At 61.2% G+C, this 56,828-nt stretch carries 51 protein-coding genes (1 of these 51 running past the window's edge); 27 read left to right on the plus strand and 24 right to left on the minus strand.

Annotated elements, in window-relative coordinates:
- Positions 1-101: 101 nt before the first annotated feature.
- The 5 genes from AACV02_RS16975 to exaC all read right to left on the minus strand — a co-directional run bounded on the left by AACV02_RS16975 (position 102) and on the right by exaC (position 6,102).
- Positions 102-560, minus strand: a complete 459-nt coding sequence (locus tag AACV02_RS16975) for a GNAT family N-acetyltransferase (RefSeq protein ID WP_017136027.1) — start codon at positions 558-560, stop codon at positions 102-104.
- A 96-nt stretch (positions 561-656) separates the two neighbouring features.
- Positions 657-1,487, minus strand: coding sequence for an ethanolamine ammonia-lyase subunit EutC (gene eutC / locus AACV02_RS16980; protein WP_119740861.1), 831 nt, complete (start codon positions 1,485-1,487; stop codon positions 657-659).
- Positions 1,484-2,878 (minus strand): ethanolamine ammonia-lyase subunit EutB, encoded by a 1,395-nt coding sequence (locus AACV02_RS16985; protein ID WP_119740863.1) that lies wholly within the window; start codon positions 2,876-2,878, stop codon positions 1,484-1,486. Before AACV02_RS16985 ends, eutC begins: the two co-directional genes overlap by 4 nt.
- Positions 2,879-2,931: 53 nt before the next feature.
- The gene (eat, locus tag AACV02_RS16990; RefSeq protein ID WP_119740865.1) at positions 2,932-4,365 is read right to left on the minus strand and encodes an ethanolamine permease; all 1,434 of its coding nucleotides are present in this window, start codon (positions 4,363-4,365) and stop codon (positions 2,932-2,934) included.
- Between the two features lie 216 nt (positions 4,366-4,581).
- Positions 4,582-6,102 (minus strand): acetaldehyde dehydrogenase ExaC, encoded by a 1,521-nt coding sequence (exaC, locus tag AACV02_RS16995; protein WP_119740867.1) that lies wholly within the window; start codon positions 6,100-6,102, stop codon positions 4,582-4,584.
- A gap of 272 nt (positions 6,103-6,374) precedes the next feature.
- On the opposite strand from exaC, the gene AACV02_RS17000 reads away from it, so the two are divergent.
- The 6 genes from AACV02_RS17000 (at position 6,375) to AACV02_RS17025 (ending at position 15,331) form a co-directional block, all read left to right on the plus strand.
- The gene (locus AACV02_RS17000) at positions 6,375-8,282 is read left to right on the plus strand and encodes a sigma-54-dependent Fis family transcriptional regulator (RefSeq protein ID WP_119740869.1); all 1,908 of its coding nucleotides are present in this window, start codon (positions 6,375-6,377) and stop codon (positions 8,280-8,282) included.
- A 290-nt stretch (positions 8,283-8,572) separates the two neighbouring features.
- The gene (locus AACV02_RS17005; protein ID WP_119740872.1) at positions 8,573-11,689 is read left to right on the plus strand and encodes a hypothetical protein; all 3,117 of its coding nucleotides are present in this window, start codon (positions 8,573-8,575) and stop codon (positions 11,687-11,689) included.
- 195 nt (positions 11,690-11,884) lie between these two features.
- Positions 11,885-12,856, plus strand: coding sequence for a hypothetical protein (locus AACV02_RS17010; protein ID WP_124418534.1), 972 nt, complete (start codon positions 11,885-11,887; stop codon positions 12,854-12,856).
- Positions 12,857-13,078: 222 nt separating this feature from the next.
- On the plus strand, positions 13,079-14,428 hold the full coding sequence (gene mpl, locus AACV02_RS17015; protein WP_119740877.1) for a UDP-N-acetylmuramate:L-alanyl-gamma-D-glutamyl-meso-diaminopimelate ligase: 1,350 nt from the start codon (positions 13,079-13,081) through the stop codon (positions 14,426-14,428).
- Entirely contained in the window at positions 14,425-15,054 is a 630-nt protein-coding gene (gene ubiX / locus AACV02_RS17020; RefSeq protein ID WP_003219402.1) for a flavin prenyltransferase UbiX, read from the plus strand. The genes mpl and ubiX overlap by 4 nt, the downstream gene beginning before the upstream one ends.
- Positions 15,047-15,331: a YceK/YidQ family lipoprotein gene (locus tag AACV02_RS17025; protein WP_106579387.1), complete on the plus strand. Its 285-nt coding sequence runs from the start codon at positions 15,047-15,049 to the stop codon at positions 15,329-15,331. The genes ubiX and AACV02_RS17025 overlap by 8 nt, the downstream gene beginning before the upstream one ends.
- A gap of 146 nt (positions 15,332-15,477) precedes the next feature.
- Here AACV02_RS17025 and AACV02_RS17030 read toward each other — a convergent pair whose 3' ends face one another.
- The 3 genes from AACV02_RS17030 to AACV02_RS17040 form a co-directional block, all read right to left on the minus strand.
- Positions 15,478-16,119: an oxidoreductase gene (locus AACV02_RS17030; RefSeq protein ID WP_106579386.1), complete on the minus strand. Its 642-nt coding sequence runs from the start codon at positions 16,117-16,119 to the stop codon at positions 15,478-15,480.
- Positions 16,120-16,148: 29 nt separating this feature from the next.
- Positions 16,149-17,867 carry a C13 family peptidase gene (locus AACV02_RS17035; RefSeq protein ID WP_119740879.1) on the minus strand — a complete coding sequence of 573 codons (1,719 nt, stop codon included), beginning with the start codon at positions 17,865-17,867 and terminating at the stop codon, positions 16,149-16,151.
- Between the two features lie 105 nt (positions 17,868-17,972).
- On the minus strand, positions 17,973-18,428 hold the full coding sequence (locus AACV02_RS17040; protein WP_106579384.1) for a MaoC family dehydratase: 456 nt from the start codon (positions 18,426-18,428) through the stop codon (positions 17,973-17,975).
- A gap of 158 nt (positions 18,429-18,586) precedes the next feature.
- On the opposite strand from AACV02_RS17040, the gene AACV02_RS17045 reads away from it, so the two are divergent.
- The 3 genes from AACV02_RS17045 to AACV02_RS17055 are packed head-to-tail and all read left to right on the plus strand — an operon-like array spanning position 18,587 to position 20,268.
- On the plus strand, positions 18,587-18,940 hold the full coding sequence (locus AACV02_RS17045; protein WP_106579383.1) for a CidA/LrgA family protein: 354 nt from the start codon (positions 18,587-18,589) through the stop codon (positions 18,938-18,940).
- Positions 18,937-19,653, plus strand: a complete 717-nt coding sequence (locus tag AACV02_RS17050; protein ID WP_106579382.1) for an LrgB family protein — start codon at positions 18,937-18,939, stop codon at positions 19,651-19,653. Before AACV02_RS17045 ends, AACV02_RS17050 begins: the two co-directional genes overlap by 4 nt.
- A gap of 21 nt (positions 19,654-19,674) precedes the next feature.
- Positions 19,675-20,268, plus strand: coding sequence for an LON peptidase substrate-binding domain-containing protein (locus AACV02_RS17055; protein WP_119740881.1), 594 nt, complete (start codon positions 19,675-19,677; stop codon positions 20,266-20,268).
- Here AACV02_RS17055 and AACV02_RS17060 read toward each other — a convergent pair.
- Both AACV02_RS17060 and AACV02_RS17065 read right to left on the minus strand, forming a co-directional pair.
- The gene (locus AACV02_RS17060; protein ID WP_119740883.1) at positions 20,262-21,578 is read right to left on the minus strand and encodes a bifunctional DedA family/phosphatase PAP2 family protein; all 1,317 of its coding nucleotides are present in this window, start codon (positions 21,576-21,578) and stop codon (positions 20,262-20,264) included. The genes AACV02_RS17055 and AACV02_RS17060 overlap by 7 nt on opposite strands.
- A 197-nt stretch (positions 21,579-21,775) precedes the next feature.
- Entirely contained in the window at positions 21,776-22,459 is a 684-nt protein-coding gene (locus tag AACV02_RS17065; protein WP_119740885.1) for a DNA-3-methyladenine glycosylase, read from the minus strand.
- A 174-nt stretch (positions 22,460-22,633) separates the two neighbouring features.
- Here AACV02_RS17065 and AACV02_RS17070 point away from each other — a divergent pair, with 174 nt between their 5' ends.
- The 13 genes from AACV02_RS17070 (at position 22,634) to AACV02_RS17130 (ending at position 35,127) form a co-directional block, all read left to right on the plus strand.
- Complete coding sequence (locus AACV02_RS17070) at positions 22,634-23,899, plus strand: glutamate-5-semialdehyde dehydrogenase (protein WP_119740887.1); 1,266 nt, start codon at positions 22,634-22,636, stop codon at positions 23,897-23,899.
- A complete protein-coding gene (gene nadD / locus AACV02_RS17075; RefSeq protein ID WP_106579377.1) occupies positions 23,899-24,543 on the plus strand; it encodes a nicotinate-nucleotide adenylyltransferase in 645 nt (214 codons plus the stop codon). Before AACV02_RS17070 ends, nadD begins: the two co-directional genes overlap by 1 nt.
- Positions 24,544-24,612: 69 nt before the next feature.
- Positions 24,613-25,107: a ribosome silencing factor gene (rsfS, locus tag AACV02_RS17080; protein WP_003215432.1), complete on the plus strand. Its 495-nt coding sequence runs from the start codon at positions 24,613-24,615 to the stop codon at positions 25,105-25,107.
- 9 nt (positions 25,108-25,116) lie between these two features.
- Entirely contained in the window at positions 25,117-25,584 is a 468-nt protein-coding gene (gene rlmH / locus AACV02_RS17085) for a 23S rRNA (pseudouridine(1915)-N(3))-methyltransferase RlmH (RefSeq protein WP_003176297.1), read from the plus strand.
- Positions 25,585-25,599: 15 nt separating this feature from the next.
- Entirely contained in the window at positions 25,600-27,498 is a 1,899-nt protein-coding gene (gene mrdA, locus AACV02_RS17090) for a penicillin-binding protein 2 (protein ID WP_119740889.1), read from the plus strand.
- A 31-nt stretch (positions 27,499-27,529) separates the two neighbouring features.
- The gene (rodA, locus tag AACV02_RS17095) at positions 27,530-28,633 is read left to right on the plus strand and encodes a rod shape-determining protein RodA (protein WP_057703348.1); all 1,104 of its coding nucleotides are present in this window, start codon (positions 27,530-27,532) and stop codon (positions 28,631-28,633) included.
- A gap of 17 nt (positions 28,634-28,650) precedes the next feature.
- Positions 28,651-29,661, plus strand: a complete 1,011-nt coding sequence (mltB, locus tag AACV02_RS17100) for a lytic murein transglycosylase B (protein ID WP_119740891.1) — start codon at positions 28,651-28,653, stop codon at positions 29,659-29,661.
- Positions 29,661-30,671, plus strand: a complete 1,011-nt coding sequence (locus AACV02_RS17105) for a septal ring lytic transglycosylase RlpA family protein (protein ID WP_119740893.1) — start codon at positions 29,661-29,663, stop codon at positions 30,669-30,671. Before mltB ends, AACV02_RS17105 begins: the two co-directional genes overlap by 1 nt.
- 178 nt (positions 30,672-30,849) lie before the next feature.
- Complete coding sequence (locus AACV02_RS17110; protein ID WP_106579372.1) at positions 30,850-32,007, plus strand: D-alanyl-D-alanine carboxypeptidase family protein; 1,158 nt, start codon at positions 30,850-30,852, stop codon at positions 32,005-32,007.
- An 85-nt stretch (positions 32,008-32,092) separates the two neighbouring features.
- Positions 32,093-32,374, plus strand: coding sequence for a DUF493 domain-containing protein (locus AACV02_RS17115; protein ID WP_017136054.1), 282 nt, complete (start codon positions 32,093-32,095; stop codon positions 32,372-32,374).
- Positions 32,374-33,021 (plus strand): lipoyl(octanoyl) transferase LipB, encoded by a 648-nt coding sequence (gene lipB, locus AACV02_RS17120; protein WP_106579371.1) that lies wholly within the window; start codon positions 32,374-32,376, stop codon positions 33,019-33,021. The genes AACV02_RS17115 and lipB overlap by 1 nt, the downstream gene beginning before the upstream one ends.
- A 2-nt stretch (positions 33,022-33,023) precedes the next feature.
- Complete coding sequence (gene lipA / locus AACV02_RS17125; RefSeq protein WP_090401916.1) at positions 33,024-34,043, plus strand: lipoyl synthase; 1,020 nt, start codon at positions 33,024-33,026, stop codon at positions 34,041-34,043.
- Between the two features lie 166 nt (positions 34,044-34,209).
- A complete protein-coding gene (locus tag AACV02_RS17130; RefSeq protein WP_119742766.1) occupies positions 34,210-35,127 on the plus strand; it encodes a S66 peptidase family protein in 918 nt (305 codons plus the stop codon).
- A 125-nt stretch (positions 35,128-35,252) separates the two neighbouring features.
- Here the strand turns inward: AACV02_RS17130 and AACV02_RS17135 are convergent, their stop codons facing one another.
- The 5 genes from AACV02_RS17135 to leuS form a co-directional block, all read right to left on the minus strand.
- Positions 35,253-36,578, minus strand: coding sequence for a lytic murein transglycosylase (locus AACV02_RS17135; protein WP_119740895.1), 1,326 nt, complete (start codon positions 36,576-36,578; stop codon positions 35,253-35,255).
- Between the two features lie 61 nt (positions 36,579-36,639).
- Positions 36,640-36,804 carry an alternative ribosome rescue factor ArfA gene (arfA, locus tag AACV02_RS17140; protein WP_003176285.1) on the minus strand — a complete coding sequence of 55 codons (165 nt, stop codon included), beginning with the start codon at positions 36,802-36,804 and terminating at the stop codon, positions 36,640-36,642.
- A gap of 218 nt (positions 36,805-37,022) precedes the next feature.
- Entirely contained in the window at positions 37,023-38,060 is a 1,038-nt protein-coding gene (gene holA, locus AACV02_RS17145) for a DNA polymerase III subunit delta (protein WP_106579369.1), read from the minus strand.
- 39 nt (positions 38,061-38,099) lie between these two features.
- On the minus strand, positions 38,100-38,705 hold the full coding sequence (locus tag AACV02_RS17150) for an LPS-assembly lipoprotein LptE (RefSeq protein ID WP_119740897.1): 606 nt from the start codon (positions 38,703-38,705) through the stop codon (positions 38,100-38,102).
- A gap of 88 nt (positions 38,706-38,793) precedes the next feature.
- Complete coding sequence (gene leuS / locus AACV02_RS17155) at positions 38,794-41,400, minus strand: leucine--tRNA ligase (RefSeq protein ID WP_119740900.1); 2,607 nt, start codon at positions 41,398-41,400, stop codon at positions 38,794-38,796.
- 262 nt (positions 41,401-41,662) lie between these two features.
- Between leuS and AACV02_RS17160 the strand changes: the two genes are divergently transcribed.
- Positions 41,663-41,974 (plus strand): hypothetical protein, encoded by a 312-nt coding sequence (locus tag AACV02_RS17160; RefSeq protein WP_119740902.1) that lies wholly within the window; start codon positions 41,663-41,665, stop codon positions 41,972-41,974.
- Positions 41,975-42,071: 97 nt separating this feature from the next.
- A complete protein-coding gene (locus tag AACV02_RS17165) occupies positions 42,072-42,833 on the plus strand; it encodes a YdcF family protein (RefSeq protein ID WP_106579365.1) in 762 nt (253 codons plus the stop codon).
- A gap of 153 nt (positions 42,834-42,986) precedes the next feature.
- Here AACV02_RS17165 and lnt read toward each other — a convergent pair whose 3' ends face one another.
- The 5 genes from lnt to miaB all read right to left on the minus strand — a co-directional run bounded on the left by lnt (position 42,987) and on the right by miaB (position 48,408).
- Positions 42,987-44,510, minus strand: a complete 1,524-nt coding sequence (gene lnt / locus AACV02_RS17170) for an apolipoprotein N-acyltransferase (protein ID WP_106579364.1) — start codon at positions 44,508-44,510, stop codon at positions 42,987-42,989.
- Between the two features lie 8 nt (positions 44,511-44,518).
- Entirely contained in the window at positions 44,519-45,358 is an 840-nt protein-coding gene (locus AACV02_RS17175) for an HlyC/CorC family transporter (protein ID WP_015373027.1), read from the minus strand.
- A gap of 27 nt (positions 45,359-45,385) precedes the next feature.
- Positions 45,386-45,859, minus strand: coding sequence for an rRNA maturation RNase YbeY (gene ybeY / locus AACV02_RS17180; protein WP_119740904.1), 474 nt, complete (start codon positions 45,857-45,859; stop codon positions 45,386-45,388).
- On the minus strand, positions 45,852-46,853 hold the full coding sequence (locus AACV02_RS17185) for a PhoH family protein (protein ID WP_106579362.1): 1,002 nt from the start codon (positions 46,851-46,853) through the stop codon (positions 45,852-45,854). Before AACV02_RS17185 ends, ybeY begins: the two co-directional genes overlap by 8 nt.
- 226 nt (positions 46,854-47,079) lie before the next feature.
- A complete protein-coding gene (gene miaB, locus AACV02_RS17190) occupies positions 47,080-48,408 on the minus strand; it encodes a tRNA (N6-isopentenyl adenosine(37)-C2)-methylthiotransferase MiaB (RefSeq protein ID WP_106579361.1) in 1,329 nt (442 codons plus the stop codon).
- A gap of 131 nt (positions 48,409-48,539) precedes the next feature.
- Between miaB and AACV02_RS17195 the strand changes: the two genes are divergently transcribed.
- Positions 48,540-48,866 carry a DUF1820 family protein gene (locus tag AACV02_RS17195; RefSeq protein ID WP_003194436.1) on the plus strand — a complete coding sequence of 109 codons (327 nt, stop codon included), beginning with the start codon at positions 48,540-48,542 and terminating at the stop codon, positions 48,864-48,866.
- 128 nt (positions 48,867-48,994) lie between these two features.
- Here the strand turns inward: AACV02_RS17195 and AACV02_RS17200 are convergent, their stop codons facing one another.
- The 4 genes from AACV02_RS17200 to AACV02_RS17215 form a co-directional block, all read right to left on the minus strand.
- Complete coding sequence (locus tag AACV02_RS17200) at positions 48,995-49,555, minus strand: tetratricopeptide repeat protein (RefSeq protein WP_119740906.1); 561 nt, start codon at positions 49,553-49,555, stop codon at positions 48,995-48,997.
- Positions 49,556-49,780: 225 nt separating this feature from the next.
- The gene (gene hemL, locus AACV02_RS17205) at positions 49,781-51,064 is read right to left on the minus strand and encodes a glutamate-1-semialdehyde 2,1-aminomutase (protein WP_119740908.1); all 1,284 of its coding nucleotides are present in this window, start codon (positions 51,062-51,064) and stop codon (positions 49,781-49,783) included.
- Between the two features lie 11 nt (positions 51,065-51,075).
- Positions 51,076-51,705: a thiamine phosphate synthase gene (gene thiE / locus AACV02_RS17210; protein WP_119740910.1), complete on the minus strand. Its 630-nt coding sequence runs from the start codon at positions 51,703-51,705 to the stop codon at positions 51,076-51,078.
- Between the two features lie 19 nt (positions 51,706-51,724).
- Positions 51,725-52,522, minus strand: a complete 798-nt coding sequence (locus AACV02_RS17215) for a hydroxymethylpyrimidine/phosphomethylpyrimidine kinase (protein WP_119740912.1) — start codon at positions 52,520-52,522, stop codon at positions 51,725-51,727.
- A gap of 286 nt (positions 52,523-52,808) precedes the next feature.
- On the opposite strand from AACV02_RS17215, the gene AACV02_RS17220 reads away from it, so the two are divergent.
- Both AACV02_RS17220 and AACV02_RS17225 read left to right on the plus strand, forming a co-directional pair.
- Complete coding sequence (locus tag AACV02_RS17220; protein ID WP_119740914.1) at positions 52,809-55,187, plus strand: hybrid sensor histidine kinase/response regulator; 2,379 nt, start codon at positions 52,809-52,811, stop codon at positions 55,185-55,187.
- Positions 55,188-55,276: 89 nt separating this feature from the next.
- Positions 55,277-56,828, plus strand: the 5' portion of a protein-coding gene (locus tag AACV02_RS17225; protein ID WP_119740916.1) for an acyl-CoA dehydrogenase family protein. It continues 98 nt past the right edge of the window; only the first 1,552 of its 1,650 coding nucleotides appear in the window; the start codon lies at positions 55,277-55,279; its stop codon lies beyond the right edge, outside the window.

Raw genomic sequence — 56,828 nt, forward strand, 5'->3', positions numbered from 1 at the left:
GCGGCAGCGGGCTTACCGGGGCAAGCCCGCTCGCCACACTGAACCCGCTCGCCACAGGAAGCTCACTTGCCGCATTAGGAAGCCAAAGCCATTCGGCATTATCAGTCTTCGCTGATCGGTAACACGTAGTTCTTGAACTCCGTATCTTCGCGAAAGCCGATCGACTCATAAGTCTTCTGCGCCACCTCGTTATCACTGCTGGTCGACACCCGCAGCCGCACCGCCTGGGTTTCCTTGGCCATTTTCTTGGCCGTGCGCATCAGGTTGTCCGCCACCAATTGCCGGCGCGCATCTTCGGCCACGTAGATGTCATTGAGGATCCACACGCGTTTAAGCGACAGCGACGAAAAGCTCGGGTACAGCTGACAAAAACCCAGCAGTCGCTTGTCATCATCGTCGGCCAGGGCCAGGTAGATCACCGACTCCTTGCGGCGCAGGCGTTTTTCCAGAAACGCCCGCGATGAGTCGGGGAACGGCAGCGCGCCATAGAACTCGCGGTATTTGACGAACAACGGGGTCAACAGGTCCAAGTGTTCCAGGGTCGCTTGAGTAATCCGCATGCCAGGCCTCAACTTCCAAATGGGGGATGACCACACAAGCGGCCGTGACCGGATGCTGCCTAATGGCGCAAAAAAGCGCAATCGTGCGGCTATCGGTCATTCCGGCGGGCTGAGCAGGAAATTGCCTTTTATCAGGTCAGGATCATCCGACTCGATGGTCTGTACCTGTGCCTCGTCCTTGAGGTTGACCCCCGACAGCTGCCGGCGACACGCCTCTTTCATCAAGTAAAGCAGGCGGTGCGCGGCCATGCCGTAGCTCAGGCCTTCCAGGCGCACGTTGGAAATGCAGTTGCGATACGCATCGGTGAGCCCGACCTTGGGGTTGTAGGTGAAATACAACCCCAGGCTGTCCGGCGAGCTGAGCCCCGGCCGCTCGCCGATCAGAATCACCACCATCTTGGCGCCCAGCAACTGGCCGATTTCATCGGCCACCGCCACGCGCCCCTGTTCCACCAGGATGACTGGCGACAAGGACCACCCTTCGGCGTGAGTCTGTTCTTCCATGCGTGTCAGAAACGGCAACGTGTGTTTATGCACGGCCAGCGCCGACAGCCCATCGGCCACCACCACGGCCAGGTCCACACCGCCAGGGTTCGCGGCGGCGTAGTCGCGCAAGCTCTGCGCCGACTCATCACTGAGGCGTCGCCCCAGGTCCGGGCGTTGCAAATACATATGTCGGTCAACGGCGGCACTGTGCAGCAGCAAGCTCTCACGGCCGCGCTCGGCCATTTGGCTGCTCAGGCCTTCATGGTCAAAAGGCAGGTGCACCGCATCGCGCGCCTGGGCGTGGGCGAATTGGAAGTCCAGCTGCGCACTGGTGGGAATGCTGGTGCCGGTGCGGCCCAGGGCGATGCGCGCCGGGGTCAGGCGGCGCAGTTCCAGCCACGGGTTGTCAGGCAGTTCTACTTGCACAGGCGGCTCCTTCATCCCAATTGCTTCAAGGCGTGGCGAAACGCCGGTGGCAGGCTGTTGCCGAAGTGCACCTTGCCGTCGGCTTGCGTGAAGATGCCCATCTTGGCCAGCCACTGTTCAAACTCCGGCGCCGGTTTTAAACCCAATGTTTGTCGGGCGTACAACGCGTCGTGAAACGAGGTGGTCTGGTAGTTGAGCATGATGTCGTCGGAGCCGGGGATGCCCATGATGAAGTTGATCCCGGCCACGCCCAGCAGGGTCAGCAGGGTGTCCATGTCATCCTGGTCGGCCTCGGCGTGGTTGGTGTAGCAGATGTCGCAACCCATCGGCACGCCGAGCAGCTTGCCGCAGAAGTGGTCTTCCAGGCCGGCGCGAATGATCTGCTTGCCGTTGTACAAGTACTCCGGGCCGATAAAACCTACAACGGTGTTGACCAAAAACGGCTTGAAATGCCGCGCAACGGCGTAGGCGCGGGTCTCACAGGTCTGCTGGTCGACGCCAAAGTGCGCGTTGGCCGACAAGGCGCTGCCCTGGCCGGTTTCGAAGTACATCAGGTTCTGGCCCAAGGTGCCGCGGTTCAGGCTCAAACCCGCCTCGTAACCTTCCTGCAGCACGCTCAGGCTGATGCCGAAACTGGCGTTGGCCGCTTCGGTGCCGGCAATCGACTGGAACACCAGGTCCAGCGGCACGCCCCGGTTGATGGCCTCGATGGACGTGGTCACGTGAGTCAGCACGCAGGCCTGGGTGGGGATTTCGTAGCGCTGGATGATCGCATCAAGCATCTCAAGCATGGCGCAGATCGAGGCGATGCTGTCGGTGGCCGGGTTGATGCCGATCATGGCGTCGCCATTGCCGTAGAGCAGGCCGTCGAGAATGCTCGCGGCGATGCCCGCCGGTTCGTCCGTCGGGTGGTTGGGCTGCAGGCGCGTCGACAGGCGCCCGCGCAGGCCCATGGTGCCGCGAAACTGAGTGACCACGCGGATCTTTTGCGCAACCAACACCAAGTCCTGCACGCGCATGATCTTGGAGACGGCGGCGGCCATTTCCGGTGTCAGCCCCGGCGCCAATGCGCGTAGGGCGTGTTCGTCGGCCGCGTCACTGAGCAGCCAGTCGCGCAGGCCGCCGACGGTGAGGTGGCTGACCACGCTAAACGCCTGTTTGTCGTGGGTGTCGATGATCAGCCGGGTGACTTCGTCGCTTTCGTAGGGGATCAGCACTTCTTCGAGGAAGTGCTTCAACGGGATGTTCGCCAACGCCATCTGCGCCGCCACGCGTTCGCCGTCGTCCTGCGCGGCCACGCCGGCCAGGAAGTCCCCGGAACGCGCCGGGCTGGCCTTGGCCATCACGTCCTTGAGGCTGTCGAAGCGGTAGGTCTGTGCACCCACCGCGTGGGAAAAGCTTGCCATACAGTGTCTCCTTGGCGACGCGGGCCAGCTGCCCGCGTCGAGGTTTACGGCATTCAGTGCAAGGCGGCCTCTGCGGCCTGGATCGCGGCGAATTCTTCTTCGGGCGTGCCTGCTACCAAGTGATGCCGGCTGTAGAAAGCAAAGTAAGCAATTAATACTCCATAGATGATCGCGGCGCCAATCACCACCCGCGGATCCACCAGAAAGCCCGCCACTACGGCCACGCAGGCCAGTATCAGCGCGACACCAGAGGTGAAAATGCCACCCGGCGTGCGGTACGGACGGTCCATTTTGGGGCGGCGGATGCGCAGGGTGATGTGCGCGGCCATCATCAGTACGTAGGAAATGGTCGCGCCGAAGACCGCCACCAGTATCAGCAAATCACCCTGGCCGGTCAGTGACAGGCCAAACCCGATGATGCCCGGGATCACCAGCGCCAGCACCGGTGCCTTGCTTTTGTTGGTTTGCGACAGCTTGCGCGGCAAGTAACCGGCGCGGGACAAGGCGAAGATCTGCCGCGAATAGGCGTAGATAATCGAGAAAAAGCTCGCGATCAGCCCGGCCAAGCCAACCAGGTTGACGAAGCTGCCCATCCAGGTCGAACCGCCGTAGGACAGTGCCAGCGCCTCAACCAACGGGTTGCCCGACTTGATCAGCGCGTAAGTGCCGGCGCCGCCGGGTGCGATGACCAGAATCAACAGGGCAAAACTGGTCAGCACCACAATGGCGCCGATCAAGCCACGAGGCAGGTCACGCTTGGGGTTCTTGGTTTCTTCGGCAGCCAACGGCACGCCTTCGACGGCGAGGAAAAACCAGATCGCATAGGGAATCGCCGCCCAGACGCCGACGTAGCCAAACGGCAAGAAAGTGCTGGCGCCTTTGGCCTCGGTCACGGGGATGTCCAGCAGGTTCGCAATGTTGAAGTGCGGCACCATCGACACCAGGAACACGCCCAAGGCAATCGCCGCTACAGCGGTAATCACAAACATCAGCTTCAAGGCTTCGCCCACGCCGAAGATGTGGATGCCGATAAAGATGATGTAGAACGCCAGGTAAATCATCCAGCCGCCAATGCCGAACAGTGACTCGCAATAAGCGCCGATAAACACCGCGATGGCCGCGGGGGCGATGGCGTATTCGATCAGGATCGCGGTGCCGGTAAGGAAGCCGCCCCAGGGGCCAAAGGCGCTGCGGGCAAAGCCGTAGCCGCCGCCGGCGGTGGGGATCATGGAAGACAGTTCGGCCAGCGAGAAGCACATGCACAGGTACATGGTGGCCATCAGCAAGGTGGCGAGGAACATGCCGCCCCAGCCACCTTGGGCCAGGCCGAAGTTCCAGCCGGCGTAGTCGCCGGAGATCACATAGGCAACGCCAAGGCCGACCAACAGCACCCAGCCGGCGGCGCCTTTTTTAAGTTCGCGTTGTTGGAAGTAGTCGGTGCCGACTTTTTCGAAGTCGACGGAAGAGCCAGTGGGTTCGCTAGGCATGGGAAAGTACCGTCCATTCTTATTGTTTTAACTCGGCCTCTTTGTGCCGAATGCGAGTTGCGAGTACTTGCGTAGATCTAATGTGGGAGCTGGCTTGCCTGCGATAGCATCAACGAGCTGTGCTTGACACACCAAGGTGCCTGCATCGCAGGCAAGCCAGCTCCCACACTTGATTGCATGTCAAGTTGAGAACTGGTCGCCCGTTACAGGTTTAAGTTAGAAGAAACCCAACGGATTAATGTCGTAGCTCACCAGCAAGTTCTTGGTCTGCTGGTAGTGATCCAACATCATCTTGTGCGTCTCACGGCCCACACCGGACTTTTTGTAACCGCCGAACGCGGCGTGCGCCGGGTACAGGTGGTAGCAGTTGGTCCATACGCGGCCGGCCTTGATCGCGCGGCCCATGCGGTAGGCGCGGTTGATGTCGCGGGTCCACACACCGGCGCCCAGGCCGAACTCGGTGTCGTTGGCAATTGCCAGGGCTTCGGCTTCGTCCTTGAAGGTGGTGATGCTCACCACCGGGCCGAAGATTTCTTCCTGGAACACGCGCATTTCGTTGGTGCCCTTGAGCAGGGTCGGCTGGATGTAATACCCGCCGGCCATGTCGCCGCTGAGCTTCTCGACCTTGCCGCCGGTGAGCAATTGCGCGCCTTCGCCCTTGGCGATTTCCAGGTAGGACAGGATCTTGTCGAACTGCTGCTCGGACGCCTGGGCGCCGACCATGGTGTCAGTGTCCAGCGGGTCGCCGCGTTTGATCTGCTCGATCTTTTTCATCACCACTTTCATGAAGTCGTCGTAGATCGACTCTTCCACCAGCGCGCGCGATGGGCAGGTGCACACTTCGCCCTGGTTGAAAAACGCCAGCACGAGGCCTTCGGCGGCCTTTTCGATAAACGACGGTTCGGCTTTCATGATGTCGGCGAAGAAGATGTTCGGCGACTTGCCGCCCAGCTCAACGGTGGACGGAATAATGTTCTCGGCCGCCGCGTGCATGATGTGCGAGCCCACCGGGGTCGAGCCGGTAAAGGCGATCTTGGCGATGCGTTTGCTGGTGGCCAGGGCTTCGCCGGCTTCTTTGCCGTAACCGTGCACCACGTTCAGCACGCCTGGCGGCAGCAGGTCGCCGATCAGTTCCATCAGCACGTTGATGCCCAGCGGTGTTTGCTCGGCGGGCTTGAGCACCACGCAGTTACCGGCAGCCAGGGCCGGGGCGAGTTTCCACGCGGCCATCAGCAGCGGGAAGTTCCACGGGATGATCTGGCCGACCACGCCCAGCGGTTCGTGGAAGTGATACGAGGCGGTCAGTTCGTTGATTTCGGCGCTGGTGCCTTCCTGCGCGCGGATGCAGCCGGCGAAGTAGCGGAAATGGTCGGCCGCCAGTGGGATGTCGGCGTTGAGGGTTTCACGCACGGCTTTGCCGTTGTCCCAGGTTTCGGTGATGGCCAGCAGTTCGAGGTTCTGTTCGATGCGGTCGGCGATTTTCAGCAGCACCAGCGAGCGGTCCTGAGCCGAGGTCTTGCCCCAGGCATCCGCGGCGGCGTGGGCGGCGTCGAGGGCTTTGTCGATGTCTTTGCCCGTGGAGCGCGGGAAGTCGGCGATGGGCTTGCCGTTGACTGGCGAGGTGTTGGTGAAGTAGTTGCCATCCACCGGCGCGACGAATTCGCCGCCGATGTAGTTACCGTACTTGGCCTTGAACGAAACAATCGCGCCTTCAGTACCGGGATGTGCATAACGCATGGTGGGTATCTCCTGACTTTTATGTTTATTGGAGTACAGCGGTGTTGCGCTTGATAAAGCGTAGAGCAAAGGTCGGGCCACTGCTTTGCAGGCCAGGTAAATCAAGGGTTTGAGGTTTAGTGCAAGGCGTTGCTGTGACAGGGCTGGTACAGGTGGGGTGACAGTGTGTGCCACAAACGGTACAGCCCGTGACCGGCGGGTCTGCCTGGGATTGCAATGCCTGGGTGGCTGGGGGATGCTGGCTGTTCTCACGCAGAGAGAATAATAAGAACATGCAAAACGATCATTTCAGTCGCCATGCCCAGCAAGTCCTCACCGTCACCCGTGGGCAGGACCTTGCCCAAGGCCCCGGCAGCGACCCGTCCATCGCCCGCTCCTGGCTGCGCTGCCTGGAGGATTATCACCTCGACCCCGCGTTGAGCATCGCCCCCACCGTGCTCGAACATGGCCGCCTGCTGGAAAGCCGCGAACGCCTGCAGCAGGTGCTGCACATTGCCGGCAGCGAAATGAACAGCCTGCATCAGCAGCTTTCCGGCGCCGGCCATGCGGTATTGCTCACCGATGCGCGTGGGGTGATTCTCAACTGTGTGACAGCACCTTCGGAACGCAAGATTTTCGAGCGCGCCGGGCTGTGGCTGGGCGCCGACTGGAGTGAGGCGTGCGAAGGCACCAACGGCATCGGCACCTGCCTGGTGGAGCGCCAGTCCCTGACCATTCACCGCGATGAGCATTTTCGCGGCCGCCACACCGGCCTGACCTGTTCGGCGAGCCCGGTGTTCGACCCTCAGGGCGAGCTGTTGGCCGTGCTGGACGTGTCGTCGGCTCGCGAGGCCGTGTCGCGTCAGAGCCAATTCCACACCATGGCGCTGGTGAACCTGTCGGCGAAGATGATCGAGAGTTGTTACTTCCTGCGTCATTTTGAAAACCAGTGGTTGCTGCGTTTTCACCTGCAGGCCGAATCCGTGGGGCTGTTCAGTGAAGGGTTGCTGGCGTTCGATGGCGAAGGGCGGATCTGCGCCGTCAACCAAAGCGCGCTGAACCTGCTGGCACAGGTTCGTGGCGGTTTGCTGGGGCAACCGGTGGAAGCGTTTTTCGAGTGTTCCCTTGATCAACTGCTTGGCCGTGCCAGCGCCAACGCCACGGCCAGTTGGCCACTGCGTACGCGTGATGGCCGGCATTTATTCGCCGCATTGCGCGGCCAGGCACGCAGCGTGCCGGCACCGCAGGCCAAGCCCCAGGCGCCGCGCCTGACGGGCATCTGCTTGGGCGACCCGGTGCTGCAGAATGAGTTGCGCAAGGCGCTGCGGGTGTTCGAGCGCGACGTACCGTTGCTGATCAACGGTGAAACCGGTTCGGGCAAGGAAGCTTTCGCCAAGGCCGTGCATCAGGCCAGTCAGCGGGCTGACAAAGCCTTTGTTGCGCTCAACTGCGCCGCCATTCCTGAGAGCCTGATCGAAAGCGAACTATTCGGGTATCGCGGCGGCAGTTTTACCGGCGCGCTCAAGGAAGGCATGCGCGGCAAGTTACAGCAGGCCGACGGCGGCACCTTGTTTCTCGACGAGATCGGTGACATGCCCCTCGCATTGCAAACCCGCCTGCTGAGGGTGTTGGAAGACCGTCTGGTCGTGCCCATCGGCGGTGAGCCGCAAGCAATCAATGTGCGGATCATCAGCGCAACGCACCGTGATTTGTTGGCGCGTGTGGCCAGCGGCAGCTTCCGCGAAGACTTGTACTACCGCCTCAACGGCCTTGAAATCGACGTGCCGCCTTTGCGTGAGCGCAGCGACAAAGCCCAATTGCTGGACTTTTTGCTGGCCGATGAGGCGCCAGGGCAGGTCGTGTTGCTCGACGAGACGGCGCGCCAGGCGCTGCTGGACTTTGCCTGGCCGGGCAACGTGCGGCAGTTGCGCAACGTATTACGCACCTTGGCGGCGTTGTCCGAGGATGGGCGAATCAGGTTTGACGACTTGCCGTCAATCATTCGTCAGGCCCGACCCGCCGTGGCCTCTGAACCCGTTCCCGGCCTTGCCTTGAACGATGCGGAGCGCGTGGCCTTGCTTGAAGCGTTGCAGCAACACCATTGGCACATGACCCGCACCGCTGAGCATTTGGGGGTGAGCCGAAATACGCTTTACAGAAAGTTGCGCAAACACGGAATTGAACGCAGTTATTTAACTTAACCAGGCGATTAAACCCGCTTAAGTGTTGCGTAATGTAGAGAGAGAAACAAACAGCAATTGACATATCCGAATGCAGACTTTTCGGCAGTTTGTTGTGATGTTTGTAGGTAGTTGCACCACTCAGTGCGTGAACAGTCAGCCAGACTGTTTTGCCTGCGAGGTGTTGAATGACTAATGTTTCGAAGTTTAGTCCACAGCCAATCTTTCCAACTCATGCAGCGGCGCCGGTCGTGAAGTCCGCCCCGGCGCCCGCCAATAAGCCTGCCAGTGGACAGGAGCGCAGTGCCGGGTTGCCGGACAGCACCGAATGCCGCGCCATGGGGGATGCCCAGTTGGCGAGGTTCTTCGCAAGCGCTTTGGCCACGCGCTCCTACCAGACGTCGGGGATGTCGCCTGATGTTCAAGTGCCCGCAGGGTCCACGCTTGGGCGGTGGCGCGCCCAACTGGACAGCGCCTTCAAAGGCCCAGGGTTGCTGGCGTGGGCGAAAGTGCAAGGGCTTGATACGGCGGGCATGCAGCTGGACACGGCGCGTGGGGAGCTTGCCGGCATCGTCGACGGCGCATTGCGCAGGTTTACGCTACGGGACGATTCGGGGTGGTCCGATGTTTCCCGAACACTGTTGTCGATTGCCAGGGTGATCGCGCCTCAACCCGGGCAGGGGTTCAGTTACCCCTGGCCGGAAGGCAAAGTGCCGTTGTACACGGTGGGCCAGTTTTACAATCAGCCAATAGACCTCACACCTGCGCAAGCGGCCTTGCACCGCAAGAAACTGGCGAATAAGGCGCTGTTTGCGTTCGCGCCCTCGGCTTATGCGTCGCTGCGGTCTGCAGAGGCGTTGACCCGGCAGCAGGCAGCGCTGGGTGATGACGCTAACCGTCATGCGCTCATGACTGCGCTGCGGTCTCAGACCGATGACGCCAGTGGGCGCATCGACCTGGACGCGATCATGCTTCAGATCGACCCGCGTTCCAGCCAATTTGCCAGTGAGCAGCGCCCCCGGATGAGCGTGGCGCACATGCTCAGGCAGGAGGGGCATAAAGTGCCCGTCAATAGTCAGCAGGCCCAGGGTTTGGCGCTGGCGTTATCCTTTGACCTGGCCCATCGGGCGCCGCGCGCGAACGCTGGCGGGGCAAGGTCGATCGCTGGTTTGTTGAGCGCGACGTCACTGCGCAAGGTTCGCGCAACGGTAGGTCAATGGCACAAGGCCCAGGTAACCCACCGATCAAATCCTCAGGCTGACGCCGGTGCGGGCAGATTACTACGGCGGCTGATCAGCGAGCTTCCTCAGGCCACCAAGGCAACCATCGCGCGTAACCCTGCGTCGGCATTGGATCTGCTGATTCGATCACCCAAGGCGCGGGCCTTGGGTCAGGAGATACAAAAAAAGATCAAGGTGATCGAGACGCCCACCAGTGTAAACGAGTGTGTGAGTGTCGCCCTGGTGCAAGAGCTTGATCCTGGAATGGGCAAGTCCTGCTTCAACCTGGCGGGCTACAACCTGTATCAAGGGGACAACGCAGGTTGCTCACCTGCAACCATTGTCAAAGGTTTCACCGCTCACCTTGAGCGTAAGGTCGGGGTTGAAGCGGCGCCTGTGGCTGCGCAGTTATTATTAGCGGCCGCCGCCCCGGAGTTCCTGGTAAAAGACATACCGCCCAACCTTGTTTACGGCTCTCATACGTGGGCGAACTTCGCCATAGAAGTTTCACGTATTGAGCAACAAGTGCCTGGCGCTGCGGGGAATATGACGTTCAGCCAAGTAATGGCGTTTGGTGAAGCGCCGCTCACGTCCCTGGAAGGCGAGGATCAGCTGAGCGCCGCGTCGGGCAGTGCAATTATTACCTGGGGCCTGGCCAACGGTGTTATCGCGTTTAAACCCAACCACGACTATGGGTACACAGACGTCAAGCGTTCACAAGAGGCGTTGAATAAACAACAAAAAGAGCTGGCATGGGCAGGTGATGCCTTGTCAGCACCTGCGACGACGCGAGAGCAGTTGGCGGTGGCCGAGTTGAAGCGGGTGTTTCCTGAGTTGGACCCCACCCAAAAAGTCTTGCAGGCACCATGGGTCAAACATGACCCTGTTTCGCTGCTTGATGTGTATATGAGTGGTCCGATCAAACCAGAGCGCTGGCGGTCGCTGAATAATAAGGCGCTGCCTTGGGCGGCGATAACGCCACGCCTTGCTCAACTTGTTCCTGATATCAATCAGGTATTTTCTACAACCTTTGAGAACTATAAAGTGGCGCATGACAGTGCCTGGGCCATTCAGTTTAAGTATCAGCTTTCGCTATTACCCAGGGTGGACCGAGCGCGTATCGAACAGTCGGCCGTCAGTTTTATCGAGGTGTCTCGCCCCTTTCTTGATACGGCGCCTGCACCGGGATTTTCCTGGAACAGTGTAGAGCCTGTATCAGGGCTCTCCTTGTACGCCGATATCAAGCCCCGAACGCCCACAGTACAAGAGGTCGAGGCACTCAAAGGCCGGCATGGTTTGCTCATGAAAGTAGCGGGGAGTGCGGGCCAGGCCAGCTACTACAGTTACTTCCTGGCATTGGGGCGGTTCGTGAAGGAACGCGGGTTTCCGGGTGAACACACCAATGCTGACGATGGCGCCTATTTTGGCGGGAGCACCCAAGGTCGTGTTCCGGGCACGTACAACGTCTATACGCAATACGGCGCGACCCATCACGGGCGTGATCCCCTTGAACGCCCTGGTAAATTGAACGGGACGTACTTTTCCGCCAAAAGCGGCGCCCTTGGTATCACGGCGGCCAGTTTTTTTACCCGTGACTATGAAGCGCTGAAGTCCAAGGCGGCCGGGATCACGGCGATAGAAAAAGGAGAACGCTACGACAAACAGTTGAAAGCTTTTTTTCTTGGACTGATCCCTTTCTATGACGGCATTCACGACGCAATCAGGGGCGACGTGTCGGGAGCGATCTTCAATATCGGGTTCGACATTTTAGGCTTTGTTCTTCCGGCGCTTAACACTGCTCGAAAGACCGTCAAGCGCGGTCAGGCGCTCAGCAATGTCATCAAGAGTTCGGTCTTTGCCGGCGTTGGCGCTTCGGTGGGCTATACCGACGCGGCCGATATTGCGAAAAACCTTAATCGAGGCGCGAGTGCTGGGTATAAGGACATCAAGTACGTGCTTGAACATGGCGACCAGGTGTTGTCCCGATTAAGAGGGCACTCGCGCAGCTATGATGTGACAAAGATTTATAAAGACGATGATGTCGTCAAAGGGTTTCATCGCGCGCAAAGCAATAATTTGTGGGTGCCCGTGGTTGCTGTTTTCAAGAAAGGTGCGTGGTACGCCTACAATACGCTCACCAATACGCCGTTTGGCCCCCAGTTACTACAGTTTGGTGTGGTGAGCGCGCTGGCACCTGCGGCCACATAATTTAGTCAGTAATTATCGGGTGTTAAGTAACGGTCTCTGGGTGTTTGAGAAGTTATGGCTGTGGGTAAGTAGTCTGCTCATTAATCGGTTGTATATTTATAGAGTTTAATCGGAACGTTATTGGTTGTTGTGCCACGTATTAAATGAAGGAAATGGATGACTTTCTAATGTTAATCAACCATTAGGTAAATCATTATGATGTTTTCAAATTCAATCTCGCGGCCCTTGGCATTCTCAAAGATTGGGGATCTTTTCTCCTCAGGTTTTACCAGGGTAGACATCTCGGGTGTTCCTTCCGGTTCTACGCGGGTTATTGACGCGCCGAAACTCGAAGGCGGGTCAGGCAGCAAACCCGGGGCAGGTAATCAGGCCTATGATCAGCATTTGGTGGACGCACACGTGAATGGCTTCAGCGCGCCAGGCCACGCGAGCGGTACCCGCACGCCGGGAGAGTCACCTGACACTCCTGACACACCGGAAATGGCCGATTACCACGCCAAGCATCAAAAAGAATGGCAAGTCCAAAAGGACGCTGGAATGCGAGATAAGTTGTTCGCGCAACCGACGCCCGGTCGAGTAGAGGGCCAGGAAGTCGAACCGTTTTCTGCACGGGGCCTGGAAGAAAACGCAGCGGAGCTGGTGCAGGCCAGCAGTGCGAAAGCGGACCGTGCGCTCCCGCTTCAGCGCAAGGACATTGCAAAAGTCGCCAGCATCACGGCAGTGGTGACAGTACCGCTTTCGACGGTTGGCGTGGTCGCCAGCGGAGCCATTCTGGAGGTCGTAAAACCCCTCATCAGTTCGACGAAGACGGCCGCCACTGAGCAAAGTGTTCAGGATGGGCGTCTGGTGGATCATAGTCAGAAGAGCGTATTTCTGTTGGCAAATACCTTGGCGGATCTTCGTTCCGAGCCGCATGTACAGCCAGGCCTGGAATGGGTCGCGAAAACGAACGAAGAGCGAATGGATTATCTCGAGGAGATGCTTGATTACATCGAGCCGGCATTTGCCAACGAAGCGCAGAAGCTGGGTATTTCCTTTCAGGCCGCCTCAACCGGGGCCGAAAAAGACGACATCAAAAGCCGGGCGCTTGGCTTGGAGTCCAGGATGGCGGCCCTTACCGCGTTGATGGGGGCAATGAAAGTGAAGCACCGGGGCAGCGCCGCCTAGGTGAGCGCCGGCGTCCCAGGCTCTGAGCCACAGAGCCAGCAATGAAAGAAGTGCGGTTGTCTTCGATGGGTTGCGTACTGGCAACCACAGCGTAGGCGGCGGCACTTCTTTTTCGGTAAACGGCCGTCTGGATTGACCCCATCGCCCCAGCACTGCGGCAGCTAAAGAGTGCGATTTTCCCCTCCCTGCGCTAACCTGCCTCGATGTTTTACGAGGTCAACCATGCACATTCATATTCTCGGTATTTGCGGCACCTTCATGGGTTCGATGGCGGTTCTGGCCAAAGAGTTGGGCCACCACGTCACCGGCTCCGACGCCAATGTTTACCCGCCCATGAGCACGCAACTGCAGGCCCAGGGTATCGAGTTGACCCAAGGCTACGATCCGTCGCAATTCGACCCGGTGCCAGACCTGGTGGTGATCGGCAACGCCATGGTGCGGGGCAACCCGGCGGTCGAGTATGTACTCAATAAAGGTTTGCCTTATGTCTCCGGCCCGCAGTGGCTGGCGGACCACGTGCTGCAAGGTCGCTGGGTACTCGCGGTGGCCGGCACTCACGGCAAGACCACCACCAGCAGCATGCTCGCCTGGGTGTTGGAGCACGCAGGCATGAGCCCGGGCTTTTTGATTGGCGGTGTGCCGCAAAACTTTGCGGTGTCGGCGCGCCTGGGCGACACACCGTTCTTCGTGATCGAGGCAGATGAATACGACAGCGCGTTCTTCGACAAACGCTCCAAGTTCGTCCATTACCGCCCGCGCACGGCGATCCTGAACAACCTTGAGTTCGATCACGCCGACATCTTCCCCGATCTGCCGGCCATCGAGCGCCAGTTCCACCACTTGGTGCGCACCATACCGAGCGAAGGCCTGGTCATCCATCCGACCACCGAGCCGGCCTTGCAGCGTGTGATCGATATGGGCTGCTGGACCCCAGTGCAAACTACCGGCGCGGGCGGGCAGTGGCAGGTCAACCTGCTCAGCGAAGACGGTTCCAGATTTGAAGTGCTGTTTGAGGGGCAAGCCCAAGGCATCGTCGAGTGGGGCATGACTGGCCAGCACAACGTCGCCAACGCCTTGGTCACCCTGGCGGCCGCGCGACATGTGGGCGTGGTGCCCGCCATGGGCATCGCCGCGTTGAGTGCTTTCAAAAGCGTGAAGCGGCGCATGGAGAAAGTCGCTGACGTCAACGGGATTACCATCTACGACGACTTTGCCCACCACCCGACGGCCATTGCCACCACGCTGGATGGCCTGCGCAAGCAGGTCGGCGATGCGCCGATCATTGCCATTGTCGAGCCGCGCTCCAATTCCATGAAGCTGGGCGCACACCGTGATGGCCTGCCGGAAAGCGTCAATGACGCCGACCAAGTGGTCTGGTATGCGCCGCCCAACCTTGGCTGGGACCTGCCGGGCATTGCTGCGCTGTGCACCGTGCCCTCCACCGTCTGCGATTCCATCGAGGGCATCATTGAACACGTCAAGCATCAAGCCACGCCGGGCACCCACATCGTGGTGATGAGCAACGGTGGCTTCGGCGGCTTGCACGGCAAGCTGGCCGAGGCGCTGAAATGAGCGGCCCGGAACGCGTCACCCTGGCGATGACCGGTGCCTCCGGCGCGCCCTATGGCCTGCGTCTGCTCGATTGCCTGGTGCGCGAAGACCGCGAGGTGCATTTTTTGATCTCCAAGGCCGCGCAGTTGGTGTTGGCCACCGAAACTGATGTCGCGCTGCCGCCCAAGGTGCAGATGATGCAAGCCTTCCTCACCGAATACACCGGGGCTGCGGCAGGGCAGATCAAGGTTTACGGCAAAGAGGATTGGATGTCGCCCGTGGCCTCAGGCTCCGGGGCGCCGGCGGCGATGGTGGTGGTGCCGTGCTCTACCGGCACCTTGTCGGCGATCGCGACGGGCGCCTGCAACAACTTGATCGAGCGCGCGGCGGACGTGACCCTGAAGGAGCGCCGCCAGCTGATTCTGGTGCCGCGCGAGGCGCCGTATTCGAGCATCCATCTGGAGCACATGCTCAAGTTGTCGAACATGGGCGTGACCATCTTGCCGGCTTCGCCCGGCTTTTATCACCAGCCGCAGACCATTGATGACCTGGTGGATTTTGTGGTGGCGCGGATTCTCAACCTGCTGAACATTCCCCAGGACATGCTGCCGCGTTGGGGCGAGCACCATTTGAGCAGCGATGAATAAAGCCCTGTTAGTGCTGCTGGCGCTGCAACTGACGGGCTGCGCCACCGCACGCACGCTGGACGCAGCGCAGCCTGGCGCGCCGGTGGTGTACGCCGGCACGCGGCTGGATTTGTATGCGATTGACGGCGGCTGTTGCGCCAAGGACCGATTTGGCGCTGAAGCGCCGAGCTATCCGCACATCGACCTGCCGGCCAGCGCGCTGCTTGACACACTGCTGTTGCCGCTGTCGGTTCTGACGGTGTTGGGTGTGGGCTTCAACGCAACCGGTGGTCTGTAGCACCGACCTTGCAGGCAACACAAAACCAATGTGGGAGCGGGCTTGTTCGCGAAGGCGGCGTGTCAGTCGATGCCTAAGTTGACTGATCCACCGCCTTCGCGAGCAAGCCCGCTCCCACCGTTTGTTGTGTGCCAAGCTGAACGACGTTACTTGCCGAGCTTGCGCAACTCATCCGACTCGACCACCCGCACCCCGTCCTGCTCTTCCAGCGCCAGGCGCCACATGGCCCGAGCCAGCTCGCAGACTTCAATGCCGTGGTACTTGCCCGGAATCAGCCGCGACAACGGCCCGGCGAGCTGTTCAGCCAAACGGGGTTCCAGGCGCTCTCCCAGCAACAGCGAAGGTCGCGCGATGGTCAGTTGCGGCCAGTCCTGGGCCTTCAACGCCTGCTCCATTTCGCCTTTGACGCGGTTGTAGAAGATCGAGGATTTCGGGTCGGCGCCAATTGCACTGATCACGATCAGGTGCCGCGCGCCCATTTCCCGAGCGCGCTTGGCGAAGGCCACGACCATGTCCAGGTCGACCGCGCGAAAGGCCGCTTCGGAGCCAGCCTGTTTGATTGTGGTACCCAGGCAGCAGAAGGCGATATCGACCTGGCCGCTCAGTTGCGGCAGCAACGCCACTGGATCACCCACCGGGTTTTCCAGGTGCGGGTGTTCAGCCAGCGGCTTGCGGCTAGGCGCCAGTACGCGGGTCACGGTAGGTTCGTTGAGCAGGCGGTCGAGCAGGTGTTCGCCGGTGAGGCCCGAGGCCCCGGCGAGCAAGATATGTTGTGGTGTCAGGTACATGGTGTTTCCCCCTTGTTACACATTACAGCTTAGTTGCCTTTGGCTTCCTTGCTATTCATTGAGACGCTTTCGAGCGCCTTTCGTGCCTGCTGTTTACGTAATAACTGCCAATGGGCGATCACGCCTTTGGGCGCCCATATCTGCGGTTCGGAAGCTTCGAAGTTGTCCGCCTGTTCGCGCTCGGACACGTGCATTTGTGCCAGTTTGAAAGCCTGCTGTAAGTCATCTGTCTGGTTTAAAGCTTGTGCGAAAAGGGCATCGCCAAAGTAGGTGAAGTCCGCTTCCTCGGAGCAGCCGAAGGACACGCGATCGGCACGCGAGGCGGTCATGATCAGCGTGCGCTCATCTTTGAGCGCCGGGATAAACCCACCGGAGTAGCAGGCGGAAATCACGATGACCTTGTCGCGGTTTTTCAGCGGGGCGAGCACGGCGGCCAGTTCATCGGCCGGCAGGTCGGCCAGTTCCATGCGCGGCTGGTCGAGCACCAGTTCGTGTTCGTGAGTGCCATGGCTGGTCATGTAGATAAACACCAGATCTTCCGGCCCCGTGCGCTCGGCCAGGGTTTGCACGGCGCGGCGCAGGCTTTCGCGCGTGGCCAGCGGGCGGTCGGCAATATGGTCGCGGTGGTTGACCAGGCGAATCTGCCCGCGTGCGCCGAAACGGGTGGCGAGCATGTTGCTCACATAATCGGCTTCGCGCAGGAAAACGCTTTGCTTGCCGTCGCCGGCCAGCACCAGGGTGTACAGCTCGACGGCGGGGGTGGAGGCGGGCACGGCGGCGAGGGCGGCATCGAGCAAGCGGCCTTGGGCCAGTATGCCGATTTCCAGTGGGTCGGGCAGCAGCTTGCCGTCGGCGTCGCGCACGCGCATGCCGTTGACCCAGGTGCCGGCCTCTACCGTGCCATCGGTGAGCACGAGGGTGCCCTTGCCTTGATAGCTGTCGCTGTCGAACCCCCCGATATAGAAGCTGCCGTCGGTAAGGTTCAAGCGGCCTTCGCCGGTGAAGCGCCAGTCGCTGAACTGGCCGACATAGTGGCTGCCGTCCACGCCGATCAGCTCGCCTTTGCCGCTGAGGGCGCCTTCCTTGAACTGGCCGATCCACACGTCGCCGTCGGCGTTTTCATAGCGGCCTTTGCCATTGAGCTGGTTCTGTTTGAACTGGCCGACATAGATGTCGCCGTCGGCGCTGTTGAACGTGCCATTGCCTTCGAGTTGGCCATCGACAAAGTGGCCGCTGAACTGGTTGCCACTGTCGTCGTTACGCTGGCCTTCGCCATTCGGTTTGCCGTGGGCGAACTGGCCCTGATATTGGCTGCCGTCGGCCAGCTCGAGGCGGCCGAGGCCGGAATATTGATCGTCCTTGAATTCGCCGCGATAGGTCATTTGCCCCTCTTTGAGGGTGCCCTCGCCGTTGCGCCGGCCATTCTTGAAACCACCGACGTAACTGCTGCCCGCCGTGGTCAGGCTGCCCTGGCCATCGAACAGGCCTTGCTGGAACTGACCTTTATAGACCTCGCCGTTACTGCCATGCCATTCACCCTGGCCGTGCCATTGGCCTTTGTCGAACTGGCCGGCGTACCAGCTGCCGTTGGGGTAGTCGACCCGGCCCTGGCCTTGCAGCAAACCATTGACCACATCGCCCCGGTAACGGCCGCCATCGGGCAGGCGCGCATCGGGCGGCAACAGCGATTCGCCGTCTCCGCAAGCGGTGAGCAACAGGGCAAGGGCAAGGGGAGCGAGTGGGCGCATAGCGGGATCCGGATAATTGAGCGCCGAGTATGCCGCAGCTGCGAGTTTCATACATAAATTTACATACGCTGTGGTGAGGTTTATATCCCCACCACAGGCGCGGGCTTACACGAAGTAGAGCGACAACGACTCGGCGACGTAAGCCGGTTTTTCCTGCCCGTCGATTTCCAGGGTGGCGGTGGCTTTGAGTAGCCATTGGCCAGGCTTTTTCTCTGTGACGTCGTTGAGCGTCACGTTCAGGCGCACCTTGGAGTTGACCTTGACCGGTTGGATGAAGCGCACGCTGTCCAAGCCGTAGTTGACCGCCATCTTCAGGCCTTCGGGCACGATCAGGAGGTCTTCCATCAGCTTGGGCATCAACGACAGCGACAGGAAACCGTGGGCAATGGTGCTGCCGAACGGGGTCTGCGCGGCCTTGACCGGGTCGACGTGGATGAACTGATGATCGCCGGTGGCCTCTGCGAACAGGTTGATACGCGCCTGGTCGATGGTGAGCCATTCGGAACGTCCCAGTTCCTTGCCGACATAATCTTTGAGCTGCGCTACAGGTACATAGGGCATTGCGACTCTCCTTGGTTCATCGTTTTTATAGGTGGGCCAAATCCAGGGTAGATCATCATGGGCAACCCACCCGGTCAACCCACCATGTTTTTGGCGAATGCCGAAGCATAGAGCCGGCGTGCTTATAATGCGGGCGGGTTTTGAGGGGGAGATAACCGATGCTGTTACGGGGCCTGACATGGCTGGTGCTGTTTCAATTGATCGGCACCGCGATCAACCATTTGCTGGTGCCGGTGCTGCCGGGGCCGATCATCGGCTTGCTGCTGATGCTGGGCTTCCTGATCTGGCGCGGTGAAGTCGGCGAGCCCTTGAGCCTGGCCGCCAGCAGCCTGTTGCGTTACTTGCCATTGCTGCTGGTGCCGCCGGCCGTGGGCGTGATGGTGTACGCCAAGGACATCGCCGCCGACTTCTGGGCTATCGTCGGCGCACTGGTGCTGTCGCTGGTGATCGCCATGGGCTTTGTCGGTGTGCTGATGCAGCAGATGGTCAAGCGCAAGGAGAAGGATCAATGACCTTCGACTGGCAAGGCGCATGGACGGCGGTCATTCATCACCCTCTGTTCGGCATCGGTATTACCCTTGGCGCCTATCAACTGGTGCTGGCGGCCTTCGAGAAAACCCGCTGGATCTTCCTGCAGCCGGTGCTGGTGTCCATGCTGCTGGTGATCGGCGTATTGCTCAGTTGTGGCCTGACTTACGTCGAGTACCGCAAAAGCACCGAAATCATGGGCATTCTGCTCGGCCCGGCGACCGTGGCCCTGGCCGTGCCGCTGTTCCTGAACCTGCGGCGGATCCGCCAATTGTTCTGGCCGATTTTTACTACGCTGGTGGTAGGTGGCGTGTTGGCCACCGGCCTGTGTGTGCTGCTGGGCTGGTGGTTTGGCGCTGAGCATAGGATGCTGATGACCATGGCGCCCAAGTCGGTGACCTCGCCGATTGCCATGCTCGTGGCCGAGCAGATCGGTGGCGTGGCGGCCCTGGCGGCGGTGTTTGTGTTGATCACCGGGGTGGTCGGCGCGATGATCGGCCCGGCGTACCTGTCGCGCCTGGGCGTGCACAGCCCCGAAGCGCGCGGCATGGCCCTGGGCATGACCGCGCATGCGGTCGGCACCTCGGTCGCGCTGCAGGAAAGCGAAGAGTGCGGCGCTTTCGCGGCGTTGGCCATGAGTCTGATGGGCGTGGCCACGGCGGTGTTCCTGCCGCTGGCCGTGTCCGTGATCGTTTAAACCGGGTTTAAGGAAACCTCTATGAGTCTGGCGCTGTTCCCGCTCAATACCGTGCTGTTCCCTGGCTGCACCCTCGACTTGCAACTGTTCGAGGCGCGCTACCTGGACATGATCAGCCGCTGCATGAAAAAGGGCGAAAGCTTCGGCGTGGTGTGCATCTTAAGCGGCAGGGAAGTGGGCGTGGCCCCGGACGGCTACGCGCTGATCGGCTGTGAAGCGCTGATTCGCGACTTCAAGCAACAAGACAATGGCCTGCTGGGGATTCGCGTCGAAGGCGGGCGCAGGTTCCGCGTGCGTGACACCGGGGTGCAGAAGGACCAGCTACTGGTCGCCGAGGTGCAGTGGCTCGAAGAACTGCCGGATCAACCGCTGGGCGAAGAGGACGCCGACCTGCTGGCATTGCTCCAGGCGCTGGCTGAGCATCCGATGGTGGCCTCGCTGGACATGGGCACCCACGCCGATGGCCAGCAAGCCTTGGGTAACCAACTGGCCTATCTGCTGCCGTTCACCGAGGCCGACAAGATCGACCTGCTGCAACTCGACGACCCGCAGCAACGCCTGGATGCCATCCAGATGTTGCTCGACGAGTTGCAGGGCGAACTCTTCACTCAGTAGGCGTAGCGCAGCAGGGCGTGGGAGGTGCCGGTCAGGACGATAAAACTCATGAGCGCCACCAGCACCGGCAGCAGCAGCCACCAGGTCTTGCGCGGCATCGCCGGCAGCGAGCGTTGATGCTGGATGACGGTCAGGCTGAACGCACACACCGTCATCGCCAGCAACGTACCGGCCAGGATGTCCGTGGGCCAATGTGCGCCGAGGTAGACGCGCGACAGCGCAATGAAGGCCGCCGGAATACAGCCCAGCAGCATCCAGGTCAGGCGCAATCGCGTGGGTTGGCCGCGACCGGCCAGTACCGCCAACGCCAGGAAAAACGCAAATGCGCCGGAGGCGTGGCCGCTGGGCATGCTGAAACTGGTCAGCGGGTCCGTGAGGATTTCCGGCCGGCCACGGGCGAAAAACAGCTTGGTGCCGGTGTTGATCACCGCCGCGCCGGCCAGTGTAGCGCCCACGAACACGGCATGAGGCCACTGCCGCGCCAGCAGCAGCAAGCCGGTGAAGATGGCGCTGGCGACAAACATCTTCCTGAACTCACCCAGCTGGGTAATCCGCACCATCACCTCGTCCAGCCAGGGGCTACGGTGTTCCTGCACCAGTGCGCTCAAACCCTGATCAAAGTCATTGAGGTGTGGGTAGCCAATGAACAGGGCGATCAACAGCGTCAGGCTGGCGCAACCCATCCACAAGGTGGCGCGACGATGGCCGCGCAGGCTGCTGTTCAAGCTCAGGCCCAGCAACACCGCCAGGCAGGCCGCGACGATACCTGCCTGCGGCCAGAAACCGGCCGGCAGTGGCAGGCGGAAGGCCGCGCCGGTGGCCCAGCCCGGCAGCAGATAGGCCACCGACCAGCCGGCCGCCGCCAACACGCTCACGGCGGCAAAGCGCGGGAAGGGCATGTCGCACATCCCGGCCACCATCGGCAGCATCGGGCGCAACGGGCCGATGAAACGTCCTACCAACAGGCTGGCGATGCCGTATTTGTGGAAGTAGGTTTCTGCGCCGTTCATCCATTCAGGATGGTGGCGCAGGCCGGGCAAGCGTCGGATGTTCTGATGGAAATGTCGGCCCAGGTAGTAGGAAACCCCGTCGCCCAGCAAGCCGCCGAGGAAACCCAACAGCAGTGTTTCACTCAAGGACAGCGCGCCACTGCCGGCGAGCGCCGCAATGGCAAACAGCAGCACCGTGCCCGGCACGATCAGCCCGGCGATGGCCAGGCACTCCACGCACGCGACGATAAACACCGCGACGGCCAGCCATTGCGGATTCAGGGTCAGCCAGCCGGTAATGCTATCGAGCCATTGGCCCATAAAACGCCACTCCATGTAGGTAATACAGAATCTGAGACAGTGGTCATCACCTGTGGGAGCGGGCTTGCTCGCGAATGCGGTGTCTCAGTGAAGGAATCCGCAGCTGACACACCGCATTCGCGAGCAAGCCCGCTCCCACATTGGATCTGCTGTGTGGCTGGGATCAATGACCGGCGCGAACAGCAGTCGCAATCTGTTCAAATCAAAAAGTAATCGCGGCCTTCGACCTGGCCCCGGCGCAGCGGGTTCCGGGTGCAGTAAGGCGCGTAGCCAGCATCGACAAAGCGGTACATCAAGTGTTCATCGCGCCCGCTGGGAATGCCCAGGCGCGTGGTCTGGATGATCTGCGACGGCGCCTGGCCCACGTCTTCAACGTAGAGCAGTTCCTGGTCAAAACGCTTGGCATCCCACATTGGCACTTTCAATCCCAAGGCTTTGCACAGCAGCGTCTGGCCCGCGCAGAGTTTCTGCGCGGGGCGAGGGTGGCCGTTGGCATCGGGGTTGTTCAGCAGCATCTGCGCCAGACTCGCCGGGCCGGAGATTCCATCGACCCACGGATAGGCCGATTTGATCAGCACGGCATTGCCTGGGCCCTGGGCGCTGAAGTTCAGCGAATCGCCGCCACGGGCGTAGTACATGTAGATGTGCCCACCATCCAGAAACAAAGCCTTACGCTTTTCTGTATAGCCGAGCGACGCGTGACTGCCTTTTTCGGCCACGTAATAGGCTTCGGTTTCAATAATTCGCGCTGAAAGCCAGATATCGCCCACGCGGTGGCGTATGACTTTTCCAAGTAATTCGCGCGCGAGTAGTTGCGCGTCGCGGTCGAAGAAGCTGTCGGGCAGGGCGCTGGCGGGGAGCTGAGGGGCAAAACTGGACATGGCGATCAGGGTTAATGCGGCTAAATGTGACGGAATAATAACAACTCCCACCTTAATTACGGCTGAACCCCAAGTTTTTACAGTTCATTTCGACCATCCGCCCCTCACCGCTGTCAGTCGGGCGGCGTCACAGCTATAATCTGCCGCTTTCCTCTTTGCCAAGACTCCCTGACCATGACTGAGTCCGTTCTTGACTACATGACCCGCCTGGGTCGCGCTGCCCGGCAGGCCTCGCGGTTGATCGCCCGTGCGAGCACTGCGCAGAAGAACCGTGCCCTGTTGGCCGCCGCCGATGCTCTGGATGCTTCGCGCTCCGAGCTGGCCGCTGCCAATGAACAGGACCTGGCCAATGGCCGCGCCAATGGCCTGGAGCCAGCCCTGCTGGACCGCCTGGCGCTGACCCCGGCGCGTATCGACGACATGATCGAAGGCCTGCGTCAGGTGGCCAAACTGCCTGACCCCATCGGTGAAATCCGCGACATGCGTTACCTGCCGTCCGGTATCCAGGTCGGCAAAATGCGCGTGCCCCTGGGCGTGATCGGCATTATCTATGAGTCGCGCCCGAACGTGACCATCGACGCCGCGAGCCTGTGCCTCAAGTCCGGCAACGCCACCATCTTGCGTGGCGGTTCCGAGGCGATTAATTCCAACCGCGCCATCGCCGCCTGCATTCAGCAGGGCCTGGCCGTGGCCGAGCTGCCGGCTGAAGTGGTGCAAGTGGTGGAAACCACCGACCGCGCCGCCGTTGGCGCGCTGATCACCATGCCGGAATTTGTCGACGTGATCGTGCCGCGCGGTGGCAAGAGCCTGATCGAGCGTGTGAGCCGCGATGCGAAAGTGCCAGTGATCAAGCACCTCGACGGCGTGTGCCACGTGTTCATCGACGTTGCCGCCGACATCGACAAAGCGATCCGCATCGCCGACAACGCCAAGACCCACCGCTACGCCCCCTGCAACACCATGGAAACCCTGCTGGTGCACGTCGGCATTGCCGATCGCGTGCTGCCGCCGCTGGCTGCCATCTACCGTGACAAGGGCGTGGAACTGCGCGGTTGTGAACGTACCCGTGCGCTGTTGGGCGCGGACGTGATCGAGGCGACAGAGCAGGACTGGTACACCGAGTACACGGCGCCGATCCTGTCGATCCGCATCGTCGACGACCTGGACCAGGCCATCGAGCACATCAATAAATACGGCTCCAAGCACACCGATGCCGTTGTTTCCGAGCATTTCAGCGATGCCCGGCGTTTCCTCAACGAAGTGGATTCCGCTTCGGTGATGGTCAACGCCTCGACGCGTTTTGCCGACGGCTTCGAATATGGCCTGGGGGCGGAAATCGGCATCTCCACCGACAAACTCCACGCACGCGGCCCGGTTGGCCTTGAAGGCCTGACCAGCGAGAAGTACGTGGTGTTCGGCGACGGTCACGTGCGCACTTGATGGCTAAACGCATCGGGCTGCTCGGCGGTACCTTCGACCCCGTGCACATCGGCCATTTGCGCAGTGCCCTGGAAGTGGCGGACGCCCTCGCGCTGGATGAGCTGCGGGTGATGCCCAATGCGCGGCCACCGCATCGCGATACGCCGCAGGTATCACCGCAACAACGCCTGGAGATGGTGCGCCTGGCGGTAGACGGCATTGCGCCGCTGGTGGTGGACGACCACGAGCTCAAGCGCGATAAACCGTCCTACACTGTCGATACCCTGGAACTGATGCGTGCCGAGTTGGCCGCAGACGACCAGTTGTTTCTGCTTTTGGGCTGGGACGCATTTTGCGGCCTGCCCTCTTGGCATCGCTGGGAGGAACTCCTCCAGCATTGCCACATCCTGGTTTTGCAACGCCCGGATGCCGACAGCGAACCGCCGGATGCCTTGCGCAACCTGCTGGCCGCGCGGTCGGTAAGTGACCCCTTGGCCCTGACCGGGCCGAACGGGAATATTGCATTCGTCTGGCAGACCCCGCTTGCGGTGTCCGCCACCCAGATCCGTCAACTGCTGGCCAGCGGGAAGTCGGTACGTTTCCTGGTGCCTGACGCGGTCCTGGCCTACATCGATGCGCACGGGCTTTACCGTGCGTCGAACTGAAAAGGCGCGTTTGATCGCACGCACAGTCGTGCAGCAAGCGCCCGAACATACGAGCAAAACGAGTTTTATATGACGAACAAAGACGTAAGCAAAGTTAAGCGCAAAGGCACTTTCAAAAGCGCCCCGCTGCCAGTTGAAGCGCACACCGGCCCTGAGCTGGCTGGCGAAGAGCTGGTTAAAGTCGCCGTGGCTGCCCTGGAAGACGTTAAGGCCCAGGACATCCAGGTGCTGGACGTGCGCGACAAGCAGAGCATCACCGACTTCATGATCATCGCCACCGGTACCTCCAACCGCCAGATCGGCGCGATGCTGGACAAGGTTCGCGAAGCCGTCAAAGCCCAAGGCGTGAAGCCGCTGGGTGAAGAAGGCAAGGGCGACAGCGACTGGGTGCTGCTGGACATGGACGACGTGATCGTTCACATGATGACTTCCAATGCCCGTCAGTTCTACGACTTGGAGCGTCTGTGGAAAGGCGCCGAGCAGAGCCGTGCCGCTGATGGCAAGCACCACAGCCCGGAAGTGGGCCACGCGCACTTCGACAAGCTCAACAAAGACCAGGAATAAGGAACGGCTGTGCGCCTGCGTCTGATCGCTGTCGGTTCACGCATGCCCAAGTGGGTGGAAGAAGGTTGGCACGAATATGCCAAGCGTCTGCCCGCTGAGCTGTCGCTGGAACTGGTGGAAATACCGCTCAACACCCGGGGCAAGAATGCCGATGTGGCGCGCTTTATCCGTCAGGAAGGCGAAGCCATGCTGGCCAAGGTCGGCCCCAACGAGCGCATCGTCACCCTCGAGGTGCACGGCAAACCCTGGAGCACCGAGCAATTGGCGGTGGAGCTGGATCGCTGGCGCCTGGATTCGCGCACGGTCAACTTCATGGTCGGCGGCCCCGAAGGGCTGGCACCGGAAGTCTGTGCGCGGGCGGATCAGCGCTGGTCGTTGTCAGCGCTGACGCTGCCGCACCCGTTGGTAAGGATTCTGATCGGTGAACAGCTGTATCGCGCCTGGACAGTTCTGTCCGGGCACCCTTACCACAAATAATCTGCGCCCCTCCCGATGACCCAGCCGATCCGCATCAAGGACCACGAGAAAGACGCACGTCTGGTACGCGCGCGGGTCGTGTTCGGTGCCTTTCTGGTGGTGGGGCTGATCGGTGTGCTGATTGCGCGCCTGTATTTCCTGCAGGTGATCCAGTACGACTATCACTCCACGCTGTCGGAAAATAACCGGGTGCATGTGCAGCCGATTCCGCCGACCCGTGGGCTGATTTTCGACCGCAATGGCGTGGTGGTGGCCGATAACCGGCCCAGCTTCAGCCTGAGCATGACCCGCGAGCGTTCTGGCGACTGGCAGCAAATCCTCGACGTGATCGTCGAGGTGCTGCAGCTGACGCCGGAAGACCGGGTGATCTTCGAAAAACGCATGAAGCAGGGGCGCCGGCCATTCGAGCCGGTGCCGATCCTGTTCGAGCTGACCGAAGAGCAGATCGCGCGAATCGCCGTGAACCAGTTCCGCCTGCCCGGTGTGGAAGTGGTGGCGCAGTTGGTGCGGCATTACCCGCAAGGGCCGCACTTTGCCCACTCCGTCGGTTACATGGGGCGCATCAACGAGAAAGAGCTGAAAAGCCTCGATCCGGTGAATTACAGCGGCACCCACCATATTGGTAAAACCGGCATCGAGCGTTTCTACGAGCCGGAGCTGCATGGCCAAGTGGGTTACGAGGAAGTCGAGACCAACGCCCGCGGCCGCGTGTTGCGCGTGCTCAAGCGCACCGACCCGGTGCCGGGCAAAGACATTGTGTTGAGCCTGGACATCAAGTTGCAGGAAGCGGCCGAAATGGCCCTGGGTGGCCGGCGCGGCGCGGTAGTGGCACTGGACCCGAGAACCGGCGAAGTGCTGGCGATGGTCAGTCAGCCAAGCTTCGACCCCAACCTGTTCGTCACCGGCATCAGCTTCAAGGCCTACGCCGAGCTGCGTGATTCCATCGACCGGCCGCTGTTCAACCGCGTGCTGCGCGGGTTGTATCCGCCGGGTTCGACCATCAAGCCGGCGGTGGCGATTGCCGGCCTGGATTCGGGCGTGGTCACCGCGTCAAGCCGCGTGTTCGACCCGGGCTACTACATGCTGCCCAACTACGATCACAAATACCGTAACTGGAACCGTACCGGTGACGGCTATGTCGACCTGGACACCGCGATCATGCGCTCCAACGACACCTATTTTTACGACCTGGCCCACAAGCTGGGCATCGACCGGCTGTCTGCCTACATGGGCAAATTCGGCCTGGGTCAGAAAGTCTCCCTGGACATGTTCGAAGAATCCCCCGGCCTGATGCCGTCGCGGGAGTGGAAACGCGCCACCCGCCGCCAGGCGTGGTTCCCGGGCGAAACCCTGATTCTTGGTATCGGCCAGGGCTACATGCAGGCCACACCGCTGCAACTGGCCCAGGCCACGGCGCTGGTGGCCAATAAAGGCATCTGGAACCGTCCGCACCTGGCCAAGACCATCGAAGGCGAAAAGCCTGTGGATGAAAACCCGATTCCCGACATCGTGCTGCGTGACCCGTCTGACTGGACCAAGGTCAACCACGGCATGCAGCAAGTGATGCACGGCGCCCGTGGCACCGCGCGCAAAGCGGCGGCCGGCGCGCAATACCGCATTGCCGGCAAGAGTGGTACCGCGCAGGTGGTCGCGATCAAGCAGGGCGAGAAATACGACCGCTCCAAGGTTCAGGAACGCCACCGCGACCACGCCTTGTTCGTCGGTTTTGCCCCGGCAGACGACCCGAAAATCGTCGTGGCAGTAATGGTCGAAAACGGCGAGTCCGGCTCCGGCGTGGCTGCGCCCGTGGTGCGCCAGATCATGGACGCCTGGCTGTTGGCCGACGACGGCAGGCTCAAGTCCGAATATGGCGGCCCCCCTTCAAGCACCGAGGTTACGGCCCGTGAAGAGTAATTTTGACCGCATCCTCTCCAGCGAGGATGTGATGCGTCGCCGCGCGACGTTATTGCAGCGCATGCACATTGATGGCCCGTTGCTGATCCTGTTGCTGACCTTGGCGGCTGGCAGCCTGTTCGTGCTGTATTCGGCCAGCGGCAAGAACTGGGACCTGCTGATCAAGCAGGCGTCGTCGTTCGGCTTGGGCCTGTTGTCGATGGTGGTGATTGCCCAGCTCGAACCGCGTTTCATGGCGCGCTGGGTGCCGCTTGGTTATGTCGCTGGCGTATTGCTGCTGGTGGTGGTGGACGTGATGGGCCACAACGCCATGGGCGCGACGCGCTGGATCAACATTCCAGGAGTGATCCGCTTCCAGCCGTCGGAATTCATGAAGATTTTGATGCCGGCAACCATCGCCTGGTATTTGTCCAAGCGCACCTTGCCGCCGCAGCTCAAGCACGTGGGCATCAGCCTGATATTGATTGGCGTGCCGTTCATCCTGATTGTGCGCCAGCCCGACCTCGGCACCTCGCTGCTGATCCTCGCGGGCGGTGCGTTCGTACTGTTTATGGGCGGCCTGCGCTGGCGCTGGATCCTCAGCGTGCTGGCCGCCGCCATCCCCGTGGCCGTGGCCATGTGGTTCTTCTTTATGCACGACTACCAGAAGCAGCGGATCCTGACGTTCCTCGACCCGGAGAGTGACCCGCTGGGCACCGGCTGGAACATCATCCAGTCCAAGGCCGCCATCGGTTCCGGCGGAGTATTTGGTAAGGGCTGGTTACTGGGCACTCAGTCGCACCTGGACTTTTTGCCCGAAAGCCACACCGACTTCATCATTGCCGTAATGGGCGAAGAGTTCGGCCTGGTAGGCATTTGCGCGCTGTTGCTGATTTATCTGCTGTTGATTGGTCGCGGTTTGGTGATCACCGCGCAGGCGCAGACGCTGTTCGGCAAACTGCTCGCCGGCAGCCTGACCATGACTTTTTTTGTTTACGTTTTCGTCAACATCGGTATGGTCAGTGGCCTGCTGCCGGTGGTTGGGGTGCCGTTGCCGTTCATTAGCTACGGCGGAACTTCGCTGGTGACATTGCTGTCAGCGTTTGGGGTTTTGATGTCGATTCACACGCATCGCAAGTGGATCGCACAGGTTTGAATAAGGTGAAGATGTCAATGCAAGTAATGCGCGGCTGGGCGACTCGGCATGCGTCCTGGATGAGCCTGATTGGGCTGCTGGGCGCGACGCAAGAGGCGCAGGCCGGTGACTACGATGGCTCACCCCAGGTCGCCGAATTTGTCGGTGAAATGACCCGCGACTACGGTTTCGCCGGTGAACAGCTGATGGGCGTGTTCCGCGAAGTCCAGCGCAAGCAGGCGATCCTCGATGCGATCTCGCGTCCCGCCGAGCGCGTGAAACAGTGGAAAGAATACCGCCCGATGTTCCTCACCGACGCCCGCGTGGCGCGGGGTGTGGACTTCTGGCGCCAGCACGAAGCCGCGCTGGCCCGCGCCGAGCAGGAGTACGGCGTGCCGGCCCAGGTCATCGTCGCGATCATCGGCATTGAAACCTTTTACGGGCGCAATACCGGCAGTTACCGGGTGATCGACGCCTTGTCGACCCTGGGCTTCGATTACCCGCCGCGCGCCGAGTTCTTCCGCAAGGAGCTGCGCGAATTCCTGCTGCTGGCCCGCGAAGAGCAGGTCGACCCGCTGACCCTCAAGGGCTCCTATGCCGGTGCGATGGGCTTGCCGCAGTTCATGCCGAGCAGCTTTCGTGCATACGCCGTGGATTTCGACGGCGACGGCCACATCAATATCTGGAGCAATCCGGATGACGCCATTGGCAGCGTGGCCAGCTACTTCAAGCGCCATGGCTGGGTGTCCGGCGAGCCGGTGGTGATCCGTGCCGATGTCACCGGCGAGCGCGCCGACGAAGGTTTGACCCAGGGAATCGAACCGGTCAAGACCGTCGGGGAGTTGCGAGCCCTGGGCTGGTCGAGTCAGAATGCGCCACGCGATGATATGCCGGTGACGGCGTTCCGCCTGGAAGGCGAAAACGGCCCGGAATACTGGATGGGCCTGAAGAATTTTTACGCAATCACGCGTTATAACCGCAGTGTGATGTACGCCATGGCCGTGCATCAGCTGTCAGACATGCTGGTCCAAGCACGGGGCAACAAGTAATGCGGGCATCGCCGTTCAATAAACCGCTCAAGCTGGTGGCGTTTGCCGCGTTGTCCTTGCTGGTTGTCAGTTGTTCTTCTACCACCACCACAAGCCGCGCGCCGGCGCAGAAGGGCGGTGGCGGTATCGTTCGCGCCCAGCCGGGCCTGGACATCAACCGCGCGCACAAAGACGGCGCGCCGTGGTGGGATGTCGACGTATCGAAAATCCCGGATGCCACGCCGACCCTGCACACCGGGCCTTACAAGGCCAACCCGTATACCGTGTTGGGCAAGAATTACTTCCCGCTGCAGGATTCCAAGACCTACGTCCAATCGGGCACGGCGTCCTGGTACGGCACCAAGTTCCATGGCCAGAACACCGCCAACGGCGAAGTGTATGACCTGTACGGCATGAGCGCGGCCCACAAGACCCTGCCGCTGCCCAGCTACGTACGCGTGACCAACCTGGACAACAACCGCACGGTGATCCTGCGGGTCAACGACCGTGGGCCGTTCTATTCGGACCGGATCATCGACTTGTCCTACGCCGCCGCGAAGAAACTCGGTTATGCCGAAATCGGCACCGCGCGCGTGAAAGTCGAAGGCATCGACCCGGCGCAGTACTGGGCCCAGCGTGGTAAACCGGCACCGTTGATGCTCAATGAGCCACAAACGCCGCAGCCGCAAGTGACCGCGTCAACCGGCAAGATCGAACAGTGGACACCGCCACCGGCGCAGCACGCGCCGGACACGGTGGTCGTGCCGCACGCAGCACCGGGCGCTTCCACGGTGGGCGGTCAGTACCTGCAGGTCGGCGCTTTCGCCAACCCGGATGCGGCAGAACTGTTAAGGTCCAAGCTCAGCAGCATGGTCAATGCGCCGGTTTTCATCAGCTCCATCGTGCGTAACCAGCAGACTCTGCACCGTGTGCGCATGGGGCCAATTGGTTCGCCAAGTGAAGTGGCGCAAGTTCAAAACAGCGTGCGCCTGGCCAACCTGGGGCAACCCAGCGTGGTCACCGCCGAATAAGAAAGATTGATGGCTCAGACGCGTGCGCGGGTCTGGGCCCTGGTTGTTGGCTCGTTGAACAATAAAAACCCAGGGGCAAGGGGTGAGCGGGCAACCGAACACGTGACAGTCTGGCAGCGGGCTGTCTGAATAGTTTTGCCCGCGAGGGCAAGTTTCCATAAGCAATTTCGAGAGACGGATGAACATCACCACCTTAGCCAAACGCACGTGCCTGCTTCTTTCGCTGATCATCACCCCGGCCGCCTGGGCGGTTGAAATGGTGCCGGCTTCCCCGCAACTGGCCGCCAAGGCCTGGGTCCTCATGGATGCCGCCAGCGGCAACGTGCTGGTCGAGAACAACGGTGACCAGCGCCTGCCACCGGCGAGCCTGACCAAGCTGATGACGGCGTACATCGCGACCCTGGAAATCCGTCGCGGCCAGATCGGCGAAAACGACCCGGTCACCGTCAGCGAAAACGCCTGGCGTACCGGCGGTTCGCGGATGTTCATCAAGGTCGGTTCGCAGGTGACTGTCAGCGACCTGCTGCACGGCATCATCATCCAGTCCGGTAACGACGCCAGCGTGGCCCTGTCCGAGCACATCGCCGGCAGCGAAGACGCATTTGCCGACATGATGAACAAGACGGCCGGCGACCTGGGCATGACCAACAGCCACTTCATGAACCCGACCGGTCTGCCGAACCCGGAGCACTACTCGTCGGCTCACGACATGGCGCTGCTGGCCCGCGCGATCATCCGCGTCGACCCGGTGCACTACGCGATCTACTCCCAGAAGGAATTCTTCTGGAACAACATCAAGCAGCCTAACCGCAACCTGCTGCTGTGGCGCGACAAGACTGTCGATGGCCTGAAAACCGGCCACACCGACGAAGCCGGCTACTGCATGGTGTCGTCCGCTGTACGTGACGGCCAGCGCCTGATCGCCGTGGTCTTCGGCACTAACAGCGAGCAGGCCCGTGCGGCCGAGACGCAAAAGCTGCTGACCTACGGTTTCCGCTTCTTCGAAACCCAGACCTTCTACCAGAAGGGTGCTGAGCTGGCTCAAGCCCCGGTATGGAAAGGCGCTACCCACCAAGTCAAAGCCGGCCTGGCTGACGACCTGACGTTGACCATGCCTAAAGGCCAGCTGAAAAAGCTCGCTGCCAGCATGACCATGAACCCGCAATTGGTTGCGCCAATCGCCAAGGGTGACGTTATCGGTAAAGTCGAAGTGAAGCTGGACGACAAGGTGGTGCACAGCGCCGACCTGATCGCGCTGGACGCCGTCGACGAAGGTGGTATCTTCCGCCGCGTGTGGGATAGCATCCGTCTATTCTTCTACAGCTTGTTCAACTGATAAGTGTGCACCTGCAAAGCCCCGCGTCGACCTGACGTGGGGCTTTGCCCGTCGCCACGGCTTACGCTTACGAGGCCGTTACGCCATGACCGATAAAGAAGTAGAAGTAAAGGCGCCAAAGATCGAATTCCCTAACGTGGACTATCCCGTCAAGGTGATCAGCGATACAGGTGTGGGCAACAAAGACAAGATTCTGGAGATCGTGCGTAAACACGCGACGATCAACGACAACCGTGTGGACGAGCGATTGAGCTCCAACGGTAAGTACACCACGATCCAGTTGCACATCGTTGCGACCGGTCAAGACCAGCTCTACGACATCAACAGCGAACTGCGGGCCACCGGCTTCGTGCACATGGTGCTGTGATGTCTCAGGTCCTGGGCTTTCGCGAGCTCGGCCAGATGGCCTACGAGCCGGTCTGGCATGCCATGCAGCGCTTCACCAACGAGCGCGGCAGCTCGGCCCCGGATGAAATCTGGCTGGTGGAACACCCGCCGGTATTCACCCAGGGCCAGGCTGGCAAGGCCGAGCATCTGCTGCTGCCGGGGGATATTCCGGTGGTGCAGGTCGACCGAGGTGGTCAAGTGACTTACCATGGGCCGGGTCAGCTTGTTGCTTATCTCTTGCTGGACGTGCGCAAGCTGGGTTTTGGCGTACGTGACCTGGTGAGCCGCATGGAAGCTTGCCTGATCGAGCTGTTGGCCAGTTACGGCGTGAGCGCCGCGGCCAAGCCCGATGCACCCGGTGTGTATGTGGACGGCGCGAAAATCGCCTCCCTCGGTTTACGGATTCGCCACGGTTGTTCCTTTCATGGCCTGGCCCTGAACGTGGACATGGACCTGGCGCCGTTCGGGCGCATCAACCCGTGCGGTTACGCAGGGTTGGCGATGACCCAACTGAGCGACCACGCCACACCGATTAAATTTGCCGAGGTAAGTGCCCGGCTGCGTGCGCAGCTCGTCAAACACCTCGACTATGCTGAGCAGACGACCCTTACGGGCGGAATCGACTGATTATGACTACTGATGCAGTGCAAACCATGATCCCGACGCTGGACATCACCGAGCGTCCGGCCCCGCGTGCCAAGGTGGAAGCCGGCGTCAAGCTGCGCGGCGCCGAGAAGGTTGCACGCATCCCGGTCAAGATCATCCCGACCACCGAACTGCCGAAAAAACCTGACTGGATCCGCGTGCGCATCCCGGTTTCGCCGGAAGTCGACCGTATCAAGGCCCTGCTGCGCAAACACAAGCTGCACAGCGTGTGCGAAGAGGCGTCCTGCCCGAACCTGGGCGAATGCTTCTCCGGCGGCACCGCCACCTTCATGATCATGGGTGACATCTGCACCCGTCGTTGCCCGTTCTGCGACGTTGGCCACGGCCGGCCGAAGCCTCTGGACGTCAACGAGCCGGAAAGCCTGGCCATCGCCATCGCCGACCTCAAACTCAAATACGTGGTCATCACCTCGGTAGACCGCGATGACCTGCGTGACGGCGGTGCCCAGCACTTTGCCGACTGCATTCGCGAGATCCGCAAGTTGTCGCCGAACGTGATGCTCGAAACCCTGGTGCCGGACTACCGTGGCCGTATGGACGTCGCGCTGGAAATCACCGCGGCCGAGCCACCGGATGTGTTCAACCACAACCTGGAAACCGTGCCACGCCTGTACAAGGCTGCGCGTCCAGGCTCGGACTACCAGTGGTCGCTGACCCTGCTGCAGAAGTTCAAGCAGATGATGCCGCACATCCCGACCAAATCCGGCCTGATGCTGGGCTTGGGCGAGACCGACGAAGAAGTGATCGAAGTCATGAAGCGCATGCGCGAACACGACATCGACATGTTGACCCTCGGCCAGTACCTGCAGCCGTCGCGCAGCCACTTGCCGGTGCAGCGTTTTGTGCACCCGGACACCTTCGCCTGGTTCGCCGAGGAAGGTTACAAAATGGGCTTCAAGAACGTGGCGTCCGGCCCGCTGGTGCGTTCCTCGTACCACGCTGACGAGCAGGCCAAGCTGGTCAAGGCTAGCCTGGTTTCCTGAGCCTAACCTGGAGTAATTTGGGCGTGGCTTGTGTGGGAGCGGGCTTGCTTGCGAAGGCGGTGTTTCAGTCACCTGATGTGTTGACTGACACCCCACCTTCGCGAGCAAGCCCGCTCCCACATTTCGTTCTGCGTCATAGATGGGAGACTTATGGATGAGCACTGAACTGGCAGCCGCCGTACCTGCACTTCGCCCCGAAGGCATCATCGGCCTGATCGCCCCCGCCGGCCCTGCTGCCCTCGACGTTGAAAAAGCCGGGCAATGGATGCGGGCCCGTGGCCATGAGCTGCGGATTTTCCCTGGTGTATACGAACGCGACGGTTACCTCGCAGGCAGCGATGACGTGCGCCTGCGTGACCTTCACGCTGCCTTCGCCGACCCCGAAATCGATGCCATCTTCTGCCTGCGCGGCGGCTACGGTACGCCACGCTTGCTGGATCGCCTGGATTACGACCTGCTGCGCGCCAACCCCAAGCCGTTCGTGGGTTACAGCGACATCACCGCGTTGCACCTGGCGATCAGCCGCTACGCCGGCTTCGTGACTTTTCACGGGCCAATGCTCAATGCCGATTTGCTGGGCGACAAACAACAGCCCACGGAGTCATCGCTGTTCAGCATGCTGCGCGGCCAGCTTGGCGCCGGCAGTGTCGTGGCGCACCCGGTGGCCTACCCATTGACCACCCTTGAGCCCGGTATTGCCTGTGGACGCTTGCTGGGCGGCAACCTGTCGATGATCGCCGCAGTCATGGGCACGGCCTATGAGATTGATGCCGAGGGCATCATTTTGCTGATCGAAGACGTCAACGAGCCGATCTACCGTATCGACCGCCTGCTGACTCACCTGCGCCTGGCCGGCAAGCTGGAACAAATTGCCGGTGTGCTGGTGGGCGACGTGGCGGGTGTGGATAAAGCAGCGCTGGAGCGACTGCTGAAGCAGACCTTCGCACCGTTGTGCATTCCGGTGTTGTCCGGCTGGCGCAGTGGGCACTGCGATCCGAATCTGACGCTGCCGATGGGCGCGTTGGTGCGGCTGGATGCGGGGGGGCAGCGGCTGGTGTTGGAGCAGGATGTAGTTTTGAAATAATTGTCGCCTGTGATGCCGTCTTCGCAAGCAAGCCCGCTCCCACATTCAACGACATTCCAAGCTTGGAACTCGGTCAAATGTGGGAGCGGGCTTGCTCGCGAAGGCAATAGTCGCCATACGCCGACCTACTGGCCCTGCAACGACTCCAGCAGTTTCACCGTCGGATACCCGTCCGCCGGCCAACCCAGCGACTGCTGCGCCGCGCGGATCGCCTTGCGCGTGTTGGCGCCGATGATGCCGTCTGCATTGCCCGCGTCATACCCTTTGGCGCTCAGCACTGTCTGCAAATCGATGCGCTGGGAGCGGCTCAGTGGCAGCTCATCTTTGGGCCAATCGCCACGAATCACCCCACCGCCACCAAACCGTTCCGACAGCAGGCCAACCGCCAGCGCGTAGGACGACGAGTTGTTGTACTTGAGGATCGCGCGGAAGTTGTCCAGCACCAGGAAAGCGGGGCCACGGTAGCCTGCCGGCAGCAACAAAGCGGCGGACAGTTGGTCGACGTTGGGCGGCATGCTCGCGCCAGGTGGCAGCTGGATACCGAGTTTCAGCCACTCGGCGACGGTCTTGCGCACGCCGCCGTCTGCCAGGGCGTAATCAAAGTTGGCCGGCAGCTGTTGCACCTCAAAGCCCCACGGCTGGCCTTTTTGCCAGCCAGAGCTTTGCAGGTAGTGCGCCGTGGAGGCGAGGGCGTCGGCCGGGCTGTTCCAGATGTCACGGCGACCGTCACCGTCGAAGTCGACGGCGTGGGTGTTATAGGTAGTCGGGATAAATTGCGTCTGGCCCATCGCGCCGGCCCAGGAGCCTTTCATCTGGTCGGCCTGGATGTCGCCATGCTGGATGATCTGCAGCGCCGCCAGCAGTTGCGCCTGGGCGAACGCCGGGCGACGGCCTTCGTAGGCCAGGGTTGCCAGGGAACGGATCACCGAATTATTGCCCTGGAACTGGCCAAAATTGCTTTCCATGCCCCACACCGAAACCAGCGCCTGGCGGTCGACGCCATAGCGTTGTTCGATGCTTTGCAGGATGTCGGCGTACTTGATCAGCAAGGCTTGGCCATTGCGTACGCGCACCGGCGAGAGGGCGCCGTCGAGGTATTCCCAAACCGGGCGGGAAAATTCCGGTTGGCTGCGGTCAGCGCGAATCACCGCCATGTCGGGGGTGACGCCGGCAAAGGCGTTGTCGAACACCGCGGGCGTGATCCCGGCTTTCAGGGCGTCCACGCGAAAGGCCGCTTGCCATTCGGAGAAGGTCTGGGTCGGTTGGATATCGAGGTTGTCCACGGCCAACGGCGCAACGACGGCGGGCGCGACGGCCGGCACAGTCTGCAGTTTTGGCAGGGGTTGCGCGTCTGCGGCGGTGGGTTTTTCCGCGCAGGCGACAAGCAGAATGAGGCTGGAGGCAGCGATCAATTGGCGAAGGTGCCAACGACGGGAAAGACTAGAGGGCATGCACAGGTCCAGGGATTACAAATCAGGTACAGACCTTATCATGCCGGAGGGGCGCTTGCCTTCAGGCAGCCAGAAAGTAAGAAGCCTCCCAGCTATTAGACTGGAAGGCTTCGCGGCGGTAGCTGCCTTTGCCCTTGCCGGCGCGTTCCTGACGGCTGCGGAACAGTGGCTGGGCGATGATGGATTTGGCCTTGTTGGGGCCATGCTTGGATGGCTTTTTGCTCATGTCGATACTCTCTGTCGGTGGGATGAAGCGGTGCAAATCATCTGCCGAAGTGACGCCGCTGTAAAGCCCGGCGCGGTGTAGGAAGTATGCACGATCAAAATTCGGGAGCGGGCTTGCTCGCGAAGGCGGTGGGCCAGTCGCCCGATCTATAAACTGATACACCGTGTTCGCGAGCAAGCCCGCTCCCACATTCGGATTGTGGAGTTTTTTTCGGGGTGTTATTCAGCCGGTAACGACAGGCGCTGACCAGACATCAAAAGTGACAAACGGCTCAGGCTCATCCACGGCGAACCCGCCGCCTGACCCTTGATTTGCGCATCGATGCGCTGCGCTTCAAGTAGCAGCTGTGCCCAGCGTTGCGCCGAGTGCCGTTGCAGGGCTTTGCTCATCAGGGGTTTGCGTTTGTCCCAGACCGGTGGCCGCGCCTGGCTGAAGCATTTGTCCAGCGGAGTGCCCTGGCTGTATTGCAGCGAAATATTGGCCAGCACCCGCAACTCACGGGCCAGGGCCCATAGAATCACCGGGGGTTCCACGCCTTCGCCGCGCAGCCCTTCGAGCATGCGCAAGGCGTGGGCAGGTTCACCATTAAGAATCGCGTCCACCAGCCCGAACACGTCAAAGCGAGCACTGTCGGCCACTGCGCCTTGCACGGTTTCGACGGTGATCTGACCGTCTTCGGCCATCAACTTGAGCTTTTCGATCTCCTGGGCGGCGGCAAGCAAGTTGCCTTCGACCCGGGCGGCGATCAGTTCAACAGCGTCTTGCGTCGCTGACAGCCCCGACTGGGACAGGCGCTGACGAATCCACTGCGGCAACTGGTTGCTGTCCACTGGCCAGATCTGGATGAACTGGGTCTGTGGTCCCTCTACCAGCGCCTTGCCCCATTTGGTTTTCTGCGCACTGCCGTCGAGCTTGGGCAAGCTGATCAGCAGCACTGTGTCTTCAGCGGGACGCGAGCAGTATTCCATCAAGGCCGCCGCGCCCTTGTCGCCGGGTTTGCCCGAGGGCAAACGCAATTCCAACAGGCGTTTTTCGGCGAACAGCGACATGCTCGCACCGGCTTGCAGCAGCGTGCCCCAGTCGAAACTGGCGTCGGCGCTGAAAACCTGGCGTTCGTCGAAACCCTGCTGCCGCGCGGCGCTGCGAATAGCGTCTGCCGCTTCCTGGCACAACAGCGGGTCATCACCGCTGACGATGTAGACAGGTGCGAGGCCACCTTGCAGGTGTTTGGCGAGTTGGGCGGGGGCGAGCTTCATAGGCGGGGCAAACGGGGCGCCAGGGGCGCCCCGTCTGGCTTACTCGACAGGGACTTCAACAGGCGATTGTTTCGGCGTGTTGTCTTCGTATTCTTTTGCGGCTTTCAGGGCGTCGGCGTCAGCCTTGGCCTTGTTGTCGGCGGTTTGCTGCAGAGCGGCCAGTTTTTCCGGCGTCAGCTGTTGCAGGCGTACCATCAGGCGCTGGATCAGCTCACGACGCATTTCCTTGCGAACCTGAATGATCTCCGAGTCCGAACCCACCAGGTTGTTGCCGTCGTGGCTCACCACTTTCTGGACTTCGAGCTTGTCAGCCATCAATGGCAGGTGGTCACGGCCTTGTACTTCGTAGTTGACGGCCGTATTGAGCTCAACGTCCGACGCGCGGCCGGCGCTGGCGTAGCTCAGGCTACGCTGGGATTCCTGCTCGTCCACCAGGACCAGTTTGTAGGTTGCACCGGTGTAGAGGCGCACACCGCTGTTTTCCAGGGTCTGGCGCAGCTGAACCACGGTGTCGCCATAGGCGTTGCGGGCGCTGACGTCCAGTTCCTTGATGCTCAGTTCATTGGTGCCGGTACCGCGCAGCTGGAAGCCGCAAGCGCTCAGCAGCACAGCGAGGCCCATCACCAGCAAATTGCGTTTGATCATTTTGTTGCTCCCCTTGAAACCATGTGGGCCTTATCGAGGCCTTAAAGGTTTGGTTCGGCGCAGGGCCCAAGCCCTGCGCCCGATCCGATTAGCTGGCGACGATGTTGACCAGTTTGCCAGGCACTACGATCACTTTGCGGATCGTCAGGCCTTCGGTAAAGCGCAGCACGTTCTCGTTGACCCGTGCAGCCGCCTCGACGTCTTCACGGCTGGCGCTGGCTGGCATATCGATCTGGCCGCGCAGTTTGCCGTTGACCTGGATTACCAGCTGCAGCGTGTCCTGTACCAGCGCGCTGTCATCCTGTACCGGCCAACCGGCGTCGATCACCGCGCCACTGTGGCCCAAGCGGCTCCACAGATCATGGCTGATGTGCGGCGTGATCGGAGCCAGCAACAGGACGACCGCTTCCAGGCCTTCCTGTACCAGCGCGCGGTCCTGTTCGGTCGCCTGTGGTGCTTTTTCCAGCACGTTCATCAGCGTCATCACCTGAGCGATGGCGGTGTTGAATTTGTGGTTCTGGCCCACGTCTTGGCTGGCCTGGCGGATGGCCAGGTGAGTGCTGCGGCGAATGGCTTTCTGTTCATCGCTCAAGGACGCCACGTCCAGCTTGCCCGGCAGGCCCTGGCTGACATGGGTGTGCGCCAGGCGCCAGACGCGCTTGAGGAAACGGTGCGAGCCTTCGACGCCGGAGTCGGACCATTCGGCGCTCATGTCGGGCGGCGAGGCGAACATCATGAACAGGCGGCAGGTGTCGGCGCCGAACTGATCGATCATCGACTGTGGGTCGACGCCGTTGTTCTTGGACTTGGCCATCTTCTCGGTGCCGCCGATTTCCACCGGCAGGCCGTCGGACTTCAGCTTGGCGCTGATCACCTTGGCCTTGCTGTCACGCTCAAGCTCTACGTCCGCCGGATTGAACCAGGTGTAGGCGCCATTGGCTTCGCGGCGATAGTAAGTGTCGGCGATCACCATGCCTTGGGTCAGCAGGTTCTTGAACGGCTCGTCGGAGCTGACCAGGCCTTCGTCGCGCATCAGCTTGTGGAAGAAACGCGCGTACAGCAGGTGAAGAATTGCGTGTTCGATGCCGCCGATGTACTGATCCACCGGCAACCAGTGGTCGGCCGCGGATTTTTCCACCAGACCGCCTTCATAGTGCGGCGAGGCGTAGCGAGCGTAGTACCACGAGGACTCGACGAAGGTGTCCATGGTGTCGGTTTCACGCTTGGCCGGTGCACCGCATTTCGGGCAGGCGCACTCGTAGAATTCGGGCATGCGCGCCAATGGCGAACCGGCGCCATCGGGTACCACGTCTTCGGGCAGTACCACCGGTAACTGGTCTTCCGGCACCGGCACGTCACCGCATGTTTGGCAGTGGATGATGGGAATCGGGCAGCCCCAGTAGCGCTGGCGGCTGATGCCCCAGTCGCGCAGGCGGAACTGGGTGCGCGAGGCACCGAGGTTTTTCTTGATCAGTGCCACTTCAATGGCGTCGAAGGCACCCTGGAAATCCAGGCCGTCGAACTCGCCGGAGTTGATCAGTTCGCCGTGCTCACCGTAAGCGTCTTGCCACGGGGCCGGGTTGGTATCGCCCGAGCTGGTACGCACGACCGATTTGATCGGCAGGCCGTACTTGGTGGCAAATTCGAAATCGCGCTCGTCGTGAGCCGGCACGGCCATTACTGCGCCATCGCCGTAGTGCATCAGCACGTAGTTGGCGACCCACACCGGCAGTTTTTCACCGGTCAGCGGGTGCTCGACGAACAGGCCGGTTGGCAGGCCTTTTTTCTCCTGGGTGGCGACGTCGGCTTCGGCCACGCTACCGCCTTTGCATTCGGTGATGAAGGCCGAAAGCTCTGGGTTGTTCTGCGCGGCCTGGGTGGCCAGCGGGTGTTCTGCGGCCACGGCGACGTAGGTCGCGCCCATCAGGGTGTCCGGGCGGGTGGTGAAGACTTTCAGTGCGCCGGTAACGCCAATGGAATCGACGTTGTACGGGAACTGCACTTCCATGCCCTTGGATTTGCCGATCCAGTTGCGCTGCATGGTCTTGACCTGTTCGGGCCAGCCCGGCAGGTCGTCGAGGCTCGACAAGAGTTCATCTGCATAGGCGGTGATCTTGAAGTAGTACATCGGGATTTCGCGCTTTTCGATCAGCGCGCCGGAGCGCCAGCCGCGACCGTCGATGACCTGTTCGTTGGCCAGAACGGTCTGGTCGATCGGGTCCCAGTTCACGGTGCCGCTTTTCTTGTAGATCACACCTTTTTCGAACAGGCGGGTGAACAGCCATTGTTCCCAGCGGTAGTAATCGGGCTTGCAGGTGGTGACCTCGCGCGACCAGTCCACCGCCAGGCCCAGGCTGCGCAGCTGGGTCTTCATGTAGGCGATGTTTTCGTAGGTCCACTTGGCGGGCGCCACGTTGTTTTTCATCGCGGCGTTTTCCGCCGGCATGCCGAAGGCGTCCCAACCCATGGGTTGCAGGACGTTCTTGCCGAGCATGCGCTGGTAGCGCGAAATCACGTCGCCGATGGTGTAGTTACGCACGTGCCCCATGTGTAGCTTGCCGCTGGGGTAAGGGAACATCGATAGGCAGTAGTAAGTCTCCTTGCCTGGCTGTTCACTGACTTCAAAGGACTTTTGCTCGTCCCAGAAGGTTTGGGCGGCATTTTCTATTTCACGGGGCTGATATTGTTCGTGCATGGCTACTTTTGAACTGAATAGGGGTGGCCTAATCCTCTTCGGTGCAACGTTCAGGTTGATCGACACCAAAAAGCGGCGCGTCCGTGCCCAAACCCTGCGGGAAGTGGAGTTACAGGAAGCGCCGTAGCATACATGACCCCACTCTATCGAGGGAAACCCTGATTGCGCAGGCAGGGCCGTCTGTCGCGGCGCCGGGCAGGCGCAGCCATGGGGACTACGCTGTTTATTGGGGAGTGAGTCTTATCTTCAATGAGGTGAGGGGATGGTTGAATCGCAGCGAACTTTAACGAAACCGCAGTTGTACCAAGGACTGATCGACCGTTTGGGTCGGGCATTGGATGCCGCCAGAACCGCAGGCCGATTGCGTGATGAACGGCCTCTGGAATTGGAGTTGCGAGGCTTGAGCCAGGCTGAGCTTGAATTGATCAAGGTTTACCTGGAATTGAATCACCACCGTGCCTCTCAAGGGCAGGCTTCCCCGCCAGCCCAGGCGCCATCACGTTCGGCCAAGGTGGTCTGGCTGAAGGATGTGGCGGCCGGTCGCGGCCCCGAAAAGCTTCGGGCCGTTCGGTGAAACATCGCGTTATCCAGTGACCTTCTCGAAATGTGTTGGTAAAGATTGTCGCTAAATCCCGTTGCATCTAGGCTTCGGGCATCTTTGGAGATGCCCGATGCCTTTTCGTTATTTCATTAAACAATTGCTCTTGCCGCCCGGCATTTTTTTGCTGTTGCTGGTGTTTGCCTGGTGGTTTCGTAAAAGCCGCCCGCGCCTGGCCGGGTTTTGCTTTGTAGTGGGGTTGGGCGGGATGTGGCTGATCAGCCTGCCGGTGATGGTGCAATGGGGCGCGCATGCGCTGGAAACCGAGCCACCATTGGCGCGTGACGCGTGGGCAACATTGGCGCAGCGCGCCGATGCCATTGTGGTGCTGGGCTCTGGGCGCGAACGCGGTGATCCGGCCTGGGGCAGTGATCAGCCCACCGGCATCGGTCTTGAGCGCCAGCGGTATGCCGCGCGACTGGCCAAGGCCTCCGGGTTGCCGGTATTGACCAGCGGCGGCTTGCACTACGGCACGCCGCCCAGTGAGGCGCAGTTGATGGCCGTGTCGATGCAGGATGACTTCGGCGTGACGGTGCGCTGGAAGGAAGAACGCAGCCGCACCACCTGGGAAAACGCGCAGATGAGCGCCGAGATACTGCTGCCCCAAGGCATCAAGCGCGTGGTGGTGGTGACCCAGGCCTGGCACATGCCGCGCGCGGTGTGGAGTTTTGAGAAGGCCGGCTTCACCGTGGTGCCGGGGCCGGTGGGTTTCTTGGGCGTGGACAATGCCCGGCCACTCGGCGGCTGGATGCCCGAGTTTGTATCGGTGTGGCGCAGCGGGCAGTTGATCAATGAGGCGGTGGGGCAGGTGGGGTATCGGGTGTTTTATCGATAACACCGAGAATCAACGGTGCGGTGGGCTTATGTGGGAGCGGGCTTGCTCGCGAAGCGGTGCGTCAGTCAGCCTGTTCGTTAGCTGATGCACCCTGTTCGCGAGCAAGCCCGCTCCCGCACAAGCCCGCTCCCACATTGATTTTGGGTTTGTCTGTCAGACCGTCTTGGACATCCGGCCCGCCAGCAACGCCCAGCCAAACAGCCCCAGGCAGACGATGATCAACGGCCATGAGCGCCATTGCAGGTACGGCGTGAGGTTATGCATCGGCACCACTTCGCCGTACAGGATCCCGCGCTCGAACTGCGGGATCTGCGCGGTGATCTGCCCGAACGGGTTGATCAGGCCGGTGACGCCGTTGTTGGTCGCCCGAATCATCCAGCGGCCAGCCTCCAATGCGCGCATCTGCGCCATTTGCAGGTGTTGCAGCGGGCCGATGGAGCGGCCAAACCAGGTGTCATTACTGATGGTCAGCAACAGGTCGCTCTGGGCCGACAGGCCGGCGGCAAATTCCGGGTACACCACTTCATAGCAAATGAAGGGCGCAATCTGATAACCCTTGGCCTGCAGCATCGCCTGGTCAGCCGGGCCGCGCGCAAAGTCCGACATCGGCAGGTCGAAGAACGCAATCAGCCCGCGCAGCATGTCTTGCAGCGGCACGTATTCACCAAACGGCACCAGCTTCTGCTTAAGGTAGGTGCCTTCGCCTTCACCGACCACGGTGATGCCATTGAAGAAACGCTTCTGGTGGTGCACTTCCTGGCGGATCGGCACGCCGGTGATCAGCGCCGTGTGCCGGTCTGCAGCAAACTTGCCCATCATGCCCAGATAGCCTTCGACGGAATCCTTGAGCACCGGCACGGCGGTTTCCGGCCACACCAACAGGTCGACGCGCTTGGAGCTGAAGCTCATGTCGCGGTACAGCGCCAACTGCGCATTGAGCTGCTCCGGGTCCCACTTCATGCTTTGTTCGACGTTGCCCTGGATCGCTGCCACCGTCAGGGGCGCGCCCGAGGGCGCGGTCCAGGCGTGGTGCTTGAGCGCCAGGCCTATGGCCCAGGGGGCAACCAGCAGAATCAGGCCTGCGCCGATGAACCCGTTGCGCTTGCTCGCCAGCAGGCGTGGCAGGTTGCACAGCACCGCAGCGGTCAGTGCCAGCGCGAAGGAAATCAGCCACATCCCGCCCAGCGGCGCGAGGCCGGTAAGTGGGCCGTCGAGTTGACTGTAGCCAGAGTAGAGCCAGGGGAAACCGGTGAGGAACCAGCCGCGAAACGCCTCCTGGCCGACCCACAACGCAGCAAACGTCAGCGCGTCGGCCAACGGCGCTTCATTACGGCGCAGCCAGCGCGCCCACAGCCAGGCGGGCAGGGCGAAAAACCAGGCGATGGCGGCGGTAAACAGCAGCATCAAAAAGCCAGCCAGCAGCACCGAAGCGCCGCCGAAATGGTGAATGCTGTAGTAGATCCAGCTGGTGCCGGCGCCAAACAGGCCGAAGCCGAAGCACCAGCCACGGCCCAAGGCCTGACGTGGCGTCAGCTCGCGCAGGCCGATATAGAACAACCCGATCGCCAGCAGTGCAAACGGCCACAGATCGAACGGCGCCAGCGCCAGGGTGGTGATGGCGCCGGCCACCACGGCCAGCAAGTTACCGGGCCAGCCGGGGCGGGTCAGACGGCGCATATCAATCCTTAGCGGGCAATAGGTGTCAGGCGAATCAGATGGATGCGGCGGCTGTCGGCATTCAGGATGCGGAAGCGATAGGCGCCGATCTCGGTGGTCTCGTTACGTTTGGGCAGATGCCCGAACGCGCTCATTACCAGGCCGCCGACGGTGTCGAACTCGTCGTCGGAGAATTCGCTGTCGAAGAACTCGTTGAAGTTCTCGATCGGCGTGAGCGCCTTGACCAAGAAATCACCGCTGGGCAGCGGCTTGATGTAGCTGTCTTCTTCGACGTCGTGCTCGTCTTCGATGTCGCCGACGATCTGTTCCAGCACGTCTTCGATGGTCACCAGACCAGCCACGCCACCGTATTCGTCGATCACGATGGCCATGTGATTGTGGTTGGCGCGAAATTCACGCAACAGCACATTCAGGCGCTTGGATTCAGGCACGAAGGTGGCCGGACGCAGCAGGTCCTTGATGTTGAAGTTGTCGCCGTTCTCCTTGAGGATCAACGGCAGCAGGTCCTTGGCCAGCAGGACACCCATGACGTCGTCATGGCTTTCACCGATCACCGGGTAGCGCGAGTGCGCCGAGTCGATCACGGCCGGGAGGAATTCCCGAGGGGTCTGGGTCGCCTTGATGCTGATCATCTGCGAACGCGGGACCATGATGTCCCGGACTTGCAGGTCAGCCACCTGGATGGCGCCTTCGACGATGGCCAGCGCTTCGCTGTCCAGCAACTTGTTCTGATGGGCCTCGCGCAGCAGCTCAAGCAGCTCCTGGCGGTTTTTCGGCTCGTGGGCAAAAGCCTGGGTCAATTTACCCAGCCATGACTTCTGCCCGTTGCTCGATCGGTCTTCGCTCATAGCGATTACTCTAAATCCTTTATTGTTTCAGTGAGGTGTAGTTTCGATTTCGTCGTCTGCATAAGGGTCGCGGTGACCCAATTCAGCAAGCAACGTTTGTTCCAGTGTTTCCATCTCTAGCGCTTCGTCATCGTCTATATGGTCGTAACCCAAGAGATGCAAGCAGCCGTGGATCACTAGATGGGCCCAATGGGCCTCAAGTTCCTTGCCTTGCTCCTTGGCTTCGCGTTCCACCACCTCGACACAGATCACCAGGTCGCCCAGCAGCGGGATGTCCAGTAACTCATCCGGCACGTCGGCCGGGAAGGACAGCACGTTGGTCGCGTAATCCTTTTGACGCCAAGTGTGATTCAGTTCGCGGCCTTCGGGCTCGTCCACCAGGCGGATGGTCAGCTCCGAGTCGGCGGTGCGCTGGCGCAGGGCCAGCGTGCACCATCGACGGAACTGTTCTTCGCTGGGGGCGGGCGCTTCGGTGGCCAGCTGCAGGTCAAGCTCAAGCATCGCGGCGAACGTCCTTGGCGGGTGCGTCGTCCTTGTGGTCGAAGCGCTCGTAGGCTTCGACGATGCGCTGCACCAGCGGGTGGCGCACTACGTCTTTGGGCATGAAATGCGTAAAGCTGATGCCCGGCACGTCCTTGAGCACTTCGATGACTTGGGCCAGGCCCGACTTGGTGCCCTTGGGCAGGTCGACCTGGGTCACGTCACCGGTGATCACGGCGGTTGAGCCGAAACCGATACGGGTCAGGAACATCTTCATCTGTTCGACGGTGGTGTTCTGGCTTTCGTCGAGGATGATGAAGCTGTTGTTCAGCGTACGCCCACGCATGTAGGCCAGCGGGGCGATCTCGATCACCTGGCGCTCGATCAGTTTGGCCACGTATTCAAAGCCGAGCATCTCGTACAGCGCGTCATAGAGCGGGCGCAGGTACGGGTCGATCTTCTGGGCCAGGTCGCCGGGCAGGAAGCCAAGCTTTTCGCCGGCCTCGACCGCCGGGCGCACCAACAGAATGCGGCGTACTTGCTCGCGCTCCAGGGCGTCCACCGCACAGGCCACGGCCAGATAGGTCTTGCCGGTACCGGCGGGGCCGATGCCGAAATTGATGTCGTTACCGAGGATTTCTTTGACGTAGCGCTGCTGATTCAAGCCGCGTGGGCGAATCATGCCTTTTTTGGTACGCAGGGCGACGCTGGCTTCGGCAACCGGGTTGTTCGCCAGGTCTTGCACGGCAGATTCCTGCAGGTACAGGTGCACGGTCTCCGGCGACAGCTCGCTACCCTTGGTTTCGCGGTAGAGGCGGCGGAGCAGGTTTTCTGCAGACGTGGTGTGCTGAGGTTCACCAATAAGCTCGAACTGATTGCCGCGGTTGCGGATCTCGATGCTCAGGCGTTGTTCGATCAGGCGCAGGTGCTCGTCGAACTGTCCGCACAGGTTGGCGAAACGGCGAGCCTCAAAAGGCTCGAGGAGAAAACGATGAGGTTCTATGGGTGCGTTCAAGGTCGCTTTTAGCCGCCCTTTGGCTGTTGAGGTGAAAGAGAGGATAACGCCAGCCGTCGACGTGCGAAAGCACTTATCTAGCCCAAGTGCAGCACGGTTCCCATGTGGGAGCGGGCTTGCTCGCGAATGCGGTGGGTCAGCTAATCCATGTATCAACTGATCTACCGCATTCGCGAGCAAGCCGGCTCCCACATTTTGATCTCTACCAGTCAGCAATATGGGTGGGTTACTGAACCAACGACCCGCGCAACGAGTGCGGTTGCGCCGCGTCAATGTGCACATCGGCAAACTGGCCGATCAGGGTCGGGTTGTCGCAGCGGAAGTTGACGATGCGGTTGTTTTCGGTACGGCCTTGCAGCTCGCCCGGGTCTTTTTTCGAATAGTCGGTGACCAGAATGCGCTGGATCGAGCCGACCATTTGTCGGCTGATTTCGAAACCTTGCTGGTTCAGGCGATGTTGCAGAGCATTGAGGCGCTCTTTTTTCAGCGCTTCGGGGGTTTCATCCGCCAAGTCGGCAGCCGGGGTGCCCGGGCGCTGGCTGTAGACGAACGAGTAGGAGAAGTCGAAACCGACGTCTTCGATCAGCTTCATGGTCTGCTCGAAATCTTTCTCGGTCTCCCCAGGAAAGCCGACGATGAAGTCCGAGCTGATGCAGATACCCGGCACCGCCGCGCGCAGTTTGCGCAGTTTGGATTTGTATTCCAGGGCGGTGTGGTTGCGCTTCATTGCCGACAGAATGCGGTCCGAGCCCGATTGCACCGGCAAGTGCAGGTGTTTGACCAGCTCCGGCACTTCGGCGTGGGCCTGGATCAGGCTGTCGGAGAACTCCAGCGGGTGCGAGGTGGTGTAGCGAATGCGCTCGATGCCATCGACGGCGGCCACCACGCGGATCAACTCCGCGAGGTCGGCCAGGCGACCATCGTGGGTCTGGCCGCGATAGCCGTTGACGTTTTGGCCCAGCAGGGTCACTTCGCGCACACCGTTTTCGGCCAGGTGGATAATTTCCGCCAGCACGTCATCAAACGGCCGGCTGACTTCTTCACCACGGGTGTAGGGCACCACGCAGAAGGTGCAGTACTTGCTGCAGCCTTCCATCACCGACACATAGGCGCTCGGGCCGTCGATGCGCGGCTCGGGCAAGTGGTCGAATTTTTCGATTTCCGGGAACGACACATCCACCTGCGGCAGCTTGGTGATACGTGCCGCGTCGATCATTTCCGGCAGGCGGTGCAAGGTTTGCGGGCCGAAGACCACGTCGACGTAGGGCGCGCGGTCGCGGATCGCGGCGCCTTCCTGGCTGGCCACGCAGCCGCCAACGGCAATCACCATGTCCGGGTTGGCCAGTTTTAACTCGCGCCAGCGGCCCAGCTGGGAGTACACACGGTCCTGGGCGCGCTCACGAATCGAGCAGGTATTGAGCAGGATAACGTCGGCATCTTCGGCGCGGGCGGTGACTTCCAGGGCCTGATGTTCGCCCAGCAGATCGACCATGCGCGAGCTGTCGTACTCGTTCATCTGGCAACCGTGGGTTTCGATGTAAAGCTTCTTGGCCATGGGAATCATCAACTGGTGGTAAAGAACCGCGCATTATAGGGGGCATGCCCATTGGTTCCTAGCGTTGTGCATCGGGTGCCATGCTATAGTTCGCGCCCTCTTTTTTATCCCCGATGTGTTATTCGCCCACCATGACCAAACGTGAAGCTCCAATCTATAAGGTGATTTTCCTTAACCAGGGCCAGGTGTTCGAAATGTACGCCAAGCAGATCTATCAAAGTGATCTGTGGGGCTTCCTGGAAGTGGAAGAGTTCGTCTTTGGCGAGCGCACCCAGTTGGTCGTCGATCCGGGCGAGGAAAAACTGAAGGCGCAGTTTGAAGGCGTGGTGCGCAGCTTTGTGCCGATGCATTCGATTGTGCGCATCGACGAAGTCGAGCGCCTGGGCACGCCGAAGATCAGCGAGGCGCGGGGTACCAGCAATGTCATGCCGTTTCCGATGCCGATGCCTGAGAAGTAGGGCGTTAGACCGAGGTGTGCCCATCGCAGGCAAGCCCGCCCCCACATTCGACCGCGTTCCAACGCTGGAACTCGGTCAAGTGTGGGAGCGGGCTTGCTCGCGAATGGGCCTAAAAAGGCACTGAAAATTTAAGGCAATGGCGAGAACGGCGAACGCCCATCCGCACTCTGCAATTCCTGCAAGTAATTGCGGAAGATCTGGCCCAGCACCTGGGTTGCCACTTCCAACTCATCACGCTGCATGTGCTCGGCGACTTCGTCGGCGGTGTCCAGCGCGTCTTCAGCGCCGTTGACCGCGGCCATTTTCAGCACGATATACGCCTGGACGTTGTTGGCCGGCACGCCTTCGCCTTTGAAGAACATGTTGCCCAACTGAAATTGCGCCTGGGCGTGGCCCTGCAACGACGCTTTCTCGAAGTAGCTCAAGGCTTTGTTGAGGTCGCGCGCGGGGTTTTTGTCGTCGTGGTAGTACTCGCCCAACTCGTATTGCGCCTGCGCGTCCCCGCCGTCGGCCTGTTTCTGGCACGCGCTCAGGGCTTCGGCCTGGCTGTCTGGCTGGGTATTGAGGGTGCAACGACCCATCGCTGGGATTAACAACGAGTTGCCGCCTGCTTGTGCTTGTGCATGTGCCAGCAGCGGCTGAAGGAGCAACAGGCAGCCCAGAACCAGGGTGCGGCCGGTGCGTTTCATGGGAATCGACTTACCTCTGACGGGGCGCGCGGACCCTAGGGGGTCCAATAAGCGCGCATTATGAAATAAGCAGGCCTCTGCTTACAAAGTCTTTACTCGTTTTTCTGCTGCGTGGGCAAGTTATCTGCCGGATTGCAGGTGATTTCTCGAAAAATGCAGGAAAGCGCTGTAAGCAAAGTAGCAAATTCTGACGTCACCCAAGGCAACGTCAGCTTGATATGCCCCTTATTTCAGGGCCGCGAAGGCACGCTCGGCAGCATCCAGGGTCAATTTCAACTCTGCATCGCCATGGGCGATCGAGGTGAAGCCCGCTTCAAAGGCGCTCGGTGCCAGGTAAACGCCGCCTTCCAGCATCAGGTGGAAGAAGCGCTTGAACAGGTCGGCATCGCTGCCCATCACGTCATCGAAGGTGACGATATCGTCGGCACCGCTGAAGTACAGGCCGAACATGCCGCCGGCTTGCGTGGTGACGAACGGGATACCGGCAGCATCGGCGCGCTGTTGCAGGCCATCGAGCAGGCGCGTGGTGTAGTCGGTCAGCTCGGCGTGAAAACCCGGGCGGCTGATCAGGCGCAAGGTGGCCAGGCCGGCCGCCATCGCCAATGGGTTACCGGACAAGGTGCCCGCCTGGTACACCGGGCCCAGTGGCGCGATGTGCTGCATGATGTCGCGCTTGCCGCCGAAGCAACCCACCGGCATGCCGCCGCCAATGATCTTGCCGAAGGTGCTCAGGTCCGGCGTGACGCCGTAGTAGGCCTGGGCGCCGCCGAGGGCGACACGGAAACCGGTCATGACTTCGTCGAAAATCAGCACTACGCCGTGCTTGTCGCACTGCTCGCGCAGGCCTTCAAGGAAACCAGGCGCCGGCGGTACGCAGTTCATGTTGCCGGCGACCGGCTCGACGATGATGCACGCCACCTCTTGGCCCACTTCACTGAGCATCTGCTCGACCGCAGCGATGTCGTTGAACGGCAGGGTCAGGGTGTGCTTGGCGAAGGCCGCCGGTACACCGGCCGAGCTTGGTACGCCCTGGGTCAGCGCGCCGGAACCGGCTTTTACCAGCAGGCTGTCGGAGTGGCCGTGGTAGCAGCCTTCGAACTTGATGATGCTGTCGCGGCCGGTAAAACCACGGGCCAGGCGAATCGCGCTCATGGTGGCCTCGGTGCCGGAGCTGACCATGCGCACCATTTCCATCGACGGCACGATCGAGCACACCAAGTCCGCCATTTCGGTTTCCATGGCGGTCGGGGCGCCGTAGGACAGGCCGTGTTGCAACTGCTGGCGCACCGCATCGAGCACGTCCGGGTGGCTGTGGCCGAGGATCATCGGGCCCCAGGAACCCACGTAGTCAACGTAGCGCTTGTCATCTTCGTCGGTGACGTAGGCGCCTTCGGCATGCTTGAAGAACAACGGCGTGCCGCCCACGCTCTTGAACGCACGCACGGGGGAGTTCACACCGCCGGGAATGTGTTTCTGAGCATTGGCAAACAGGGTTTCGGAACGGGACATGGTCGGGCTCTCTAAACTGAAATTTTAAGAAGATCGTTGAATGCGCGCGCGCGGCGCGTGACTTCCTGGGTGCTGTCGGCACCGAACAGGCCGTGCACCACGGCGAGCAGGTCGGCACCGTGGGCCACCAGCGGTTCGGCGTTTTCCAGGGTGACGCCGCCGATCACGCAGATCGGCAGCTGCAGGCGCGCGCGGGCCTGGGCCAGCATTTCAACGGTGGCGGCGGGTGCGCCGGGCTTGGTGTTGGAATTGAAGAAGCGGCCGAAGGCGACGTAGCTGGCGCCTTCTTTGGCGGCCTGTTCGGCCAATTCGATCTGGCTGTGGCAGGTGGCGCCGATGATCGCTTTGGAACCGAGCAACGCTCGGGCCGGAGTCAGTGGGCCGTCGGTTTGGCCCAGGTGTACGCCCACGCCCAGGCGCGCGGCCAGTTCGGCGTCGTCATTGATAATAAGCTGGGTCTTGTAGCGCGAGCACAGCTCGCGCAGTTTCTCCGCTTCTCGCAGGCGGCGGGCTTCATCGCTGCTTTTGTCGCGGTACTGCAGCAGGGTTACACCGCCGTCCAATGCCGCTTCGACGTAGGCGAGAAATTTGCCGGCCAACAGTTGGCTGTCGGTAATGGCATACAGGCCACGTAGTTTCATCGGGCAGGCCTCTTGTGCTTTAAGAGCAGAAATCCAGCGGCAAACGGCGCGGCACAAACTGGCCCTGGCCGAGTTGTTCGGCGTCACGCAAGGTGCGCCACGTGTAGTTGAGCGCTGACTGCACGGCGCTGACCAGGCTTTCGCCCTGGGCGATGCGACCAGCCAGTGCGCTGGCCAGCGTGCAGCCCGAACCATGATAGCTGCCGGGCAGGCGCTGGCAGGTAAAGGTCTGGCGCGTGCCGTCGCGGCTGTACAGGCGATTGTGCACTTCATGCTCGTCGCCGTGGCCGCCGGTGATCAGCAAGTGCTTGATAAACGGCAGCAGCTTCTCGGCGCATTGGTCCGCGGTGCCCTCAGGCAATTCGGCGAGGATGCGCGCTTCAGGCAAGTTGGGCGTGGCGATCAGCGACAACGGCAGCAGCCGCTCGCGCATGGCGTAGCCGACTTCGTCCTTGCCCAGGCTGCCACCGCCGCCGGCCCGCAGCACCGGGTCGCACACCACCGGCAGGTGCGGGTGCGCCTGCAGCAGTTCGACCACGGTGTCGACCATCGCGGTGGAGCCGAGCATGCCAAGCTTGACCGCCGCCACCTCGGAATCGCCGAGCACGGCATTCGCCTGGGCCAGGACCCACTCGCGGTCGAGCACGCGGAAATCGCTGACATTGACGGTGTTCTGCACGGTCAGGGCGGTGACGGCGGGAGCCGCATGACAGCCTTGGGCGAGCAGGGCTTCGATATCTGCCTGCAGGCCGGCGCCACCACTTGGGTCATGGCCGGAGAGACAGAGGACAACGGGGCGAGAGCTGTAGATATTCATGGTGCGCGAGCTTACCACCAAACGCTTTTTGCGTGGCTGTCTGGCGATGGTTGAATTTTGCCGCTGCCCAAGTGTAATTGTGGCTGATAGCCATTATCGAGCGTTGCGGCATAAATCCGTTGAAAGCCGCGTTCTAGAGCCTTTCAAAAAATTATTTCAATGGTGTCTAATGGCCTCCAGCGGCTATGCTAGAGTGGATCCAAACAACTTACTGTATCGCCGGTATACGTCTTCTCAAAAGGAATGGGGGCTTTTGACATAACCGGACAGGCCACGCTGGGGCTCTATGCGCTATTTGCTGATCTTATTATTGTGCGGGCTGCCAATGCTCGCCGGCGCCGTCGAGTTCAATCAGAGCACTCGAAGCCTGCCGCTGGGCCGGGTCATGCAAGTACTCGAAGACCCTACCGACGCCCTCACCATCGCCCAAGTCAGTTCCCCCGCCTACGCCGCCCAGTTCAAGACCCACGACCAAGCCACCCTCAATGCCGGCTATTCACGTTCGGTGTTCTGGCTCAAGGTCGACCTGCATTACACCGCCACTGACCCGCGCGCGCCGCGTACCTGGTTCCTGGAGCTGGCGTACCCGCCGCTGAACCGCCTGGACCTGTACCAGAACGACGGCACCGGCGGCTACCGACTGACCACTCGCACCGGCAGTGCACTGCCCTTTTCCAGCCGTGAAGTGCGCCAGAGCAACTACCTGTTCAAGCTCAACTTTGTGCCCGACCAGCAGCAAACCGTGTACCTGCGCCTGCAGAGCGAAGGCTCGATCCAGGCGCCGTTGACGCTCTGGGCCGGCACCGCCTACCTGGAAGAACAGCCACTGCGCCTGTATGTACTGGGCGCTATCTACGGCGTACTGCTGGGGATGCTGGTCTACAACCTGTTTATCTACCTCAGCGTGCGCGACACCAGCTACCTCTATTACATCCTTTATATCGCCTCGTTCGGCCTGTACCAGCTGTCGGTCAATGGCGTGGCCGTGGAGTACTTCTGGCCGAACAACCCGTGGTGGTCGAATGCGGCGGTGCCGTTCCTGATCGGGTCGGCGGCGCTGTTCGGCAGCCTGTTTGTGCGCAGCTTCCTGCACACCGCGCAGCATAGCCGCTGGCTCGACCGGATCTTGCTGGCGCTGGCGACCTGCGGCGCGGTGGTGATGGTGCTGGCGCTGCTGACCAGCTATGCGGTGGCCCTGCGCCTGGCTACCGGTCTGGCGCTGGTGTTTACCGTGACCATCTTTGTTGCCGCGATCAAGGCGTGGTATTGCGGCCAGCGCATGGCGCGGTATTTCATCATCGCCTGGTCGGCATTCCTGCTCGGCGGGGTGGTCAACACCCTGATGGTGTTGGGCTACTTGCCCAACATGTTCCTCACCATGTACGCCAGCCAGCTCGGTTCTGCGATTGAGGTGGCGCTGCTCTCGTTGGCCCTGGCGGACCGCATCAATGGCATGCGTGAGCAGCAGGCGCAAATCCTGTTCGACGCCAGCCAGAAACTCGAAGTGCTCAACCAGCAGCTCGCGCGCAGCAATCGTCTGAAAGACGAATTCCTCGCCACCCTGACCCATGAACTGCGCACCCCGATGAACGGCGTGATCGGCTCCCTTGAGCTGATGCAAACCGTGCCGCTGGACGATGACCTGGCGCAGTACCAGCAAACCGCCGCCGGCTCGGCGCGGGACATGATGCGCATGGTCAACGGCATTCTCACTCTGACCGAACTGCAGGCCGGGCGCCTGACCGCCCAACCCCAGGTGTTCAGCCTGCGCGGCGCGCTCGACACCTTGCGTCAACAGTTCAGTACCGGCGCCCAGAACAAGGGCCTGGCATTCTCCATCGACGTGGCGGACGAGTTGCCGGACCGCGTGATCGGCGATGCCGACAAACTGATCCAGTGCCTGGATTGCCTGCTCGACAACGCGTTCAAGTTCACCCACGAAGGCGCCGTGCGCGTGCGTGTGGTGGGGGTTCCACAGAGCGATGGCAGCTTGCGCCTGAGCTTTATCGTCACCGACAGTGGTATTGGCTTCGCTTTCCTCGACGAGGCCACGCTGTATCAGCGCTTCTTCCAGCTCGACGGCTCGACCACCCGCGAATACGGCGGCCTGGGCATCGGCCTGGCGATCTGCCGACAGCTGATCGAGCTGCTCGGTGGGCGCCTGACCCATCATTCGGAGCCGCGCAAGGGCAGCCGGTTCCAACTCGAAGTGACGGTTAGCCCGGTGCCTCCCGAACCCAAAGCGACGCCCCAGGAAACCTTGACGCAGCGCGCGCCCCACGAGTGCGCGGTGCTGCTGGTGGACGACAACAGCGTCGGCCAGTTGACGGTGCGTGGCATGCTGCTCAAGCTGGGCTATCGGGTGAAAACCGTGGACAACGGTTCGTCTGCGCTGGCGATGTTGCAGAGTGAAACGTTTGATGCGGTGCTGCTGGACGTGCCTGAAGGCGGGTTCTCATTGTGCTGTCAGATCCGTGCACTGCCTGGGTGTGGCGAACTGCCGGTGATCGCCCTGACGACGTCCCTCAATGGCACGGACCGCGAGCGCTGCCATGGCATTGGCATCACGGACCGGCTGGCCAAGCCTGTGCGTTTTGAAGCGCTGCAGGCGGTGCTGGAGCGTCGGCTGCTGTGCCCGTTAGAGGGCGAAAGCGCCGGACATTAGGCGGGTATGCCACTTTTTTAAGCCCCGTGACGGTGCTTAACTGAAATTCAGGCCTCAACTGCACGTGGCCTTTTTCCAGGAGGCCCGTCATGAACCTGCATCAGTTCGCCGAAACCCACGACGTCACCAATCAGCCACCGTCCCTGGACGGCACCAACCTGTACCGCATTGACGTGCCCCTGCAAGACTGGTCGCGCCGCTTTGGCGCCGGCTGGGCCCATGCGCGTATCGATGCGTATGGCGCACTGGCGGGCGGGCCGTTGATGGCAGCCGGGTTCCTGGCAAACGAGAACAAGCCGGTGTTCAACAGCCATGACCGTTATGGCCATCGCATCGACTGGGTGGCGTTTCATCCGGCGTACCACGAGCTGATGCGCACCGCCGTCGAACATGGCCTGCCGTCGCTGCCGTGGGCGCACCCGCAACCCGGCGCCCACGTGGCGCGCGCCGCCATGACCTACCTGCACAGCCAGGCCGAAGCGGGCACCGGTTGCCCGCTGACCATGACCTTCGCCTGCGTGCCGGCCCTGCGCCTGCAACCGGATCTGGCGCAGACCTGGCTGCCGAAAATCCTCAGCACCGAATACGACCCGCGCAATGTCGGCATCGCCCACAAGGCCGGGGCCACCATCGGCATGGCCATGACCGAGAAGCAGGGTGGCACCGACGTGCGCGCCAACACCACCCGCGCGTATCCGGTGGGCGCGGGCGGCCCAGGGCAAGCCTACGAGCTGGTGGGGCACAAGTGGTTCTGCTCGGCGCCGATGTGTGACGCGTTCCTCACGCTGGCGCAGACCGACAAAGGCTTGACCTGTTTCCTGCTGCCCCGGCACCGCCCGGATGACACCCGCAACGAGTTCTACATCCAGCGCCTGAAAAACAAACTCGGCAACTGCTCCAACGCCTCCAGCGAAGTGGAATTTCGTGGCGCGCTGGCCTGGATGATCGGCGAAGAGGGCCGTGGCGTGCCGACCATTATCGAAATGGTCGCCATGACCCGCTTCGACTGCATGGTTGGCTCCAGCGCGCTGATGCGTCAGGCGTTGACCCAGGCCAGTCATCATTGTGCGCACCGCTTGGTAGGTGGCCGTGTGTTGAGTGAGCAGCCGCTGATGCAAAACGTATTGGCTGACCTGGCCCTGGAAAGCGAGGCGTCGCTGGCATTGAGCATGCGCATGGGCCGGGCGCTGGACCATCTGGATAACGAGCAGGAAGCCAAATTCGCCCGGCTGGTGACGGCAGTGGGCAAGTATTGGATCTGCAAGCGCGCGCCAGCAATGATCAACGAGGCGGCCGAGTGCATGGGCGGTGCCGGGTATGTCGAGGACAGCATCCTGCCGCGCTTGTACCGTGAGGCGCCGGTTAATTCAACGTGGGAAGGTTCCGGCAATGTGCAGTGCCTGGACGTGTTGCGGGCACTGTCGAAAGAGCCGGGCGTGCTCGAGGCGCTGTTTGTCGAACTCGGGGACGGGCATGGCCACACGCAACTGGCGCGGCATATCGAGCAGCTTAAGTCGGCGTTTATGGACACCCAGGACATCCAGTACCGCGCGCGCCAATTGACCGAGGACATTGCCGTGGCGTTGCAGGCCAAACTGTTGCTGGAGGCCGGGAACGCGGCGGTCAGTGATGGCTTTATTG

The sequence above is a fragment of the Pseudomonas sp. Larv2_ips genome, from assembly GCF_963879675.1.
Taxonomy (GTDB): Bacteria; Pseudomonadota; Gammaproteobacteria; order Pseudomonadales; family Pseudomonadaceae; genus Aquipseudomonas.

What these genes read in the sequence shown, in the direction of transcription:
- AACV02_RS16975 (WP_017136027.1), bottom strand. Translation starts at nt 560, where the DNA reads ATGCGGATTACTCAAGCGACCCTGGAACACTTGGACCTGTTGACCCCG.
- eutC (WP_119740861.1), bottom strand. Translation starts at nt 1,487, where the DNA reads ATGAAGGAGCCGCCTGTGCAAGTAGAACTGCCTGACAACCCGTGGCTG.
- AACV02_RS16985 (WP_119740863.1), bottom strand. Translation starts at nt 2,878, where the DNA reads ATGGCAAGCTTTTCCCACGCGGTGGGTGCACAGACCTACCGCTTCGAC.
- eat (WP_119740865.1), bottom strand. Translation starts at nt 4,365, where the DNA reads ATGCCTAGCGAACCCACTGGCTCTTCCGTCGACTTCGAAAAAGTCGGC.
- exaC (WP_119740867.1), bottom strand. Translation starts at nt 6,102, where the DNA reads ATGCGTTATGCACATCCCGGTACTGAAGGCGCGATTGTTTCGTTCAAG.
- AACV02_RS17000 (WP_119740869.1), top strand. Translation starts at nt 6,375, where the DNA reads ATGCAAAACGATCATTTCAGTCGCCATGCCCAGCAAGTCCTCACCGTC.
- AACV02_RS17010 (WP_124418534.1), top strand. Translation starts at nt 11,885, where the DNA reads ATGATGTTTTCAAATTCAATCTCGCGGCCCTTGGCATTCTCAAAGATT.
- mpl (WP_119740877.1), top strand. Translation starts at nt 13,079, where the DNA reads ATGCACATTCATATTCTCGGTATTTGCGGCACCTTCATGGGTTCGATG.
- ubiX (WP_003219402.1), top strand. Translation starts at nt 14,425, where the DNA reads ATGAGCGGCCCGGAACGCGTCACCCTGGCGATGACCGGTGCCTCCGGC.
- AACV02_RS17025 (WP_106579387.1), top strand. Translation starts at nt 15,047, where the DNA reads ATGAATAAAGCCCTGTTAGTGCTGCTGGCGCTGCAACTGACGGGCTGC.
- AACV02_RS17030 (WP_106579386.1), bottom strand. Translation starts at nt 16,119, where the DNA reads ATGTACCTGACACCACAACATATCTTGCTCGCCGGGGCCTCGGGCCTC.
- AACV02_RS17035 (WP_119740879.1), bottom strand. Translation starts at nt 17,867, where the DNA reads ATGCGCCCACTCGCTCCCCTTGCCCTTGCCCTGTTGCTCACCGCTTGC.
- AACV02_RS17040 (WP_106579384.1), bottom strand. Translation starts at nt 18,428, where the DNA reads ATGCCCTATGTACCTGTAGCGCAGCTCAAAGATTATGTCGGCAAGGAA.
- AACV02_RS17045 (WP_106579383.1), top strand. Translation starts at nt 18,587, where the DNA reads ATGCTGTTACGGGGCCTGACATGGCTGGTGCTGTTTCAATTGATCGGC.
- AACV02_RS17050 (WP_106579382.1), top strand. Translation starts at nt 18,937, where the DNA reads ATGACCTTCGACTGGCAAGGCGCATGGACGGCGGTCATTCATCACCCT.
- AACV02_RS17055 (WP_119740881.1), top strand. Translation starts at nt 19,675, where the DNA reads ATGAGTCTGGCGCTGTTCCCGCTCAATACCGTGCTGTTCCCTGGCTGC.
- AACV02_RS17060 (WP_119740883.1), bottom strand. Translation starts at nt 21,578, where the DNA reads ATGGGCCAATGGCTCGATAGCATTACCGGCTGGCTGACCCTGAATCCG.
- AACV02_RS17065 (WP_119740885.1), bottom strand. Translation starts at nt 22,459, where the DNA reads ATGTCCAGTTTTGCCCCTCAGCTCCCCGCCAGCGCCCTGCCCGACAGC.
- AACV02_RS17070 (WP_119740887.1), top strand. Translation starts at nt 22,634, where the DNA reads ATGACTGAGTCCGTTCTTGACTACATGACCCGCCTGGGTCGCGCTGCC.
- nadD (WP_106579377.1), top strand. Translation starts at nt 23,899, where the DNA reads ATGGCTAAACGCATCGGGCTGCTCGGCGGTACCTTCGACCCCGTGCAC.
- rsfS (WP_003215432.1), top strand. Translation starts at nt 24,613, where the DNA reads ATGACGAACAAAGACGTAAGCAAAGTTAAGCGCAAAGGCACTTTCAAA.
- mrdA (WP_119740889.1), top strand. Translation starts at nt 25,600, where the DNA reads ATGACCCAGCCGATCCGCATCAAGGACCACGAGAAAGACGCACGTCTG.
- rodA (WP_057703348.1), top strand. Translation starts at nt 27,530, where the DNA reads ATGCGTCGCCGCGCGACGTTATTGCAGCGCATGCACATTGATGGCCCG.
- mltB (WP_119740891.1), top strand. Translation starts at nt 28,651, where the DNA reads ATGCAAGTAATGCGCGGCTGGGCGACTCGGCATGCGTCCTGGATGAGC.
- AACV02_RS17105 (WP_119740893.1), top strand. Translation starts at nt 29,661, where the DNA reads ATGCGGGCATCGCCGTTCAATAAACCGCTCAAGCTGGTGGCGTTTGCC.
- AACV02_RS17110 (WP_106579372.1), top strand. Translation starts at nt 30,850, where the DNA reads ATGAACATCACCACCTTAGCCAAACGCACGTGCCTGCTTCTTTCGCTG.
- AACV02_RS17115 (WP_017136054.1), top strand. Translation starts at nt 32,093, where the DNA reads ATGACCGATAAAGAAGTAGAAGTAAAGGCGCCAAAGATCGAATTCCCT.
- lipB (WP_106579371.1), top strand. Translation starts at nt 32,374, where the DNA reads ATGTCTCAGGTCCTGGGCTTTCGCGAGCTCGGCCAGATGGCCTACGAG.
- lipA (WP_090401916.1), top strand. Translation starts at nt 33,024, where the DNA reads ATGACTACTGATGCAGTGCAAACCATGATCCCGACGCTGGACATCACC.
- AACV02_RS17135 (WP_119740895.1), bottom strand. Translation starts at nt 36,578, where the DNA reads ATGCCCTCTAGTCTTTCCCGTCGTTGGCACCTTCGCCAATTGATCGCT.
- arfA (WP_003176285.1), bottom strand. Translation starts at nt 36,804, where the DNA reads ATGAGCAAAAAGCCATCCAAGCATGGCCCCAACAAGGCCAAATCCATC.
- holA (WP_106579369.1), bottom strand. Translation starts at nt 38,060, where the DNA reads ATGAAGCTCGCCCCCGCCCAACTCGCCAAACACCTGCAAGGTGGCCTC.
- AACV02_RS17150 (WP_119740897.1), bottom strand. Translation starts at nt 38,705, where the DNA reads ATGATCAAACGCAATTTGCTGGTGATGGGCCTCGCTGTGCTGCTGAGC.
- leuS (WP_119740900.1), bottom strand. Translation starts at nt 41,400, where the DNA reads ATGCACGAACAATATCAGCCCCGTGAAATAGAAAATGCCGCCCAAACC.
- AACV02_RS17160 (WP_119740902.1), top strand. Translation starts at nt 41,663, where the DNA reads ATGGTTGAATCGCAGCGAACTTTAACGAAACCGCAGTTGTACCAAGGA.
- AACV02_RS17165 (WP_106579365.1), top strand. Translation starts at nt 42,072, where the DNA reads ATGCCTTTTCGTTATTTCATTAAACAATTGCTCTTGCCGCCCGGCATT.
- lnt (WP_106579364.1), bottom strand. Translation starts at nt 44,510, where the DNA reads ATGCGCCGTCTGACCCGCCCCGGCTGGCCCGGTAACTTGCTGGCCGTG.
- AACV02_RS17175 (WP_015373027.1), bottom strand. Translation starts at nt 45,358, where the DNA reads ATGAGCGAAGACCGATCGAGCAACGGGCAGAAGTCATGGCTGGGTAAA.
- ybeY (WP_119740904.1), bottom strand. Translation starts at nt 45,859, where the DNA reads ATGCTTGAGCTTGACCTGCAGCTGGCCACCGAAGCGCCCGCCCCCAGC.
- miaB (WP_106579361.1), bottom strand. Translation starts at nt 48,408, where the DNA reads ATGGCCAAGAAGCTTTACATCGAAACCCACGGTTGCCAGATGAACGAG.
- AACV02_RS17195 (WP_003194436.1), top strand. Translation starts at nt 48,540, where the DNA reads ATGACCAAACGTGAAGCTCCAATCTATAAGGTGATTTTCCTTAACCAG.
- AACV02_RS17200 (WP_119740906.1), bottom strand. Translation starts at nt 49,555, where the DNA reads ATGAAACGCACCGGCCGCACCCTGGTTCTGGGCTGCCTGTTGCTCCTT.
- hemL (WP_119740908.1), bottom strand. Translation starts at nt 51,064, where the DNA reads ATGTCCCGTTCCGAAACCCTGTTTGCCAATGCTCAGAAACACATTCCC.
- thiE (WP_119740910.1), bottom strand. Translation starts at nt 51,705, where the DNA reads ATGAAACTACGTGGCCTGTATGCCATTACCGACAGCCAACTGTTGGCC.
- AACV02_RS17215 (WP_119740912.1), bottom strand. Translation starts at nt 52,522, where the DNA reads ATGAATATCTACAGCTCTCGCCCCGTTGTCCTCTGTCTCTCCGGCCAT.
- AACV02_RS17220 (WP_119740914.1), top strand. Translation starts at nt 52,809, where the DNA reads ATGCGCTATTTGCTGATCTTATTATTGTGCGGGCTGCCAATGCTCGCC.